The 56,189-nt window shown below is 60.8% G+C and carries 56 protein-coding genes, 1 pseudogene and 1 riboswitch (2 of these 58 cut by a window edge); of the genes and pseudogenes, 14 read left to right on the plus strand and 43 right to left on the minus strand.

Annotated features, from left to right (window positions below):
- The 19 genes from pdxJ to H4V96_RS13965 form a co-directional block, all read right to left on the minus strand.
- Positions 1-632: the 5' portion of a pyridoxine 5'-phosphate synthase gene (gene pdxJ, locus H4V96_RS13875; RefSeq protein ID WP_010399480.1), read on the minus strand. Its footprint begins 130 nt before the window's first position; the window shows 632 of its 762 coding nt (coding positions 1-632); the start codon lies at positions 630-632; its stop codon lies off the left edge, out of view.
- Between the two features lie 48 nt (positions 633-680).
- Complete coding sequence (gene recO / locus H4V96_RS13880; RefSeq protein WP_196855544.1) at positions 681-1,553, minus strand: DNA repair protein RecO; 873 nt, start codon at positions 1,551-1,553, stop codon at positions 681-683.
- Between the two features lie 28 nt (positions 1,554-1,581).
- Positions 1,582-2,484, minus strand: coding sequence for a GTPase Era (gene era / locus H4V96_RS13885; protein ID WP_010399483.1), 903 nt, complete (start codon positions 2,482-2,484; stop codon positions 1,582-1,584).
- A 1-nt stretch (position 2,485) separates the two neighbouring features.
- Complete coding sequence (gene rnc, locus H4V96_RS13890) at positions 2,486-3,301, minus strand: ribonuclease III (protein WP_010399484.1); 816 nt, start codon at positions 3,299-3,301, stop codon at positions 2,486-2,488.
- A gap of 95 nt (positions 3,302-3,396) precedes the next feature.
- Positions 3,397-4,314 carry a signal peptidase I gene (gene lepB, locus H4V96_RS13895; RefSeq protein WP_196855543.1) on the minus strand — a complete coding sequence of 306 codons (918 nt, stop codon included), beginning with the start codon at positions 4,312-4,314 and terminating at the stop codon, positions 3,397-3,399.
- Positions 4,315-4,317: 3 nt separating this feature from the next.
- On the minus strand, positions 4,318-6,108 hold the full coding sequence (lepA, locus tag H4V96_RS13900) for a translation elongation factor 4 (RefSeq protein ID WP_196855542.1): 1,791 nt from the start codon (positions 6,106-6,108) through the stop codon (positions 4,318-4,320).
- Positions 6,109-6,413: 305 nt separating this feature from the next.
- On the minus strand, positions 6,414-6,659 hold the full coding sequence (locus H4V96_RS13905; RefSeq protein WP_043462420.1) for a glutaredoxin family protein: 246 nt from the start codon (positions 6,657-6,659) through the stop codon (positions 6,414-6,416).
- 56 nt (positions 6,660-6,715) lie between these two features.
- The gene (locus H4V96_RS13910; protein WP_196855541.1) at positions 6,716-8,212 is read right to left on the minus strand and encodes a DegQ family serine endoprotease; all 1,497 of its coding nucleotides are present in this window, start codon (positions 8,210-8,212) and stop codon (positions 6,716-6,718) included.
- A 237-nt stretch (positions 8,213-8,449) separates the two neighbouring features.
- Positions 8,450-8,785: a sigma-E factor negative regulatory protein gene (locus H4V96_RS13915; protein WP_196855540.1), complete on the minus strand. Its 336-nt coding sequence runs from the start codon at positions 8,783-8,785 to the stop codon at positions 8,450-8,452.
- 72 nt (positions 8,786-8,857) lie between these two features.
- On the minus strand, positions 8,858-9,481 hold the full coding sequence (gene rpoE, locus H4V96_RS13920; RefSeq protein ID WP_196855539.1) for an RNA polymerase sigma factor RpoE: 624 nt from the start codon (positions 9,479-9,481) through the stop codon (positions 8,858-8,860).
- A 64-nt stretch (positions 9,482-9,545) separates the two neighbouring features.
- Complete coding sequence (locus H4V96_RS13925) at positions 9,546-10,127, minus strand: hypothetical protein (RefSeq protein ID WP_196855538.1); 582 nt, start codon at positions 10,125-10,127, stop codon at positions 9,546-9,548.
- A gap of 128 nt (positions 10,128-10,255) precedes the next feature.
- Positions 10,256-11,506 (minus strand): beta-ketoacyl-ACP synthase II, encoded by a 1,251-nt coding sequence (gene fabF, locus H4V96_RS13930; protein ID WP_010399499.1) that lies wholly within the window; start codon positions 11,504-11,506, stop codon positions 10,256-10,258.
- A 29-nt stretch (positions 11,507-11,535) separates the two neighbouring features.
- Positions 11,536-11,775 (minus strand): acyl carrier protein, encoded by a 240-nt coding sequence (gene acpP / locus H4V96_RS13935; RefSeq protein ID WP_008449912.1) that lies wholly within the window; start codon positions 11,773-11,775, stop codon positions 11,536-11,538.
- A gap of 178 nt (positions 11,776-11,953) precedes the next feature.
- Positions 11,954-12,697 (minus strand): 3-oxoacyl-ACP reductase FabG, encoded by a 744-nt coding sequence (fabG, locus tag H4V96_RS13940; protein WP_010399510.1) that lies wholly within the window; start codon positions 12,695-12,697, stop codon positions 11,954-11,956.
- A gap of 49 nt (positions 12,698-12,746) precedes the next feature.
- A complete protein-coding gene (gene fabD / locus H4V96_RS13945; protein ID WP_010399512.1) occupies positions 12,747-13,688 on the minus strand; it encodes an ACP S-malonyltransferase in 942 nt (313 codons plus the stop codon).
- A 108-nt stretch (positions 13,689-13,796) separates the two neighbouring features.
- Positions 13,797-14,795 (minus strand): beta-ketoacyl-ACP synthase III, encoded by a 999-nt coding sequence (locus H4V96_RS13950; protein ID WP_010399514.1) that lies wholly within the window; start codon positions 14,793-14,795, stop codon positions 13,797-13,799.
- Between the two features lie 15 nt (positions 14,796-14,810).
- Positions 14,811-15,878: a phosphate acyltransferase PlsX gene (plsX, locus tag H4V96_RS13955; RefSeq protein WP_196855537.1), complete on the minus strand. Its 1,068-nt coding sequence runs from the start codon at positions 15,876-15,878 to the stop codon at positions 14,811-14,813.
- Positions 15,879-16,088: 210 nt separating this feature from the next.
- Positions 16,089-16,271 carry a 50S ribosomal protein L32 gene (rpmF, locus tag H4V96_RS13960; RefSeq protein ID WP_010399517.1) on the minus strand — a complete coding sequence of 61 codons (183 nt, stop codon included), beginning with the start codon at positions 16,269-16,271 and terminating at the stop codon, positions 16,089-16,091.
- A gap of 253 nt (positions 16,272-16,524) precedes the next feature.
- Complete coding sequence (locus H4V96_RS13965) at positions 16,525-17,022, minus strand: YceD family protein (protein ID WP_010399519.1); 498 nt, start codon at positions 17,020-17,022, stop codon at positions 16,525-16,527.
- Between the two features lie 268 nt (positions 17,023-17,290).
- On the opposite strand from H4V96_RS13965, the gene H4V96_RS13970 reads away from it, so the two are divergent.
- Both H4V96_RS13970 and H4V96_RS13975 read left to right on the plus strand, forming a co-directional pair.
- On the plus strand, positions 17,291-17,899 hold the full coding sequence (locus H4V96_RS13970; protein ID WP_196855536.1) for a Maf-like protein: 609 nt from the start codon (positions 17,291-17,293) through the stop codon (positions 17,897-17,899).
- 108 nt (positions 17,900-18,007) lie between these two features.
- Positions 18,008-18,757, plus strand: coding sequence for an SAM-dependent methyltransferase (locus H4V96_RS13975; protein ID WP_196855535.1), 750 nt, complete (start codon positions 18,008-18,010; stop codon positions 18,755-18,757).
- 181 nt (positions 18,758-18,938) lie between these two features.
- Here H4V96_RS13975 and rlmJ read toward each other — a convergent pair whose 3' ends face one another.
- A complete protein-coding gene (gene rlmJ / locus H4V96_RS13980; RefSeq protein ID WP_010399525.1) occupies positions 18,939-19,856 on the minus strand; it encodes a 23S rRNA (adenine(2030)-N(6))-methyltransferase RlmJ in 918 nt (305 codons plus the stop codon).
- A gap of 280 nt (positions 19,857-20,136) precedes the next feature.
- On the opposite strand from rlmJ, the gene H4V96_RS13985 reads away from it, so the two are divergent.
- Positions 20,137-20,565, plus strand: a complete 429-nt coding sequence (locus tag H4V96_RS13985) for a thioredoxin family protein (RefSeq protein ID WP_010399527.1) — start codon at positions 20,137-20,139, stop codon at positions 20,563-20,565.
- A 129-nt stretch (positions 20,566-20,694) separates the two neighbouring features.
- Here the strand turns inward: H4V96_RS13985 and H4V96_RS13990 are convergent, their stop codons facing one another.
- Genes H4V96_RS13990 through H4V96_RS22505 form a run of 3 tightly spaced genes read right to left on the minus strand, consistent with a single transcriptional unit; the run spans position 20,695 to position 26,078 of the window.
- Positions 20,695-22,977 (minus strand): xanthine dehydrogenase family protein molybdopterin-binding subunit, encoded by a 2,283-nt coding sequence (locus tag H4V96_RS13990; protein ID WP_196855534.1) that lies wholly within the window; start codon positions 22,975-22,977, stop codon positions 20,695-20,697.
- 19 nt (positions 22,978-22,996) lie between these two features.
- Positions 22,997-24,655 carry an EAL domain-containing protein gene (locus tag H4V96_RS22500; RefSeq protein WP_348533193.1) on the minus strand — a complete coding sequence of 553 codons (1,659 nt, stop codon included), beginning with the start codon at positions 24,653-24,655 and terminating at the stop codon, positions 22,997-22,999.
- Positions 24,540-26,078 carry a PAS domain S-box protein gene (locus H4V96_RS22505; protein ID WP_348533194.1) on the minus strand — a complete coding sequence of 513 codons (1,539 nt, stop codon included), beginning with the start codon at positions 26,076-26,078 and terminating at the stop codon, positions 24,540-24,542. The genes H4V96_RS22500 and H4V96_RS22505 overlap by 116 nt, the downstream gene beginning before the upstream one ends.
- Positions 26,079-26,339: 261 nt before the next feature.
- Here H4V96_RS22505 and H4V96_RS14000 point away from each other — a divergent pair, with 261 nt between their 5' ends.
- Positions 26,340-26,846 carry a DUF1993 domain-containing protein gene (locus tag H4V96_RS14000; protein WP_196855532.1) on the plus strand — a complete coding sequence of 169 codons (507 nt, stop codon included), beginning with the start codon at positions 26,340-26,342 and terminating at the stop codon, positions 26,844-26,846.
- A 134-nt stretch (positions 26,847-26,980) separates the two neighbouring features.
- On the opposite strand, the gene H4V96_RS14005 is transcribed toward H4V96_RS14000, so the two are convergent.
- Complete coding sequence (locus H4V96_RS14005; RefSeq protein WP_128089281.1) at positions 26,981-27,178, minus strand: DUF1289 domain-containing protein; 198 nt, start codon at positions 27,176-27,178, stop codon at positions 26,981-26,983.
- Positions 27,175-27,747, minus strand: a complete 573-nt coding sequence (locus H4V96_RS14010) for a DUF1415 domain-containing protein (protein WP_070346794.1) — start codon at positions 27,745-27,747, stop codon at positions 27,175-27,177. The genes H4V96_RS14005 and H4V96_RS14010 overlap by 4 nt, the downstream gene beginning before the upstream one ends.
- 353 nt (positions 27,748-28,100) lie before the next feature.
- On the opposite strand from H4V96_RS14010, the gene H4V96_RS14015 reads away from it, so the two are divergent.
- The 3 genes and pseudogenes from H4V96_RS14015 (at position 28,101) to H4V96_RS14025 (ending at position 32,303) form a co-directional block, all read left to right on the plus strand.
- Positions 28,101-29,516, plus strand: a complete 1,416-nt coding sequence (locus H4V96_RS14015) for a transglycosylase SLT domain-containing protein (RefSeq protein WP_196855531.1) — start codon at positions 28,101-28,103, stop codon at positions 29,514-29,516.
- A gap of 328 nt (positions 29,517-29,844) precedes the next feature.
- A pseudogene (locus tag H4V96_RS14020) lies at positions 29,845-30,363 on the plus strand (SDR family oxidoreductase); the annotation flags it as partial.
- A 533-nt stretch (positions 30,364-30,896) separates the two neighbouring features.
- On the plus strand, positions 30,897-32,303 hold the full coding sequence (locus H4V96_RS14025) for a DEAD/DEAH box helicase (protein ID WP_010399540.1): 1,407 nt from the start codon (positions 30,897-30,899) through the stop codon (positions 32,301-32,303).
- Between the two features lie 87 nt (positions 32,304-32,390).
- Here H4V96_RS14025 and H4V96_RS14030 read toward each other — a convergent pair whose 3' ends face one another.
- The 4 genes from H4V96_RS14030 to H4V96_RS14045 form a co-directional block, all read right to left on the minus strand.
- The gene (locus H4V96_RS14030) at positions 32,391-32,849 is read right to left on the minus strand and encodes an acyl-CoA thioesterase (protein WP_043462425.1); all 459 of its coding nucleotides are present in this window, start codon (positions 32,847-32,849) and stop codon (positions 32,391-32,393) included.
- Positions 32,850-33,092: 243 nt separating this feature from the next.
- Positions 33,093-33,461, minus strand: coding sequence for a hypothetical protein (locus H4V96_RS14035; protein ID WP_029496523.1), 369 nt, complete (start codon positions 33,459-33,461; stop codon positions 33,093-33,095).
- Between the two features lie 128 nt (positions 33,462-33,589).
- On the minus strand, positions 33,590-33,727 hold the full coding sequence (locus H4V96_RS14040) for a hypothetical protein (protein WP_193365534.1): 138 nt from the start codon (positions 33,725-33,727) through the stop codon (positions 33,590-33,592).
- Positions 33,728-33,967: 240 nt separating this feature from the next.
- Positions 33,968-34,141: a hypothetical protein gene (locus tag H4V96_RS14045; protein WP_196855530.1), complete on the minus strand. Its 174-nt coding sequence runs from the start codon at positions 34,139-34,141 to the stop codon at positions 33,968-33,970.
- A gap of 309 nt (positions 34,142-34,450) precedes the next feature.
- Here H4V96_RS14045 and pepA point away from each other — a divergent pair, with 309 nt between their 5' ends.
- Complete coding sequence (pepA, locus tag H4V96_RS14050; RefSeq protein WP_196855529.1) at positions 34,451-35,284, plus strand: flocculation-associated PEP-CTERM protein PepA; 834 nt, start codon at positions 34,451-34,453, stop codon at positions 35,282-35,284.
- A 77-nt stretch (positions 35,285-35,361) separates the two neighbouring features.
- Here pepA and H4V96_RS14055 read toward each other — a convergent pair whose 3' ends face one another.
- From H4V96_RS14055 to H4V96_RS14075, 5 genes are all read right to left on the minus strand, one after another.
- On the minus strand, positions 35,362-36,471 hold the full coding sequence (locus tag H4V96_RS14055; protein ID WP_196855528.1) for a nitroreductase family protein: 1,110 nt from the start codon (positions 36,469-36,471) through the stop codon (positions 35,362-35,364).
- Positions 36,472-37,341, minus strand: a complete 870-nt coding sequence (locus H4V96_RS14060; protein WP_280721007.1) for a ThiF family adenylyltransferase — start codon at positions 37,339-37,341, stop codon at positions 36,472-36,474.
- 82 nt (positions 37,342-37,423) lie between these two features.
- Positions 37,424-39,010, minus strand: coding sequence for a methyl-accepting chemotaxis protein (locus H4V96_RS14065; protein ID WP_196855526.1), 1,587 nt, complete (start codon positions 39,008-39,010; stop codon positions 37,424-37,426).
- A 146-nt stretch (positions 39,011-39,156) separates the two neighbouring features.
- Positions 39,157-39,354 (minus strand): hypothetical protein, encoded by a 198-nt coding sequence (locus tag H4V96_RS14070; RefSeq protein WP_010399555.1) that lies wholly within the window; start codon positions 39,352-39,354, stop codon positions 39,157-39,159.
- Positions 39,355-39,449: 95 nt separating this feature from the next.
- Positions 39,450-42,293, minus strand: coding sequence for an insulinase family protein (locus H4V96_RS14075; RefSeq protein ID WP_196855525.1), 2,844 nt, complete (start codon positions 42,291-42,293; stop codon positions 39,450-39,452).
- A 184-nt stretch (positions 42,294-42,477) separates the two neighbouring features.
- Positions 42,478-42,628: riboswitch (FMN riboswitch) on the plus strand.
- A gap of 94 nt (positions 42,629-42,722) precedes the next feature.
- Between H4V96_RS14075 and ribB the strand changes: the two genes are divergently transcribed.
- Positions 42,723-43,370 (plus strand): 3,4-dihydroxy-2-butanone-4-phosphate synthase, encoded by a 648-nt coding sequence (gene ribB / locus H4V96_RS14080; protein WP_196855524.1) that lies wholly within the window; start codon positions 42,723-42,725, stop codon positions 43,368-43,370.
- Positions 43,371-43,374: 4 nt separating this feature from the next.
- Here the strand turns inward: ribB and H4V96_RS14085 are convergent, their stop codons facing one another.
- On the minus strand, positions 43,375-44,337 hold the full coding sequence (locus H4V96_RS14085) for an MFS transporter (protein ID WP_196855523.1): 963 nt from the start codon (positions 44,335-44,337) through the stop codon (positions 43,375-43,377).
- Positions 44,338-44,487: 150 nt separating this feature from the next.
- Here H4V96_RS14085 and H4V96_RS14090 point away from each other — a divergent pair, with 150 nt between their 5' ends.
- The 5 genes from H4V96_RS14090 (at position 44,488) to H4V96_RS14110 (ending at position 48,856) form a co-directional block, all read left to right on the plus strand.
- Entirely contained in the window at positions 44,488-44,811 is a 324-nt protein-coding gene (locus tag H4V96_RS14090; protein ID WP_010399567.1) for a hypothetical protein, read from the plus strand.
- Between the two features lie 51 nt (positions 44,812-44,862).
- A complete protein-coding gene (locus H4V96_RS14095; RefSeq protein WP_029496526.1) occupies positions 44,863-45,678 on the plus strand; it encodes an ABC transporter permease in 816 nt (271 codons plus the stop codon).
- Positions 45,679-45,736: 58 nt separating this feature from the next.
- Positions 45,737-46,768, plus strand: a complete 1,032-nt coding sequence (locus tag H4V96_RS14100; protein WP_280721008.1) for an MlaD family protein — start codon at positions 45,737-45,739, stop codon at positions 46,766-46,768.
- Positions 46,765-47,445 carry a hypothetical protein gene (locus tag H4V96_RS14105; protein ID WP_196855522.1) on the plus strand — a complete coding sequence of 227 codons (681 nt, stop codon included), beginning with the start codon at positions 46,765-46,767 and terminating at the stop codon, positions 47,443-47,445. Before H4V96_RS14100 ends, H4V96_RS14105 begins: the two co-directional genes overlap by 4 nt.
- Positions 47,446-47,527: 82 nt before the next feature.
- Positions 47,528-48,856 carry an ATP-binding protein gene (locus H4V96_RS14110; RefSeq protein WP_196855521.1) on the plus strand — a complete coding sequence of 443 codons (1,329 nt, stop codon included), beginning with the start codon at positions 47,528-47,530 and terminating at the stop codon, positions 48,854-48,856.
- Here the strand turns inward: H4V96_RS14110 and H4V96_RS14115 are convergent.
- The 8 genes from H4V96_RS14115 to H4V96_RS14150 form a co-directional block, all read right to left on the minus strand.
- Complete coding sequence (locus H4V96_RS14115) at positions 48,853-50,184, minus strand: HD domain-containing phosphohydrolase (protein WP_280721009.1); 1,332 nt, start codon at positions 50,182-50,184, stop codon at positions 48,853-48,855. The genes H4V96_RS14110 and H4V96_RS14115 overlap by 4 nt on opposite strands.
- A 20-nt stretch (positions 50,185-50,204) precedes the next feature.
- The gene (locus H4V96_RS14120) at positions 50,205-51,668 is read right to left on the minus strand and encodes an ATP-binding protein (RefSeq protein ID WP_010399579.1); all 1,464 of its coding nucleotides are present in this window, start codon (positions 51,666-51,668) and stop codon (positions 50,205-50,207) included.
- 14 nt (positions 51,669-51,682) lie between these two features.
- Positions 51,683-52,522, minus strand: coding sequence for an HDOD domain-containing protein (locus H4V96_RS14125; RefSeq protein WP_010399580.1), 840 nt, complete (start codon positions 52,520-52,522; stop codon positions 51,683-51,685).
- The gene (locus tag H4V96_RS14130) at positions 52,519-52,875 is read right to left on the minus strand and encodes a hypothetical protein (RefSeq protein WP_128089283.1); all 357 of its coding nucleotides are present in this window, start codon (positions 52,873-52,875) and stop codon (positions 52,519-52,521) included. Before H4V96_RS14130 ends, H4V96_RS14125 begins: the two co-directional genes overlap by 4 nt.
- 8 nt (positions 52,876-52,883) lie before the next feature.
- Positions 52,884-53,696, minus strand: coding sequence for a response regulator (locus H4V96_RS14135; RefSeq protein WP_280721010.1), 813 nt, complete (start codon positions 53,694-53,696; stop codon positions 52,884-52,886).
- 172 nt (positions 53,697-53,868) lie between these two features.
- The gene (locus H4V96_RS14140; protein WP_196855518.1) at positions 53,869-54,348 is read right to left on the minus strand and encodes a hypothetical protein; all 480 of its coding nucleotides are present in this window, start codon (positions 54,346-54,348) and stop codon (positions 53,869-53,871) included.
- Between the two features lie 90 nt (positions 54,349-54,438).
- The gene (locus H4V96_RS14145) at positions 54,439-55,692 is read right to left on the minus strand and encodes a DEAD/DEAH box helicase (RefSeq protein ID WP_196855517.1); all 1,254 of its coding nucleotides are present in this window, start codon (positions 55,690-55,692) and stop codon (positions 54,439-54,441) included.
- A 177-nt stretch (positions 55,693-55,869) separates the two neighbouring features.
- A protein-coding gene (locus H4V96_RS14150) for a DUF4105 domain-containing protein (RefSeq protein ID WP_196855516.1) crosses the window boundary here: on the minus strand, positions 55,870-56,189 show its final stretch. It continues 742 nt past the right edge of the window; only the last 320 of its 1,062 coding nucleotides appear in the window; its start codon lies off the right edge, out of view — the gene reads right to left on this strand; it ends in the stop codon at positions 55,870-55,872.

The following is a 56,189-nucleotide window of genomic DNA, read 5'->3' on the forward strand; positions in this document are numbered from 1 at the left end:
GCTGCAATCGCCTGCACATTGGTGTAATGCAAGCCGTGGCCCGCGTTGACCTTCAGGCCGCGGCCCACGCCGAACAGCACGCCGGCTTTGATGCGTTCCAGCTCGGCCAATTGCTCGGCGCCTGCCGTGTCGGCATAGCGCCCCGTGTGCAGCTCGATCACCGGCGCACCGAGCTCGGCAGCGGCAGCGATCTGCTGCTCGTCGGCGTCGATGAACAGACTCACGCGGATGCCCTCGCCTTGCAATTGTTTGACCGCAGCTTGCACTTCCTTGAAGTAGCGCACCACGTCCAGCCCCCCTTCGGTGGTCACTTCCGTGCGTTTTTCCGGCACCAGGCAAACGTCGGCCGGCTTGATGACGCAGGCGAAATCGAGCATTTCCTGCGTCACGGCCGCCTCCAGGTTCATGCGCGTGAGCAACTGCGGCGCGATGGCGATCACATCGGCATCCTTGATATGGCGACGATCTTCGCGCAAATGCAGGGTAATGCCATCGGCGCCCGCCTGTTCGGCCAGCAAGGCCGCGCGCAGCGGGTCGGGATATTGCGTGCCGCGCGCATTGCGCAAGGTGGCCACGTGGTCGATATTGACGCCCAGGTCGATGACAGGGCCGGAAGGCTGCAAAAAGCTCATATATTGGTATCCGTAAAGTGCCTTGGCGCTGCATGGCAAAGAGCAGCACTACAGCTGCATTAAATCGATCAGTATCTGGCGCGTGTTCAAAGTGGCGCCCCCCATTTGATGGGCCAGCAAAAAGCGCATCAGCAGCTTGCTTTGCGCCTGCGTGGCCACGTCTAGATAATCTTCGCGCTGCATGTCGAGCAAGGTCTTGCCCGTGATCTTAGGCCAGGCATCGCTGGCGCGTGCCGGGCGCGGACCCCGTTCCGGGTCGACCACGTAGACTTGCCCCGCCTCGACGATCTGGCGCGTGCCGGTGCAGTGCGTCAGGTCAGCCGCCACGCCCGTTTCCTTGAGCAGGGCGCGCTCGAACTTGCGCAGCACGATAGGCGGCGGCTCATTGTGCGCCAATTGATTCAAGGTGGCAACGTAGTGGTCGAACAGGACCGGATGCGGATCGTCGCGCGCCAGCAATTTCACCAACAGTTCGTTCAAATAGAAACCACACAGCAGCGCGGTCTTTTCTAGCGGCAACATGCCACCGACCCATTCGGCACCCGTCAAAATACGCAGTTCGGATTTGCCCGTCCAGCCCGCTTGCAGCGGTTGAAACGTCTGCAGCACGCCGCGCAACTGCGAATGGGGCCGCTTGGCGCCCTTGGCGACGAGCGCGATGCGACCGTACTCGCGCGTGAACACGTCGACGATGAGGCTGGTTTCTTTGTGCGGGTAGCTGTGCAGCACGAAGGCTGGCTGGCCCGTGATGCGGCCGTCGCGCGCGGGCGCACGGCTGCGCCGGGGGGCAGCCGAGGTGGGCGCTGCGGAAGGTGCGGAAGGTGCGGCCGGCGGCGCGATGGCCACCGGCGGGGGCGCAGATGTGGAGACAGCAGGTGAGGCTGGCGCGATATCAAGCTGCGCTGGCGTGGTGGTGCTCATGCGTGTAGCGTCGCCCCCGGGTTGCCGATTACTCGTAGCCGTAAGCGCGCAAGCCCGCCTCGTTGTCGGCCCAGCCCGACTTGACCTTGACCCAGATTTCCAGGTACACGGGGCCGCCGAAGAGTTTTTCCATATCCAGGCGGGCCTGCGTGGACACTTCCTTCAGGCGCGCGCCCTTGTTGCCGATGATCATGGACTTGTGCGTATCACGCTCGACCAGAATGGCGGCGAAGACGCGCCGCAGATCGCCTTCCTGCTCGAATTTCTCGATCAGCACCGTGCTCGTGTACGGCAATTCGTCGCCGACAAAGCGGAAGAGTTTTTCGCGCACGATTTCCGAGGCGAGGAATTTTTCGCTGCGGTCCGTGATGTCGTCCGGGCCAAAGATCGGCTGATTTTCCGGTAGGAAACGCTTGATCTCGTTTTGCAAGCCTTCCAACTGGAAATGCAGCTTGGCCGAAACGGGGACGATGGCGGCGAAGTCGCGCATGGCGGCAATTTTTTGCGCAAACGGCAACAATACGGCCTTATCCTTGACCCGGTCGGATTTATTGATGACGAGGATGCATGGTACTTCCTTCGGCAGCAAGTCCATCACTTGCTGGTCGGCCGGGCCAAAGGTACCCGCCTCGATCACGTACAGAATGACGTCCGAGGAAATCAGGGTATTGGTGACGGTCTTGTTGAGCGTCTTGTTCAGCGCGTTCGAGTGACGCGTCTGGAAACCAGGCGTATCGACATAGATGAACTGCGCATCGGGCACCGTCTGAATGCCCGTGATGCGGTGGCGCGTGGTTTGCGCCTTGCGCGAAGTGATACTGACCTTGGCGCCGATCAGCACGTTCATCAGGGTCGATTTGCCCACGTTCGGGCGGCCCACGATGGCGATATAGCCACAGCGGAAGTGGTCGGGCATTTTGGTGGCTGTCATGCTAGTGTCGATTCTGTTTAGTGTGAGCGGCGATCGCCGGGGCCACAGGGGCTACCGCGGCGTCGCTCTGGATGGTGGCAATGCCGGCCAGCTTGAGCTGGGCGGCGCGCGGTTTGGGCTTGCGGCTGGCGGCAGGCGACTTCAGCAGCGCCTGCTCAGCCACGTCCAGCGCCAGTTTGGCGGCAGCTTGCTCACCGGCGCGGCGGCTTCCGCCACGGCCGTAGACCTGGATATTCAATTTCGGCACCAGGCATTCGATCTCGAATTCCTGGCTGTGGGCGGCGCCGTGGGTGGCCACCACATTGTACTGTGGCAGCGAAATTTTCTTGCTTTGCAAAAACTCCTGCAGCAAGGTCTTGGCATCCTTGCCCAGGGTTTGCGGATCGACCGAGTCGAGGATGGGAATGTAGAAGGCGCGGATCACCATGCTGGCAGCGTCAAAACCCGTGTCGAGGAAAATGGCGCCCAACAAGGCTTCCAGGGTATCGGCCAGGATAGACGGACGGCGGAAACCGCCAGACTTCAGCTCGCCTTCGCCCAGGCGCAAAAATTGCGACAATTCCAGCGTTTGCGCGATCTCATATAGCGACTGCTGCTTCACCAGATTGGCGCGCAGGCGCGAAAGGTCGCCCTCGTCGATGGACTTGAAGCGTTCGTACAGGATGGAAGCGACCACGCAATTGAGGATGGAGTCGCCCAGAAATTCCAGCCGCTCATTATGCAAACTGCTGTGGCTACGGTGCGTCAAGGCTTGCTGCAACAGGCCAGCATCCTGGAACGTATAGCCTAAACGGTTTTGCAATAGCTGAAGATTCATTGTTGTTTCTGTATCATCTGAGTAATTCGGCTGGCCACCGCGCGCGACATCGGCGCGGTAGCCATGGGCAGTCTGCCTCGGCAGACCCGGCCGGCTTAGTGTATGCCGCCCACGCGTTTCGGATTGCTGAAGCTCATCCACACCAGGAAAGCTTTGCCGACGATGTTCTCGTTCGGCACGAAGCCCCAGTAGCGGCTGTCGGCGCTATTGTCGCGGTTATCACCCATCATGAAGTAATTGCCTTGCGGCACCACACAGGTAAAACCGTCTTCGTTGTAGCGGCAGGCATCCTGCTGCGGGAAATCCTTCACTTCGCGCAAGTTCAACGCGGGAGCAGGCTCGTCGTTAAGGATGCGGTGGCTCACGCCCGTCAGGTTTTCTTCCAACTGCTTGTGGTAGACCGTGCTTTCGTCGTCCAGATAGTCGTCCAGCGCGGTGTACGCCACATCCTTGCCGTTGACCGTCAAGCGCTTGTTTTCATAGGTGATTTTATCACCAGGCACGCCGATCACGCGCTTGATGTAGTCTTGCGACATATCTTTCGGGTACTTGAACACCATCACGTCGCCGCGCTGCGGATCGTTCACTTCAATGATGCGCTTGTTGACGATCGGCAAACGAATACCATAGGTGAACTTATTCACCAGAATCAAATCGCCCACCAGCAAGGTCGGCACCATCGAGCTCGACGGGATCTTGAACGGCTCGTACAGGAATGCACGCAGACAAAACACCAGGGCGATGACGGGGAAGAAACTGCCCGAATACTCGACCCAGGTCGGCTGGCGCAACAGCGCTGCCTCGATGGTGGCGCGGCTGCCGCCGGCGTCGGACTTGATACCCTCGGCGGCCAGCTTGGACTGACGCGCATCGAAGTCAGCCAGGGCGCGGTCGGCCGCCTGGCGGCGCTGCTTGGCCAGGTAAAACACATCGAGGCACCAGACCAGGCCCGTCAACACCATCAGCACGAACAAAATTAAAGCGAAATTTCCTAAAATCACTTGCAGGTTCATTGATCAACCATCCACTTGTAAAATTGCCAGGAATGCTTCTTGCGGGATCTCCACGGAACCCACTTGCTTCATGCGCTTCTTACCCGCTTTTTGTTTTTCCAGCAATTTTTTCTTGCGACTGATATCGCCGCCATAGCACTTCGCCAGCACGTTCTTGCGCAAGGCTTTGACGTTCTCGCGCGAAATGATGTTGGCACCGATGGTTGCCTGAATAGCCACGTCGAACATCTGGCGCGGGATCAGTTCACGCATCTTGGCGGCGACCTGGCGGCCACGGTACTGGCTGTTCGAACGGTGCACGATGATGGCCAACGCATCGACTTTTTCGCTGTTGATCAGCATGTCGACCTTGACCACGTCGGCCGCGCGGTATTCCTTGAACTCGTAATCCATCGAGGCATAGCCGCGCGACGTCGATTTCAGGCGATCGAAGAAGTCCAGCACGATCTCGGCCATCGGCATTTCATACACGAGCTTGACCTGGCGGCCGTGGTAACTCATGTCCATCTGGATGCCGCGCTTGCCGATACACAGGGTGATGACGGAGCCGACGTATTCCTGCGGCATGTACAGATTGACCGTGACGATAGGCTCGCGCACTTCCTCGATGCGCGACGGATCGGGCATCTTCGACGGGTTGTCGACGTTGATCAGGCTGCCGTCGCGCTGGATCACTTCATACACCACGGTAGGCGCCGTGGTAATGAGGTCCATGTCGAATTCGCGCTCTAGGCGTTCCTGCACGATTTCCATGTGCAGCAAGCCCAGGAAGCCGCAGCGGAAGCCGAAGCCCAGCGCCTGCGACACTTCCGGCTCGTACATCAGGGCCGCGTCGTTCAATTTCAGCTTTTCCAGCGAGTCGCGCAGCGCGTCGTACTGGTTCGCTTCCACAGGGAACAGGCCGGCAAACACTTGCGGCTGCACTTCCTTGAAGCCGGGCAATGGCGCGGCGGCAGGACGGCTGACCAGGGTCACGGTATCACCCACCTTGGCCGCCTTCAATTCCTTGATGCCGGCGATGATGAAGCCCACCTGGCCTGCCGACAATTGCGGCAAGGATTGCGAACGCGGCGAGAACACGCCGATGTCTTCCACCAGTTGCACCGAATCGGTGGCCATCAGGCGGATCTTGTCTTTCGGTTTCAGGGTGCCGTTGACCACGCGTACCAGCATGACCACGCCGACATAGGCGTCATACCAGGAGTCGACGATCAGCGCCTGCAGCGGCGCATCAGGATCACCCTTCGGTGGCGGCACCTTGACGATCAGTTGCTCGAGCACGTCCAGTACGCCAAAGCCGGTCTTGGCCGAGCAATGCACGGCGTCGCCCGCGTCGATGCCGATCACGTCTTCGATCTCGGCAATAGCGTTCGGCGGGTCTGCGTTGGGCAAGTCGATCTTATTCAGGACAGGCACCACTTCCACGCCCAGGTCCAGCGCCGTGTAGCAGTTGGCGACTGTTTGCGCTTCCACGCCTTGCGACGCATCCACCACCAGCAGCGCGCCTTCGCAGGCGGACAGCGAGCGCGACACTTCATAGCTGAAGTCGACGTGACCAGGCGTATCGATCAGATTCAGGTTATAGATCTGGCCATCGCGCGCCTTGTAGTGCAGGGCCGCCGTCTGCGCCTTGATGGTAATGCCGCGCTCGCGCTCCAGATCCATCGAATCGAGCACCTGCGCCTCCATCTCGCGGTCGGACAAGCCGCCGCACAATTGAATGATGCGGTCAGCCAGGGTCGATTTACCGTGGTCAATATGGGCGATGATGGAGAAATTGCGTATGTTGTTCATTAACTAATATATGTGCGAGTGACGACACTGCTTTAACAGGAATCATGGGGATCATGCTCGGGCCAAAACCGGGCGCCCCACTCATGATGAAAAAAGCGCTCCGAGCAGGACATCTGCATGCCCAGGCGAGCGCTTTTGAAGCGACAGAAGCTGCTGCCTCGGACAGTAGCTTTTTCGACCTCCCCATTTTACCGGATTTCAGAGCGGAAAGCCCGTCTTTCAGAGACCGGCACCGGGCGAGGCGACATTTTCAGCTGTTTTAAGCAGCAGAATGGTGCAATGCAGTGTCAATATTGACATTTCAACTATGCCAGGCAGCGACGTACGGCGGCCACATCCAGGAAATAATGGCATAGCTCGGGTTGGGTCAGGTCGCCAAACAGCACGGGCACAAGCTCATCGAAACGCGCCAGCAGCGAGGCATCGGGCGAAGTGTCAATATCGATCACATCTACCGTAAATGCTTGCTCAGGCGGCTGCAGCAGGAGCAAGGCGTCGAGCATGTCCTGGCATAAATGGCAGTAACTGCGGGAATAAAGGGTGAAATGCATGCGGAAAAAGGGGAAAGGCATCCCGGCAGGACCGGGATGCAGATTAGACCAGAAACCTACTTGAGCGCAGGACGCAGCGAGACGAACTGTGCCGTATCGCCACGGCGCACCAGCACCGCTGACGACTTCTTCGAATCGAGCTTGGCCACCAGGGCAAGGAACTGCTTGGCATCTTTCACGGCAACGTTATTCAATTGCAAGATCACATCGCCAGGCTGCAGGCCAGCCCGGGCCGCCACGCCATCGGCATCATCGACCAGCACGCCCGCATCGATCTTCAATTCCTGCTTTTTCGCAGCCGGCACATCGCTGACTTTCAACCCCAGTGCATTGACGGCTTGCGCCTCGGGCTCCCTGGCGCCCTTCTTGGCCGTTTTACCGCCTTCCAGTTCGACGACGGTAACAGCAATCTCTTGCTGCGCGCCATTGCGCCAGACGCTCACCGTCGACTTGCCATTGACGGCAGCGCCGCCTACCAGGCGCGGCAGGTCGGACGAACGCTCGATCAGGGCGCCGTTGAATTTCAGGATGATGTCACCGGGCTTGATGCCCGCCTTGTCTGCCGGACCACCGGGCTCCACCATCGACACTTGCGCACCCTTGGCATTGGGCAAGCCCAGCGATTCTGCCACGTCCTTGCTCAGCTCGCCGATCTGCACGCCGATGCGCCCGCGCACCACTTTCCCCGTCTTTTTCAGTTGCTCGCCCACGCGCATGGCTTCATCGATAGGTACGGCAAACGAAATGCCATTGTAGGCGCCGGACAAGGTGGCGATCTGCGAATTGATGCCGATCACTTCGCCCCGCATATTAATCAAGGGCCCGCCCGAGTTGCCGGGATTGACAGCCACGTCGCTCTGAATCAGGGGCAGGTAGTCGCCCGTGTCACGGGACTTGGCGGAAATGATACCTGCCGTCACCGTATTTTCCAGGTTGAATGGCGATCCGATGGCGATGACCCACTCGCCCGCGCGTATCTTGTTCGAGTCGCCGATGCTCAGGCGCGGCAAATTGGCGCCCTCGATTTTCAGCAGGGCCACGTCGGTGCGCGCATCGGCACCGATCACCTTGGCCTTGAATTCGCGCTTGTCCGTCAGGGTCACGTACACCTCGTCGGCACCGTCGACGACATGGGCATTGCTCAGGACGTAACCATCGTTTGAAATAATGAAGCCGGAACCGACACCGCGCTGGACTTCCTGCTCCTGCGGCACGCCGCGACGGCCGCCGCGCGGCCCCTGCTGGCGCGGCACGGGCATGGCGCCGCCAAAGAAACGGCGCAAAAATTCCTGCATTTCCTGCTCATCCTGACCGCCCGCGCCGGGCGTATTCATTTTCAGGCGCTCAGTGGTGCGGATATTGACTACGGCCGGGCCGACGGCGTCGACCAAGTCCGAGAAATCGGGCAACTTCACGGCCGACACGGCGGCATGCGCTGGTGGCGCCAGGCCCAGCATGCTGGGAGCAAGAAAGACGCCAGCCGTACCGAACAATAAAGCGGAAAGCGTCTTCACTGAAAACGACTTGCTGGCGGCACACATGTTTTTTTTCATGGAAAGGATCTTTTCGAGTATATAAACGGATCAAAACGCGAATCAGGCGATTGCCTGCGTGCATGATTGGCCGTCATGACGGCATCCCAGGGGCAAACACACCTGGCAGCGCGCATAGCAAACAATGCAACAATATATCGCAAAGCAATATATTGCCTGCGCACAGTGTCAATCGTAGCGAAGTCCAGTGTCAAGAGGGCCAACAGGATATTAAGCCTGGCATAAGATGGAAGTACGCTAGCGCTGCACCAGCGATGCCGCTTCCAAGGACTCGGCCGCGGCGGCCGAAACGCTGGCAGTGGACAGGGGCGGCAATGACTGCGCAGGGACAGCCTGTCCGCCAGGCACCACCTCGGCGGCCAGCCGGCTGGCCAGGCGCGCGTCGAATTGGGCGCTCAGGGCATGGCCGCCCTGCTCCGAGCGCAGCACGTCGCTGATCAAGCGATAGGCCTGCCATGCCTGGCGGCCCTGATCCATGTCGAGGGCGGCAAAAGCCAGTTCGCGTTCGCTCGCCGCCAGCTCGCCATCGACCAGGGCCGAAATCGTCTCGTGCAATCGTGTATGCGTATCCATGATGGGTCCTGCCATTTCAAGAGAATGGTTGCGCAAACCGGAGGCAACCATATATCGTTCATGTGTCCAAGATTACCAGCGCTTGTCAAGCGGCATGTCCAACAACGGTTTCAATTTCTCCGCTATCACTTCACGCGCGCGAAAAATGCGGCTGCGCACGGTGCCGATGGGGCACGCCATGATCGCCGATATCTCTTCATAGCTGAGGCCCTCGATCTCGCGCAGCACGATGGCGGTGCGCAAATCGATGGGCAGCAACGCCATGGCCGCATTGACGGTGGCGGCAATTTGCTTGCTGGCCAGCACCGATTCAGGCGTATTATTATCGCGCAATTTACTGCCGTCATCGAAAGACTCCGCCTGCTCGATGTCGGTATCGCTGGACGCGATGGCGCGCCGACCCTGCGTGGCAAGATAATTCTTGGCCGTATTGATACCGATGCGATACAACCAGGTGTAAAAAGCGGCATCGCCGCGAAAATGGCACAGCGCACGATATGCCTTGATAAAGGCTTCCTGCACCACGTCTTCGGCCTCCGACGGGTCATGCACGAGGCGCGACACCAGGCGCATCAAGCGGCGCTGGTATTTCGATACCAGCACATCGAATGCCCGTTTGTCGCCAGCCTGCACCCGCTCGACCAGTAACTGATCATACTCGCGCTCTGTGCTCACGCCGAATGCCCCTGTAGTCATGCAGCGTGGCGTCTGTATGGGTATAGAGTTGGCCCGCTGCAAGAAGTTCAGTGTTCGCCCACGTTTATTCTTCGCCACTGCGTACCGCGATCGCCCGGCACGCCACGGCCAGCGGGCGAAAGGCGGCGCAACTGCCGCCACGCTGCACCCACACCTGCGTGCGCCGCCCCGCCGCATCGGCCAGGCACAGCACCAGCAACGAAGGCCACAGGGTCGAGCCCGGCAACAGGCGCAGCACAGGTGGCACAGGTGGCACCGACGGTCCCGCGCCGGCCGCTTCCGCCGCGCCGCCGGCAGCACTCGCCGGCATCCCGTCATGCTCCAGATATACCGTCAGCCGCAGCTGGCCGACCGGCGAAATATCAAGTACCTGCGGCTTTCTGCGCTGGCACAGCAAAGCGAGCAAAAATATGCCGCCAGCCACACTCGACAGCGCACCGGCCCAGCCCAGCGCATAAGCCCCCACCAGTTGGCCGGGACCGGGGCCGGGGCCGGGGCCGGGGCCGGGAACAGAACTGGACAGGGCCGCGGCGGGCCACACGCCGCTCAGGGGCCAAGCGGCCAGCACCGCGCACAACCCCAGCGCCGCTTGCAGCAGGCGCAAACAGACAGGCGTGCGAATGACAGCCGCAACGGCGATTGACATATAGATAATTAAATGGAAAACATCAGGCGCGCCGGCTTCGTGCCGGGCAAATTCAGGCGCCAACGGGCGTTGGAGCCGAATCAGCGCTCACTACGGTTTGACCGTAGCGAGCGCTTGAAAGTTCCTACTTATTTCGCTTTACCGAAAATCAGCGTGCCATTCGTTCCGCCGAAGCCGAACGAATTCTTCACTGCATAATCGATCTTCATATCACGTGCCGTATTGGCACAGAAATCGAGATCACAAGTCGGATCCTGGTTGAAGATGTTGATGGTCGGTGGCGACACCTGATGGTGCAATGCCAAGACCGTAAACACCGCTTCCAGACCGCCCGCGCCGCCCAGCAAATGACCCGTCATCGACTTCGTCGAGTTGACGACCATCTGCTTGGCATGCTCGCCGAAGGTGCGTTTGATACCCATCACCTCCGCCACATCGCCTTGCGGGGTCGACGTGCCGTGCGCGTTCAGATACTGAATCTGATCCGGGTTCAAGCCTGCGTTGTTGAGGGCCGCGATCACCGATTTACTGCCGCCGCTACCATCTTCCAGCGGCGAGGTCATGTGATAAGCATCTGCGCTCATCCCGAAACCATGCACTTCAGCGTAGATCTTGGCACCACGGGCCACCGCGTGCTCGTACTCTTCCAGCACCATGACACCAGCGCCCTCGCCCAGCACGAAGCCGTCGCGGTCGACATCCCATGGACGCGATGCCGTTGCCGGATCGTCGTTGCGGGTCGACAAGGCACGCGCCGAAGCGAAACCGCCGAGGCCCAGCGGCGACACAGTCGATTCAGCACCGCCAGCAATCATGACGTCGGCATCGCCGTACTCGATCATGCGCGCTGCAGCACCTATGCTGTGCAAACCGGTGGTACACGCTGTCACGATCGCCAGGTTCGGACCCTTCAAACCATATTTGATCGAAAGGTTGCCAGAAATCATGTTAATGATCGAGGCAGGCACGAAAAATGGCGAGATACGGCGCGGACCGCGCTTTTCGTACTCGGATTTGGTTTCCTCGATCAGCGGCAAGCCACCGATACCGGAACCGATGATCACACCGATGCGCTCGGCATTTTCCTCGGTCACTTCCAGGCCGGAGTCCTGCATCGCCTGCATACCGGCAGCCATGCCGTAATGGATAAAGGTATCCATATGGCGGGCTTCCTTACCGGAGATGTAATCTTCGATATTGAAACCTTTGACTTCACCGGCAAAATGCGTAGTGAATGGCAATGCATCAAACTTGGTAATCGTGGCAATGCCGGATTTACCTTCAATGATTGCGCCCCACGCCTCGGCAATAGTATTGCCGACAGGTGAAACGCAGCCCAGGCCGGTGACAACAACACGACGGTTTTTAGAACGGCTCAAGCGATTCTCCTGAAGTCGGTCAGACAGGCTTAGGCCTTGACGTGTGCGGTGGCGTAGTCGATCGCCTGTTGCACGGTGGTGATTTTTTCAGCTTGTTCGTCAGGGATTTCCATTTCGAATTCGTCTTCCAGGGCCATGACCAGTTCCACGGTGTCCAGGGAATCGGCGCCGAGATCGTCGACGAAGGAGGATTCGATTTTGATGTCTGCTTCTGCAACGCCCAGTTGCTCAGCGACGATTTTCTTAACGCGTTGTTCGATATCCGACATGTTATGGCTCCAAAGTGTGTGTTACGGAAAGTGCGCGCATTTTATCAGGTTTGCGCGTCCGAATACTAATTTCGGTGTCTGCTGCTAATTCAACCGAAGCTGCTGCTAAAAGATGTGATTATAGACAAAAATGAACGTTCAATCATGCCACAAACGCCCACCCCGTCTAGCTTTCACATCAATTCATGTACATTCCGCCGTTCACGTGCAGGGTCGTGCCCGTGATATACGCCGCTTGCGGCGAGGCCAAAAAGGCCACCGCCGCTGCCACGTCTTGCGGCTTGCCCAGGCGTGACAGAGGAATTTGCGTCAACAGGGCCGCGTGCTGCTCTTCGCTCAGGGCCTTGGTCATGTCGGTATCGATGAAGCCGGGGGCGATGCAGTTCACGGTAATGTTGCGGCTGCCGATTTCGCGCGCCAGGGCGCGGCTCATGCCTTCCACGCCGGCCTTGGCGGCCGCGTAATTCATTTGCCCCGGATTGCCCGACGAGGCCACCACCGAAGTGATATTAATGATGCGCCCGGCTTTGGCTTTCATCATGCCACGCAGCACTGCGCGCGACAGGCGGCCGACGGCCGACAGGTTGGTGGAAATCACGCTATCCCACTCTTCATCCTTCATGCGCATGGCCAGCTGGTCTTGCGTGATGCCCGCATTGTTGACGAGGATAGACAGGCTGCCATAGGTTTTCTGCACTTCATCGACGACGGCCGCGCAGCGCGCCGCATCGGTCACGTTCAGAACCAGGCCCTTGCCCGCCACGCCTTCGGCGGCCAGGTAATCGGTGATGGCTTGCGCGCCACTTTCCGAGGTGGCGGTGCCAACCACGGTAGCACCGTGCTTGCCCAGTTCGGTGGCGATAGCGCGACCGATGCCGCGCGAAGCGCCCGTGACCAGCACGACTTGATTTGCTAAATTCATGAGTATCCTTAAAAGCATGCGCGGCAGACAGGCTGCCGCAATCTGATGTTTATTTGAGCTGCGTCAAAATGCGTTCCAACGAGGCCTGGTCGACAATGGCATCGCCCACCAGCACCGGATCGATGCGCTTGGCCAAGCCCATCAGGACCTTGCCCGGACCGCATTCGATCACTTGCGTGATGCCATCCAGAGCGACCCTTTGCATGGTTTCCACCCAGCGCACCGGGCTTGCCGCCTGGCGCACCAGCGCATCCTTGATGCCGGCGACATCGTTGACGATGGCCACGTCGACGTTGTTGATGAGCGCGATCTGTGGCGCCGAGAACGCCAAGCCGGTCATATACTCGCGCAAACGGTCCGATGCCGGCTTCAGCAGCGACGAGTGGAACGGTGCCGAAACGGGCAGCTTCATGGCGCGCTTGGCACCCTTGGCCTTGGCCAGTTCGCAAGCGCGCTCGACCGCAGCCGTGTGGCCGGCGATGACCACTTGCGCTGGCGCATTAAAATTGACGGGCTCGACCACCAGGGCCGGGTTTTCCGCCGCAGCTTGCGCACAGGCGGCGCGCACGTCATCATCCGACAGGCCCAGCACCACGGCCATCGTGCCCTGCCCCACGGGCACGGCTTCCTGCATGGCTTGCGCGCGGAAACGCACGAGCGGCACCGCATCCTTGAACGAGATGACGCCGGCGGCGACCAGTGCCGAATATTCACCGAGACTATGCCCGGCCACGACCGTCGGCACGGGGCCACCCGCTGCCAGCCAGGCGCGGTAAAAAGCCACGGCTGCCGTCAGCATCACCGGTTGTGTGTTGGTGGTCAGGTCCAACTCTTCCTTCGGACCTTCGGCGATCAGCTTGCCCAGGTCGAATTGCAGCGCGTCCGACGCTTCGGCGACGGTTTGCGCCACCACGGGGTTGCCAGCGAAACCGTCGAGCATCGCAATCGCTTGCGAGCCTTGACCGGGGAAAACAAATGCAAATTGTGTCATGTCGACTCCGTTTTTTTACTATTCATTCAGAGAACCAAATACAACTGCTGGGGTCAGTCCCTTCGGGAGCGCATTTCCCCAACGGGTCTGACCCCGGTGCTGACCAGTTTACATTCTTGCGAGTACCGCGCCCCAGGTAAAGCCGCCGCCCACGCCTTCCATCATGACGTTATCGCCCTTCTTGACGCGACCGTCGCGCACGGCGATGTCGAGCGCCAGCGGAATCGAGGCCGCCGACGTGTTGCCATGCTGGTCGACGGTGACGACCATCTTGTCCAGCGGCAAGCCGAGCTTCTTGGCCGTGCTGTTCATGATGCGGATATTCGCCTGGTGCGGGATCAGCCAGTCGATCTGGTCCGATGTCATGTTGGCGTGGGCCAAAGCTTCGTGCGCGACCTTTTCCAGCACCGACACGGCCAGCTTGAACACGGCCGGGCCATCCATGTACAGGAAGGCGCTACCAGCGAGCGCGCCGCCAGCCAGGCTACCGGGCACGCTGAGGATGTTCGAGTGGCGACCGTCCGCATGCAGCTTGGTGGCCAGGATGCCCGGCTCGGTGGAGGCGGTCATGACGATGGCGCCGGCGCCGTCGCCGAACAGTACGCAGGTGCCGCGGTCATCGAAATTAAGAATGCGCGAAAACACTTCGGCGCCGATCACCAGCACGTTCTTGTGCATGCCAGATTGAATAAAACTGTCGGCCGTGGCGACTGCATACACGAAGCCGCTGCAGACGGCCTGCACATCGACGGCGGCGCAGTTGTTCGTGATGCCCAGCTTGTTTTGCACGATGCAAGCCGTGCTGGGGAAGCTGCCAAAGAAATCGGGGGTCGAACTGGCGACGATGATCAGATCCAGGTCGTTGCCGTTCAAGCCAGCCATTTCCAGCGCCTTCTTGGCCGCTTCGACGCCCAGGTCCGAGGAATTTTGCATTGGTGCCGCGTAATGGCGGGCCGAGATACCGCTGCGCGAGACGATCCATTCATCCGACGTCTCGATACCCTTGGCGGCGAGCTGTTCGGTCAAATCCTGGTTCGTCACGCGCCTCTCCGGCAAGTAGCTGCCGGTGCCGATAATTTTGCTGTAAGTTTTACTAAAAACAGTCATGCAAGTACCCGTCCACTAAATGGTAGAGCTTGTTGAAGTAGGTTCGTCCGGTACTGGCGTGCGCGGCATCAGCTCGGCGATCATACTGGCCAAGTGCGCTTGCACGTCATTTTTTGCCGCATCAAAGGCACGCCGCAAGGCCCATTCAAACGAATAGGCATCGGCGCTGCCATGACTCTTGAAGACCAGGCCACGCAAGCCCAGCAGGCTGGCGCCGTTGTAACGCGAAGGATTCAGGCGGTTACCGATGGCTTGCAAGGCGCCGCGCGCGATCAGCGCGCCCAGCATGGTGATCGGATTGCGCTTGAATTCTGACGTGAGCACGTCCTTCATGAAGCGCGCCAGGCCTTCGATAGCTTTCAGGGTGACATTGCCGACAAAACCGTCGCAGACGACGATATCGGTCGTGCCCTTGAAGATATCATTGCCTTCCACGTTGCCGTAGAAGTTCAGTGCGCCACGCTCGTGGTCGGCCAGCAGCAACTTCGAGGTCAGTTTCACCACTTCATTGCCCTTGATATCTTCCGTGCCCACGTTCAGCAAGCCGATCGTCGGACGTGCGATGCCTTCCATGGCGGACACCAGCACGGAACCCATGATGGCGAACTGATGCAAGTGATGCGGTTCGCAATCGACATTGGCACCCAGATCGAGCATGTAGGTCGGGCCGTTCTTTTGATTCGGCAAGATGCTGCAGATGGCCGGGCGGTCGACGCCGGACATGGTTTTCAATACATAGCGCGACACGGCCATCAGGGCTGCCGTATTACCGGCGGAAACGGAGGCTTGCGCCGCGCCGCTCTTGACCTGTTCGATGGCCACGCGCATGGAGGAATCCTTCTTGCGGCGCAGGGCCACTTCTAGGGGATCGTCCATGGTAACTTGTTCGGAGGCATGCAAGACCGACAGGCGCGGGTGCGTGTCAGCTTTATGTTTCTTCAGTTCGGCACGGATCACATCTTCCAATCCAACCAGGATCAGTTCTGCTTCAGGCTCATGTTTTACGAAGGAAATTGCTGCAGGGATAGTGACTGAGGGACCATGATCTCCGCCCATGCAGTCGATAGAAATTTTGATTGTCATTTGTGTTGATTCAATACCGCTGCGGGCGTGCGGCAAGATGTGAATCGGACTGGAGCATATTCAGGGCGTAGCACGTCATGCACGGACCTGGACAGCGTGATTCAAAATGACGGGTGTGCAAGATGAATTGCAGCCGATAAAAAAGAAGAAGCGGCGCCACGCCGAATAACCACGCAACACCGCTTTCATCTTACCCAACAAAAACGTCGATTACTCGTCGTTTTTGGTCTTCAACACTTTACGACCACGATAGAAGCCGTTAGGGCTGATATGGTGACGCAGGTGTGTTTCGCCGGTAACTGGCTCGACGCTCAATTGCGGCGCGACCAGGAAGTCGTGCGAACGGTGCATGCCGCGCTTGGAAGGGGTTTTCTTGTTCTGTTGAACTGCCATGATGACTCCTAATACATAAGTTCTAAAATTTTAGCACAATCGATTGGCAAATACCTGCGAATCGAGTATCCCAGCGGCAAAGACTACCCGAAAATAGTCCGGACCGACATCGTTTATTACAATTACATTTCACTACACTTGCCATACTCGATTACAACACGCGTTTGACACGTTCTTTACTAGAAAAGCAGCAAAAACTGTCGCGCCACCTGCTCGCTACGGCTTTTGAGGCTCTCTACAAATCATTCCTACTTTATTCTGGCTTCAAGTCTTTCAGGGCCGCAAACGGCGACTTCTTTTCATTCTTGAGAGCATCGAGCTGCGACGTATCTGGGCAGACCTCATGTTTGGGCACCTGCGGCAGGGCCAGCAAGGCTTCATCTTCGAGCAGTGCCGCTGCATCCATGTTGCGGCTACCGACGATCACGTCGATCGTTTCATCGTTGATGATTTCTTCGATCTCGTCCGCGTGTTCGTCATCCTTGCCCAGCATCAGCGTGGTTGTTGAATCAATTGCGTAAGCATACGGAGTCAGGCAGCGCTGGCAAACCAGCTGAACGGTGCCGTTGACCGACAAGGTCAGTTGTGGGTAGCCCAGCTTGCTGGTGCCGCCAACGATCTTCCAGGCGATCTCGCCGGAAGCATCTGCACAATCCTTGGTCAACCGGGTCATTTCAGCGACAGCAGTTACACCCTCGCGGCTCCCGCTGATACGACAAAAATCAAAGGCGTCGATCACAAAAGCATTCATTGGTAGAAAATTTCCCCGGAAAACCTGCGATAATAACAGGGTTTTCAGCACCGAGTCAAAGCCTACGCACGTTTTTTGACGACTTGATTGCCGTATTTGTGACAAAATCAGTGATGAACTCGGCGACAAGCCCTGTTGCAAACTCATCAACATGATTAACACCGTCATGCCGCATGGGGCTTCAGTGATGAGTCCTAAGCCCTGGAATTTGCGTGACATTCCACTGACATCGACCAAGGCGGCCATGCCGGCCGCCATCTAACACCGAATGATACCAACTTCCCCCCCATTGCGCTTGATTCTTGCATCGAGTTCAGCCTACCGCAAGGAACTGCTGCAACGCCTGCGCCTGCCTTTCGAGGTCGCCGTGCCCGATCTCGACGAAAGTGCCCTGCCCGGCGAAAGCCCCAGCGCCACGGCCCTGCGCCTGGCCCAAGCCAAGGCACAGGCCGTGCTCGAGCGCTACCCTGGCAGCGTCGTCATCGGCTCCGACCAGGTCGCCACCCTGGATGACGCGCAGATCGGCAAGCCGGGCAATCACGCCTGCGCCTTGCAGCAGCTACAAACCATGCGCGGGCGCCAGACCGTATTCCATACGGCCCTGTGCCTGCTCGACGGGCGCCACTCGCCCGCCGTAGCGCAAGTGGAAGATATTCAAACCATCGTTACCGTGCGCGACTTGTCCGACGCCGAACTGGACGCCTACCTGCGCATCGAGCAACCGTATGATTGCGCCGGCAGCGCCAAGAACGAGGGCTTGGGCATCGCCCTGCTCGAACGCATCGACAGCGTCGACCCCACCGCCCTCACCGGCTTGCCGCTGATCGCCCTGACGGGCATGCTGCGCAAGGCGGGCGTGACGTTTTTTAAAATTTAAATACCCCTAACGACAACATCTGGGGTCAGACCCGACGGGGGAGTGCGTTCCAGTGGAGTGCACTCCGATCCCGAAGGGACTGACCCCGGCCAATACAAAGCTAACAATATGACCGGCACCCTGTACCTGATCCCCAACCACCTTGGCCTGTCCGAAGGCGCAATCGATCCACTGAGCCGCCTCATTCCAGAGCAAGTGCAGCACATCACTTCGCAGCTCGATTATTTCGTCGCAGAAAACGCCAAGACGGCGCGCGCCTTCCTGAAATTGATCGGCAACCAGCATCCGCTGGCCAAGCCCTTGCAGGACATAACGATTTCCGAACTCAACGTCAATACGCCTGCACAAGCACTGGCCAGCTTGCTGGCCCCCTTGCTGGCGGGACGCGATGCGGGTCTCGTGTCAGAAGCGGGCGTGCCAGCCGTGGCCGACCCCGGCGCCGACCTGGTGCGCCTGGCGCATCAGCACGGCATTAAAGTACGCCCGCTGGTAGGCCCGTCATCGATCCTGCTGGCCGTGATGGCCAGCGGCTTGAACGGCCAGAGTTTCGCCTTCAACGGCTACCTGCCCACCGATGCATCGCTGCGGGCCAAGCGCATCAAGGAACTGGAAGTGCGTTCGCGCACGGAAAAGCAGACCCAACTTTTCATCGAAACGCCCTACCGCAACGCCGCCATGCTCGAAGCGCTGGTGGCGCAATGCGCGCCGTCCACGCTGATCTGCGTCGCCACCGACCTGAGCCTGGACACGGAAAACGTGCAAACGTGGAATGGCGGGCAGTGGAAGAAACAATTGACCGCCGGCAAGGCACCCGACTTCCACAAGAAACCGACCGTGTTCTTGTTGTTGGGACAGTAAACGACAAACGCCACGAACATATTTGCCGTGGCGTTTACTTTGTTCAACTACGATAGTTACGCCACCTGACAAAACCGTAGCGAGCGGAAGGGAGAGGTGGCTAAGAAGCGCAACCGTACTCTAGTACGGTGAGCATCGCAGGCCGCCTATACCGACGCGCAGTAGGTTTGGTCAGGCGTCCTCAGACTCGACGTGTGCCGGTATTTTTCTGACCGCCCTTGCCCGTTTCCAATACAAACTTCGCGCCATCGTCGCGGCCCAGCACCTTGACCAGGTAAGGCATGACTTCGCGCAACATCGGCTCGAGCGTGTACGGCGGGTTCAAAATGAACATGCCGCTGCTGTGCAAGCCGAAACCATCCGGCGACGGCGTGTTGACCGTCAAGGTCACGTGCAGCCAGTCCGAGCTAGGCAATTGCTTGAGCTTATCGGCAAACTGGCGCGACTCCATGCGCTGCAGCACTGGATACCAGACGGCGTAGATGCCCGACGGGAAGCGCACCAGGGCGTCGGCCAAGGTGTCCTTGACCTTGCGGTAATCCATCTTGTCTTCGTATGGCGGGTCGATCAACACCAGCGCGCGGCGCGACGGCGGCGGCAACAGCGCTTTCAGGCTCTGGAAGCCGTCGGCCTTGGTAATCAGCACGCGCTTGCCGCGCACGCTAGGACGCTCGCCCTGGGCCAGCGCATGCGCCTCGACCTTGCGGAAGTTGTCAGCCAGAATTTTCGCGTCAGCTGGATGCAGCTCAAACAGGCGCAAACGGTCTTGCTCGCGGCTGACCTTGTCAGCGCAGTATGGTGAACCCGGGTAATAGCGCATCTTACCGCTCGGATTCATTTCCTTGATCAGCTTCATGTACTCGGCCAGCGAGGCCGGCAAGTCCTTGCGATCCCACAGGGGCGCGATGCCCGTTTCATACTCGGCATTTTTCGAGGCATAGCCACCGTCGAGCGCATACACGCCCGCGCCGGAGTGGGTATCGATATAACTATAGGCGGTATCTTTTTGATTCAGATATTGCAACAACTGAATCTGCACATAATGCTTCAACACATCGGCGTGATTACCCGCGTGAAAGGCGTGGCGGTAACTCAACATAAGCTGGCTAATTCCATAATAAAAATAAACAAAGGCGGGGCTGCGCTGACACCGGGCGGGGCATGAAAACAGACTGGAGGAGTCAGGCTGCGGGGCCAGGAAACAGCATGGACCAGCGTAATCAGCGCGCATTTACCAGCATTATCCACCAGAAAGGCCTGTTACATCAAAAAACACAGCGAAACAAGCGCATGCATTCTCAAGACCAAGGGAGTCGGGCGCGGTAGAATACGCGCCTCGGGCACCCCGCGCCCATCAGCCTACTAATATAGATACTGCCATGCACAGCCTGACCCTCACGACCGATAACCGCGCCGACGTCGCGGCAGCCCTGGCCGGCCCGCGCTGGACGGTGGCCTGCCTGTGCGCGCTATGGTGCGGCACCTGCGGCACTTACCGCGCCACGTTCGAGGAACTGGCAGCGCGCCACCCCGATAGCGTGTTCGTCTGGATCGACATCGAAGACCAGGCCGACGTGGTGGGCGACCTCGACATCGACAACTTTCCCACCCTGCTCATACAGCACGAGGACCAAGTCGCCTTCTTCGGCACCGTGCTGCCCGACGGCGGCCTGGCACACCGCATGGTGCAGGCGCAGCAAGCCCTCAGCGGCGATGAACTGGCAGCACTCGCCAGTAGCACACAAGAGCGGCGCGACTGGCAGCGCGACTGCAACCTGCGTACCCTGCTGGCCGCCAGCCTGGCCTAGAACACTCGAAAAAACCTGCTGCGCGCCGCCATTGGCGGCCTGCGGTGCTCACTGCGCAGCCACACAGCGAGGCCTCTGGTCACAACTGGCTGCCGCCCGCGACGCTGTTGTGCGTGTTCTGCATCAACTTTAGCCGAGCCGTAGCGGCAAGCTGCGCAGCCGTTTCCCCGTCAAACTGAAGATGGCGTTGGCCACGGCCGGCGCAATCGGTGGCGTGCCGGGCTCGCCCACGCCTTCCGGATGCTCGGCGCTGGCGATGATGATGGTTTCCACCTCGGGCGCCTGCCCCATGCGCAGCACCGGATAGTCGTGAAAATTGCTCTGTTCCACCTTGCCATCCTTGAAGGTGATCTCGCCACCGAGCGCCGCAGACAAGCCAAACAGCACGGCCGACTCCATCTGCTGGGCAATGATGTTCGGATTGACGGCGATACCGCAATCAATCGCGCACACCACGCGTTGCACGCGGATTTCGCCGTTTTCCACGCTGACCTGCGCCACTTGCGCGACGATGCTGCCGAACGACTGGTGCAAGGCCACGCCATGCGCATGGCCAGGCGGGGCACTGCCCGCCCTGGCCACCGCCGCATCGAGCACGGCCAAGTGGCGCGGATGCTGCAATAGCATGGCGCGGCGAAAGGCGATGCCATCGTGTCCCGCCGCGTGGGCCAGTTCATCGATAAAACTTTCCTTGAAGAAGGCATTGTGCGAATGCCCCACGGAGCGCCAGTAGCCGATAGGAACAGCGCTGTCGGCGATGACGTGGGCGATGCGCTGGTTGGCTATTTCATACGGCAGGTCGAATTCGCCCTCGACCGTGGTCTTGTCCGGCCCTGCGGCGGGCAAGCCGAAATTGCGCTGCAAGAACTGGTGCGTGATCGAGCCGCTGACGGATTGATTGTCCCAGGAAGCGATGCGGCCATGCTCGTCCAGGCGTGCCGCAAAGCGCGCCAGCGCGGCGGGACGGTACATATCATGCTGCGTGTCCTGCTCGCGCGTCCACACCAGCTGCACCGGCGCGCCATCGCACTGCAACGCGATGGCCACGGCTTGCGCCACCATGTCCACTTCCAGGCGGCGGCCGAAACCGCCACCGAGCAGCAGCACCTCGATGGCCACGTCTTTCGCATCGACGCCGGCCACTTTCGCCGCCACGTCGACGGCGATGCCAGGCGCCTGCGTCGAGACCCATAGCATCACCTTGCCATCCTTGACCTGCGCGGTACAGTTGACCGGTTCCATGGCAGCATGCGCCAGGAAAGGCGCACGGTACTCGGCTTTGACGCTGCGCATGCCTTGCACGGCTTTACCTTCCGCCTCGCCGCTGACGTGGTACGCATGGCCCACGTCGTTATCTAACAGGCGGGTAAACTCGGCATACACGCCGGCGCTGGACAGGCCCGCTTGCGCAGCGGCCTTCCACTGCGTCGGCAAGGCGGCCGCCGCCTGCCTGGCGCGCCACCAGGTGTCTGCCACCACGGCGGCGCACGAGGTGACCGATGTGCTGCGCTGCATCAGGTGCGGCGTCAGGTCGAGCACCTTGCTAACGCCGGGCATGGCCAGGATGGGCGCCGCATCGAAGGCAGCGAGGGTGTCACCGAGACGCGGTGGCAGATGCAGGGCCGCGTACAACATGCCCGGCGGCCGCGCATCGATGCCGAAACGCGCGCTGCCATTCACTTTGGAAGGCGTATCGCGGCGCGGCGCCGGCTGGCCGATCAACTTGAAATCCTTGGGCGACTTCAGCACGGGCGTGCCTGGATCGATGGCAGCGGCCAGCTGCGCCAGGCTGGCGTAGCTGGCGCGCCGGCCGTCCGGGTGGATCACGGCGCCATCGTGCGTGCGGCATTGCGCGGCCGGCACCTGCCACTGCGCGGCGGCAGCTTTCAGCAGCATGGCGCGCGCCGATGCGCCCGCTTCGCGCATGGGCCCCCAGCCATCCTTCACGCTCGACGAGCCACCGGTGACGATCACGCCCAGTTCGCGCGCCGCCTTCGCCACCGTCCATTGGGCCAGCGCCTTCAGGCGACCCTGGTCGTCCGGGTGGAACGGCAGGCTGTCCTTGAGCATGGCGACATTACCGAAGATTTTATCCATAGGCGCCTGGATCAGCTTTACGCTAGACAAGGGCACGTCGAGCTCCTCGGCCACCAGCATCGGCAAGGCCGTATGCACGCCCTGCCCCATCTCGCTGCGCGGCATGGCCAGGGTCACGCTACCATCGCCAGCAATGGCCAGCCAGCCGTTCAGCGCCACGGCGCCCTCCTGGAGCGCCAGCGGCACGCTGCCCTGCAGGCGCTGGCGCGGCGGCAGCACGCCCCAGCCCAGCACCAAAGCGCCCACGCCGGCCACGCCGAGACCGAGGCCGCCGAGCAAAAAACGGCGGCGCGACGTGGTGTGTGCTGCGCTCATGGAAACTCCCCTTATCTCGTTAATCATCGATCCAGCGCGCCAGCATATCCTGTGGCAGCACCGGGCGGCTAAACAAATAACCTTGCGCCAGCTTGCAGCCATGACGCAGCAGGAAGGCGGCCTGTTCTTGCGTTTCCACGCCCTCGGCGATCACCGACAAGTGCATGCTCTTGCCCAACTCGATGATGGCAATCGCGATCGCTTCATCGTTCACGTCCGTCGAGATATCCTTGATGAAGGAGCGGTCGATCTTCAAGGTTTGCACGGGCAACTGTTTCAGATACGCGAGCGAGGAATAGCCGGTACCGAAGTCATCGATGGCCAGACCCACGCCGATGGCATGCAAATCATTGATGAAGCCGAGCGCGTCGCCCGTGTTCATGATCACCGATTCCGTCACTTCCAGCTGCAGGCGCTGCGGCTCGAGTCCCGTTTCCTGCAAAATATCGGCCACCATGCCGGCGATGCTGCCTCGCTCGAACTGTTTCACCGACAAGTTGACGGCCATCTTCGGCACGCGCAAGCCCTGCGCCTGCCAGCGCATCATCTGGCGGCACGCTTCGTCGAGCACCCATTTGCCCAGCTGGTTGATGAAACCGCTATCCTCGGCCAGCGGGATGAAGCGCGCCGGCGGCACCAGGCCCAGTTCCGGGTGGTTCCAGCGCACCAGCGCCTCGACGCCAACCAGGCGACCCGTGTCGATTTCCACCTGCGGCTGGTAATTGAGGAACATCTCGTTTTTTTCCAGCGAGCGGCGCAAAAAAGTTTCCAGGCGCAGACGCTCGACGCCCTCGCCCGTCATCGACGGCGCATAAAAGCGGTAGCCATTGCGCCCGCGCGCCTTGGCCTGATACATGGCCACGTCGGCATTGCGGATCAGCATATTCAAGTCCAGCGCATCATCCGGATACAGGCTGATGCCCACGCTGCAGGTGATAAACAATTCATGGTCGGCCACGGTGAAGGGCTGATCGAACATGGTCATCAGCTTTTCCGCCACCTGCGTAACGCCGCACTCGCCATCAACGCGCTCGAGCAGCACGATGAACTCGTCGCCGCCCAGGCGCGCCAGCGTATCGCTTTCACGCAGGCAGACAGCCAGCTGGCCAGCCACTTTTTGCAGCAACTCATCGCCCACATGGTGGCCCAGGGTATCGTTGACGTTCTTAAAACGGTCCAGGTCAATAAACAGCACGGCCAGTTGCTCCTGGTCGCGCGCGGCGCGCAGCAGGGCGCGCTGCAAGCGGTCGTGAAACAGCAGGCGGTTCGGCAATGCCGTCAGCGGATCGTGGTGCGCCATGTAGTCGAGCTTTTCCTGCGACTGCTTGATCAGGGTAATATCGCTGAACACGCCCACATAATACGTGGTGTCGGCGCGCGCGTCGCGCACCGCGCTGATGGTCAGCCACTCGAGATAGATTTCACCGCTCTTGCGCTGGCGCCAGATTTCGCCGCGCCAGAAACCGCTGGCCTTCAGTTCGCTCCACAGGGCCTCGTAAAACGCCGCATCATGGCGCGCCGAGCGGTTCAGCGACGAATGCCGGCCCAGCGCCTCGGCTTCGCTATAGCCCGTGATCTGCGTAAAGGCGGGATTGACGGTGACGATGATGCCATGCGCGTCGACTACCCGACAGGCGCAGCTTTTCTTCCGCTTCCTTGCGCGCCGTGATATCGGCATACACCCAGATGCTGCCTTCGTTGGGGTGCAGCGGATCGAGCGCACTGCCACTGACCAGCGCCCATAACAGGCTGCCGTCGCGGCGCCGGTACTGGCGCTCCTCGCTGAAATCGACGCCATTTGCCAGCACCGGATACTGGCGCTCGCCCGCCTCTTCGAAGTCAAACGACGTCATGAATACGATGGCGGTCGACTTGCCCGTCATTTCGGCATGGCCGTAACCAAACAGCTCCTCGCAGCGGCGGTTGACGGAAACGATGCGGCGATGGCGCACGAACATCACGCCAAACATCACATTGTCGAGAATGGCGCTTTGCTGCGTCAGCAGCGCCTCGATACGCATTTCGTGGTGCTTGCGCTGGCTGATGTCGGCAATAATGCCATCGACCCAGACGACACCCTGCGCGCAGGCCTGCGGCTGGCCATTCTCGGCTACCCAGCGTTCGATACCGAAAGCGTCGATGATGCGATATTCCAGCGCATACGGGCGCACCTCCTGCACCGCCTGGCGCACGGCGCGGCGGTGCGCAAGCCGCTCTTCCGGGCTGATCAGGGCGGCCCAGGCATGCGTGGTGCCGCTCATGAACTGGCGCGCCGAATAGCCGCAGATGGCCTCGATGGCATCGCTGACGAAGTCGATCGCGCCGTCAGGCCGGTAGCGGAAAACGGCGCCCGGCACCTGCGTGACGATGGTGCGGAAACGCTCTTCACGCTGACCCACATCCTCGAATAGCTGGCCGATGGCGGCGCGCATTTGTTCGAGCTGGGCCGTCAGGCGTCCCAGCTCGTCGTTGCTGTGCGAGACCAGCGGCGTATCGAAATCGCCGTGCGACAGCCGGTCGGAAAAGCGCATCAGGCGGCGCAGGGGCCGCAACAGGCGACGGTTCAGGAACAATACGATCAGCGCCATCGACACGGCCAGCTGCGCGCCCAGCACAAAAAGATAGGACATCTGCTTTTCGCGCAGCTCCTGCTGGCTGCGTGCATCATCCATCTCGACGACGACGTGGCCGATGCGTTCGCCGCGCACGATAATGTCGCGCTCGGCGCGGTACAGATTACCCACGGGCCGCTGCGGTGCCTGCAGGCGGATGAATTGCGCGTCGCCCAGTCCCAGCACCGTCACCAGCAGCACGGCTTGGTCGCGCATCACCGACTCGACCAGCGAATGGGCCGATTCGGCATTCATGTTCCACAGCGACTCCTGCATGCCCAGCGCCAGGATGTCGGCATTGCGCTGCAAGGCCTCATTCAGAGTGGTGCGCGCCGACTGGCGTTCATGCACGCCGACCAGCAGATAGCTGCCAAAAATGGCGGGCACGACCAGGCCGCCTAACACCACTAGCAGCAGGGCGCCATAGATCGACGAGCCGAAAAGCTGACGCAGGCTGGCGCGCAGGCGCTGGTAGGGCGAATTAAACATGCGGCAATAGGGCAACAGACATCAGGCAGGCAATCATGGAACGTTACAAGGGCATTCGGGTGATACGGCAGGAAGAAACTTTTCCAGCGCCAATTATGCATGGGAAAAGCGGGAAAAGTCACCAATAAACACGCACCAACGCCGACCTCAGGCCATATACATGGGACTGAAAAACCACACCTGGGCTGGCGCGTCCGGCCAGCGCCAGCAGAAAAACGCGCCGCTTGCTATCATCGCCCCACTTTACCTAGAGGAACCACCATGACCTTCTCCATCTACTCCGCGTCGATCCCCGTCTTCAAACAGATCCTGGGCAGCCTGGCCGCCATCCTGGACAAGGCGGAAACGCACGCGCAAGACAAGAAAATCGACCCGAACGCCCTGCTGCAATTCCGCTTGTTCCCGGACATGCTGCCGTTCGTGCGCCAGGTGCAGATCGCCACCGACTTCGCCAAGGGCTGCGGCGCGCGCCTGGCCGGCGTGGCCGTGCCAGCGTATGAAGACAGCGAACAAAGCTTTGCCGAGCTGAAGGCGCGCATCGTGAAAACCATCGCCTTCCTGGAAAGCCTGCCGCAAGCGGACATCGACGGCAGCGAAACACGCGCCATCACCACCGGTAGCGGCGAAAAAACCAAGCACTTCACGGGCCAGACCTATCTGTTCCACTACGCACTGCCGCATTTCTTCTTCCACGCGACGACGGCGTACGACATCGTGCGCCATAACGGTATCGAAGTCGGCAAAAAAGACTTTATCGGCAGTTATTAATAGTTGACGCTGAAAGATCTGGGGTCAGACCCTCGCGCACGCTAGCGCTGAGCTCTGCGTTAGCGTCCTTGGGGGTCTGCCCCCTGCAGTTAGGGGGGCTGACCCCGGCATTTCAGCAGTTGCTGCTGGCTAAGCTAAGTATTGCGGCGCGGATACCCTTGCGAAAGAATCCGCACCCACACCACTTCCTTCTCTGCATCCGTCATCGACACCCAGTGGGCCACTTCCACCACACTGCGCCCGCAGCCGCGGCAAATTTCGTCGAACGTCGTCGAGCAGACAGCCACGCAGGGCGTATCGGCACGGGGCGGTAATTGCTTGTCCGCCATCATGATGCCTGCGGCAAGCCGAGCTTGGCCCAGCCTTCGACACCCAGATTTTCCAAGGTGGCGATATTCTTGTCAAAGATTTCCGACGCTTCCGGGAAGGCCTCGACGGCGCGCGCTATGCTGTCTTCGCGCAGCAAGTGCAAGGTCGGGTAGGGCGAGCGGTTGGTGTAGTTGCTGATGTCATCCTCGAACGTCTCGGCAAACTGGTAGTTCGGGTGGAAACTGGCCACTTGCAGTTCGCCGGCCAGGTGCATGTCTTCGACGGCCGCGTCGGCCACATCGAGAAACTCGTTGTAGTCGAGGAAATCGTTCAAGGTGTACGGGTGGATCAGCAAGGTCGTGTCGATCTGCTCGGGGGGCGTGTCGGCCAGGATTTGCAGCTCGTCCATCAGCATGGACAGCAAATCTTCCGGATTGCTCGATTCGCACACCACATAGCGGATCTGCTGCTTGACGTGCACGGCCTTGGCGAACGGGCACAGGTTCAGGCCGATGACGGCCTTTTCCAGCCAGACAACGGTATTGGCGATGATGACGGCGTTGTCGTCGTCGTGGCGCGGCGGGGTGTTCATATGCATGGCTCTCTATCAAATCAATATGGCGGCCGGCAGCCCAATGGCCGGCATTAGCCAAATTGTACGCACTGTCCGCATTCTTTGCGCAGTCTCATACGGAATGCCTGCCAAACTTGCGCGATCGTCCTCGCCATGTATGCTATAACAACGGCCGAATCGCGCATCGGACGAATAAAATTTGCAATGATGACGGTACTTGCGAATGGAAACCCAGGCGTTTACCACTTATTGACGCTTATTTCCTGTCATCATGCTGACATAATTCTTGACTGTGGCATGGGGATATCCGTACACTCGCAACTTGATCATGGGTCTGTCCGATGTTTCTCCGACGACAATAATGGAACACTATGCACGAAAACTCCTTTACATCTACCGTCCTGGCGGCGTTGGCCCTGGCGCTTGCGCCCGCCCTCAGCCAGGCGTACGACGCCGGTGTTGAGAGCGATAACGCACCAGTCGCCACCACCACCGCACCGGCGCTGATCCCGATGACCGCCCAGGTCACGGCAAAACTCCCCACCCTCGACAACCGCCTGCAAAAGACCGACCGTCTGCTGAAAAATCTCAGCGACAATTCCGATCCGCTGCGCGAAGCCGACGTCTGGGGCCGCATCCGCAGCGGCTATGCGATTCCCGACATCAATAACCAACTGGTGGCCAACCACGTCAACTGGTACGCCACCCGCCCCGACCACATCGCCCGCACCACGGCGCGCGCCTCGCGCTACATCTTCCACGTGGTGCAGGAACTGGAAAAGCGCGGCATGCCGACGGAACTGGCCTTGCTGCCGTTCATCGAGTCCGCCTTCAACCCGCAGGCATTCTCCAGCGCCAATGCAGCCGGCATGTGGCAATTCGTGCCTGCCACGGGGCGCGACTTCAACCTCAAGCAAAACATGTTCAAGGACGAGCGCCGCGGCGTGCTGGCCTCGACCGATGCGGCCCTGACATATCTGCAGCGCCTGTATGACATGTTTGGCGACTGGCAACTGGCGCTGGCTGCCTACAACTGGGGCGAAGGCTCGGTGCAGCGCGCCATCAAGAAAAACCAGTCGCTGGGCAAACCCACCGATTTCGACAGCCTGGCCGACCTGATGCCGGCAGAGACGCGCAATTACGTGCCCAAGTTACAAGCGGTGAAAAACATCATCGCCAATCCAGCCCAGTTCGGCCTGACCCTGCCCGTAGTCGACAACCAGCCGTACTTCACGGCCATCGACAAGACCAGCGACATCGATATGACTGTTGCCGCACAACTGGCCGAACTGTCGATGGATGAATTCAAAGCCTTGAATCCGCAGTTTAACCGCCCCGTCATCATCGGCGGTGAAAAAACCAAGATTCTGTTGCCGCAGGAAAATGCCGCCAAGTTCACCACCAACCTGGCACAGTGGGGCCATGCCTTGTCGAGCTGGACCACGCACAAGATCACCAACGCGCGCGAACGCATCGAAACGCTGGCGTCGAAATTTGGCACCACGCCCGACGTGCTGCGCCAGGCCAACAATATCCCCCAGCGCACCAGCCTGCGCGCCGGCTCCACCATCCTCGTGCCGAAAACCTCGACCACGGTGAACAAGGACATCAGCCAGGAAATCGCCGACAGCGCCACCATGCTGCTCGAAGCGGACCGCCCGGAACGGGCCGCCAAGGCACTGCGACGCGCGACCAAGGGCGGCAAGGTGCAGGCGGCGCCAATTTCCCTGGTAAAACCGCGCATCCAGCGCGGCGGCGGCAACAGTCGCGCCAAGGCCCGCCACTGAGTGCACCTGACATGAGCGACACTTCCGGCCGGCGTTGCTAGGCCTTGCAAGCCACCCGGCATCGGATTTCCACCGGCCGCCACAGCTTTGCTGTCACGGCCGGTGACACATCCGCCCTGGTCCGTTTACTCTCCCAAACAGGAGTCGTCATGGCTTTCTTGCACGGCAAAAAATCCTCATCACCGGCTAATGCCGTTCAGTCAAGGGTTTTGGCGTGATTGATGAGCGCCAGTAAATTCGCTAACCCCAGTCCTTGTTCTTGGGCTAAAAATAGCATCACTGACACTAACTGAACGGCATTACTCATCACGGGCCTGCTGATTGGCAACAGCTCGATGGCCTGGCGCACGCCATCGGTTTTGCACCGCGCGAGGCGATCGACGGCGACTTCCTCGACGGCTTATCGCGCGACAGCTTCCACATTGCGCACGATATTTCCGCCTACAGCTTCCCGGCCATGACCAAGGCCGCACTGCCGCTGCTGCATCCGGGTGCATCGGCGCTGACCATGACGTGCTTGGGCGCCGTACGCGCCGCGCCCTGTTACAACACCATGGGGCTGACCAAGGCGTCGCGGGAAGCGTCGGTGCGCCACCTGGCCGAATCGCTGGGCCAGCGCGGCATCCGCGCCAATGGCATCTCCGCCGGCCCCATCAAGACGCTGGCCGCCTCCGGCATCAAGGATTTCAGCAAACTCCTGGGCTTTGTGGCCAAACACGCGCCGCAGCGTCGCAACGTCAACATCGAGGAAGTGGGCAACACGGCCGCCTTTTTGCTGTCCGACCCGGCCTCGGGCATCACCGGCGAGATCACCTGCGTCGATGGCGGCTTTTCACAAGTGATGGCCGTCCATCCAGAGACAGAGCAATGCGCCGGTGATCGATACTTCACGCGCGCCGCTTGTCGTCTCTTGATAGCCAGAAACCCATCGGGCCAGGAAAACGCAGCCGCCGCCGCTGCCTGCCGACATCGTGGCAAGAGGCGATTGAGCGGCTAAAAACTGCGTCATTTTACTGATTTTGCATAGGAAACATGTGCAAAACGTGGTAGGACTTTCGTTTTTCCCCATTTATGCCGTGCAAAACGGCGGCAAATACGGTATAGTGTCGTTGTGCGCTGCAATATGTTCCCTTGAAGCGATAGCAATACCGCAGTAAATGCACTACAAACGCAGTACAAACTTAGCAGCTTCGCAAGCCTTAGCGCATCCACAGGATGCCGCTTATAAAGCCCTCCCGCCTTGTGTGTCGCACCTGACACCGTCCCGGCGCAAAGCTTTTGTGCCGAAATTTCTTTCTAGTTGAGTCATTTCGTTTTGGTTGGCGTTGCTATTTTGCGTTCTGCTTTTTGCAAGAACGCTGATTTTTACGAAAGAAAAGAATGACATTTGAATCCTTAGGCCTGCATCCGTCCATCATCGCCGCACTGACCGAATCGGGCTACACCGCGCCAACCGCGGTACAGTCGCAAGCGATTCCCGCCGCGATCGAAGGCCGTGACTTGCTGGTCTCGTCGCAGACCGGTTCGGGCAAGACCGCAGCGTTCATGCTGCCGTCGTTGCACAAACTGGCCAGCGCCGAACAAAGCGCCGCCGGCAAGACGCCAAACCAGGAAATGCAAGCATCGCGCGCCCGCGGCGAGCGTCCACGCTTCAAGGCTGCCCAGCCAAAAATGCTGGTGCTGACGCCAACGCGCGAACTGGCCCTGCAAGTGACCACCAACACCGACAAATACAGCAGCGGCATCCGCCGCATCAAGGCTGTGTCGATCCTGGGCGGCATGCCTTACCCTAAACAAATGCAATTGCTGGCCAAGAATCCTGAGATTCTGGTCGCCACCCCCGGCCGTCTGATCGACCACATGGACTCGGGCAAGATCGACTTCTCGCAACTGGAAATCCTGGTGCTGGACGAAGCCGACCGCATGCTGGACATGGGTTTCATCGACGACATCGAAAAAATCGTGGAAGCGACGCCAGAAGGCCGTCAAACCATGCTGTTCTCGGCGACTCTGGACGGCGTCGTTGGCAACATGGCGCGCCGCATCACGAAAAACCCACTGGTTATCCAAGTGGCAAGTTCGAGCAACAAGCATGAAAACATCACCCAGCGCGTCCACTTCGTCGACGATCTGTCGCACAAGAATCGCCTGCTGGACCATCTGCTGCGCGACGAAACGCTGGATCAAGCTGTTGTGTTTACCGCCACCAAACGTGACGCTGACACCATCGCCGACCGCCTGAACATCGCCGGTTTCTCGGCTGCCGCCTTGCACGGCGACATGCATCAGGGCGCGCGTAACCGCACCCTGGACGGCATGCGCCGCGGCCAGGTCAAAGTGCTGGTCGCCACCGACGTTGCCGCCCGCGGTATCGACGTACCGACGATCACCCACGTATTCAACTACGATCTGCCGAAGTTCCCGGAAGACTACGTCCACCGCATCGGCCGTACCGGCCGCGCTGGCCGCAATGGCCTGGCCATCTCGCTGGTGAACCACGCTGAAGGCATGAACGTCAAGCGTATCGAACGCTTCACCAAGCAATTGATCCCAGTCAATGTCATCGAAGGTTTCGAGCCTAAGAAAACGGCATCGGCACCACGTTCGAGCGCCCGTCCAGGCGGCTGGAAACCAGGCGACAACCGTGGTGGCGCAAAGCCAGGCCAGCGCACGTTCAGCAAGCCGGGCGCACCACGCAAGGATGGCGCGCCTAGCACCGGCGGCGGCTACAAGGGTTCCAACCCGCGCAGCACCGACGGCGCACGCCGCAGCTACGGCGACCGTTAATCACGGCGCCCCGCCGCCGATAGGCGGCAAGCAATAAAAAACGGCCACCAGATCACTCTGGAGGCCGTTTTTTTTTGCGCGGCGCATTTATTTCTTCGACACCTTCTGGCGCGACAGCTTGCGCAGCTTGGCCTGTTCGAAGCGCACCTGCTGCTCCGGCGTCTCCAGCACCAGCGGCGGCACGGCCACCGGCTTGCGGTCGGCGTCCACCGCCACCATGGTGAAATAGCAGCTATTGGCATGGCGCACCAGACGCTGCTGGATGTTTTCCGTCACCACGCGGATGCCCACTTCCATCGAGGTCGTGCCTGTGTAATTGATGGCGGCGAGGAACGTCACCAGCTCACCGACGTGAATCGGCTGCAAGAACATCACTTGGTCCACGGACAGGGTCACCACATAGCTGCCCGAATAGCGGCTGGCGCAGGCGTAGGCGACACTGTCGAGGTATTTCAGGATGGTGCCGCCGTGCACGTTACCGGAAAAGTTGGCCATATCGGGCGTCATCAAGACCGTCATCGTCAGTTCGTGGGCCGACCAGTTCATCGCGCTGTCCAAAAGTGTTCTCCAAAGGGGATATAAAAGTGTGGGGATGTAAAAACCGGCCTCAGGGGCCGGCTGCTCGGTGCAAAGTCTAGCCCGGCAGGCAAGCTCCTCTGCTGACAGTGCCTCAGGTGTGCGGACAAGGGGCGCACAAGACGCGTGGCAAGCCACGCGGCGACGGACAAGGCAGTCCCCCGCGTCTGAGCGGCGCCGGCAGACGATGTCTTCATCTACCGGGAGAGGCGCTTACAGGCCCAGGGTGTCGATGTCGACCAGCGAGTCGCGGCCCTTGTCAGAAATGTCGTGGCCCTCGCCTTCCGCGCGCGCCACGATGTGGGCTTTCTTACCCAGGAAATAGGCCACCTCCGAGTCCAGCTTGGTCAGCGGATCGGCGGCGACGGCGCGCAAACCCATGATGCAGCGGCGCAGGAACAGCAGTTGTTGTGCTTTATCGGTGATGGACAGACGGCCATCGCGTGCATAGCTGAGCAGCTTCAGGCCGGACAGGCGCTTGGCATTGCGGGCAACGCAAGCACTGGGGCGCTCGGTCTTGATGCCGCGTGCAACTTGCTCCAGCGCGTCATATTCATCGGTTGTTAATTTCTCGTTCTTCATTACTTTTCCATAAAAGGCCAGGTGTTCGGCCCTCATGGTACGCGCCCAGCAGCGCATCGGCAACAGGCAACGTAATTCAGTCGCCGCCAACACCACCGACGGCATGCTGAAATGCGCGCAGATTGCGCCTATTTGTAGCTACGCAGCAGCAGCCACGCCAGGCCGCAACCGGCCACGGCGCCTGCCAGGGCCAGCGCTACGAGGTTTTTGCCAGCCATCACAGGGCGTCGGCCCAGATAAATTTTGTTATGCAAGGAATTGCCCACGGTGGTCTCCTGTACAAGAATTTTTATGATGTCTTATTATAAGAACAGAATCGTGACGACCACATGACACACAGCAGTTAGCGCTTGATTTGTATCCACCAGGCAACACTTATTGGCGTTTCTGTTGTTTAAATGGCGCGGCGATACTGCCGCCTGCGCAAACCATTTCCGAACAAAAATAGACAGCGCGCGGCTGTGGCCCGGCAGCGTAGCGAGGCGCACGTGCTCGAATGCTTGCTCTTAAGCCATCTTGACGGGTGGTGGCGGTGGCGTCGGTTCCTCGACCGGCACGGGATCAGCGTACGGCGGCTTTTCCAGCGGCGGCATCAGCGGATCGCCTTCGGGCGGCGGACCGGTATCCGGTTCAGGCGTGCTGTGGGCGCGCAACGGGGCATGACGCGATTGTAGTTGCATGGTGACCTCCTTTGCCACACTGTAAGCGATGATGAAAAACACTGGCGCCCGCGAGGCGCGCGCTCCGTGCTGCCGGCGCCGCACCTGGCATGACTAGCTCAGCTGGGATAGGCATGCAATTGTGAGGGCCAAATCGAATGTCGATTTTTTTTACATACGCGCGAAAAACGACCTATCTATTTTTATAAACTATTGAATTTAAATACAAATATTACATGGTACGAATTCTGCCTCAAGGGCGTATGAGGTTATCTGCGGCAGCCGCCACAGTGACCTGCTCCGATTCACCCTCACGCTGAAGGAAATACCATGAAACCGCTGTCCTCAGTCCTGCGTCTCGCTCTATCTGCTGCTGCCATCGCTGCTGCGCTGATCAGTTCTCCCACACTCGCTGGTCCTTTATTTACCGCCGATGAAGGCTCCGTTCCCGGTACCGCTCCCAATCTGGTGGTGGCCGACCGCATCAGCTTTGAATATCACTCGCGCGTCGAACAAACCATCGTTGGCGGTTTGGGTGGTGGCAACGATCCCTTCACCCAAACTGGCTTCCTGACCAAGGCCGCTTTCGGCAGCCCCAATGGCGGTAGCGTTCCATCGCAACTGAACGCCCTCAATGGCTATGGCATCTATGGCCTGTTTACCATCACCGGTCAGTCGAATGGTTTGGGGTCCGGTATCCTCGCCAACTTTCAAACCCTGAGCATGACGCTGTACATCGACCCCAACCAGAACACGTCATTGTCGGTCAGCAACGTAGCCGGTTCGCCGGTAACTGTGGGTGGCGTCTCCGCAGATGACTATGCGATCGTCACCTACACGCTTGATGTGGGCGAAGCACACGTTTTCAACGGTCTGGCGCAAGGCGACTTCAAGGCCTTGATGAACGCCACGCTGACGCCGCAAGGACAGTTATTCTTTGTTAATCCCAACCCGTTTTTCCCTTTCGAGTCTCTCAGCGGAAATACGAACAGCTTCGTCGGTGGCAGCTTGACGAATAGTTTCATCGCGATGTCCGACGGCGGCGGCCTGGAATTATTTCAAGCAGCTGTACCTGAACCAGGCACCATCGCCCTGCTCGGCATCGGCCTGTTTGGCCTGGGCATGACTGCGCGCCGCCAGCAAGGCGGGCAGCGCCAGGCTTGACATGCGCTGATCGAATTGACAAGCCGTTCATGTCTGAGCGGCTTTTTCCACTACGGCAGCCGGCAAACTCCTGCCGCTCACGCAGGCATCCTCGCATCGACCGGCGCCACCAGCAAATCTTGCAGCGGCCGGCGCAGCGAGCGCGCCTGAGCCTCAGGGCCGGCGCCGATGCGGCCAAAGAACACGGCCCGCTCGAGCACCGCCGCACCGAGTACGCCCTGGCATTGCAGCGCCAACTCCTGCGCCAGCTCCTGCATGCCTTCGGTGCGCGAAAAGGCTTGCCGTTCACGCACATAACGGGCAAAAATCAACGGCGTCAGTTCCGGCTGCAACTGCACTCCCAGCTGCGTGGCCGTCAGCCAGAAACGCTGCATGGCACGGCCCGCCGCCACGTAATCGTCGATGTGGCGCGCCGGCGCATCGGCCAGCAGCACGAAATGTGCGGCGCAATACAGCCCCGGCAGCAAGTCCATCTGCAGCCGCGGGGCAATGGTGCCTCCCAGCCAGGTGTTGAAAAAATCCACGCGGCGCCAGCTATGCATGACCCAGCGCATCAGGCGCCCTGTGATCGGATCGATACCCAGCGCCTGCTCCGGGATGCGCTCGCTACTGAAACGCGCGCCCCATTCGATCACGTCACGGTGCACCTTGTGCGCTTCGGGCATGGTCAGACGCAGCTTCGCATTATCGAACAGCAGGCGCGCGCAGGAAAGGCGCGCGCGCCAGCCTTCGAACCATTGCACGCCGTAGCCGGGCGGCAAACTGGCGGCCAGCGCCGCCTTTTCGCTGGCGCGCAGGCGGCGCGTGCTGAGCCGTCGTCGCTGCACGCTGCGCTGTGGCAGGAACGCCGCCAAGGGGTCGGGCAGCATGCCTGGACTGTCGGCAAAGCGCACGTCAAACTTGGGCAAGGTTTCGGGCAAGCCGCCGCGCCGGTGCGCCTCCATGCACAAGCCATGGCTGCTGGCCGCCAAGGCCAGGCTTTCGAGCAAGGCGCCCACCGATAGCTGGCTGGGATGGCCGTCAAGGTCATACACGCAATGGCTGCGCGTATCGAAGCCATGCACGACGACATGGCGCGGCGCGACGACTTCAAAGCGCCACGGTTGCGTATTATCGCCGCTGGGCGCCCAGCGCGCCTGGTCGAGGATGTTTTCCAGCACGGGATCGAGCAGCAGTGCTTGCGTCATTTATGCCCCCTGCGCGGCGCGACGCCGCTTGATGATGGCCATGCTCAGGCGTTGCAGCGGATGACGGTTGCCCCCGGGACGCCATGTGTGCACGAGCTTGTTGCGGTAGGCGTCGAAATGCATGCCATGCGGCGCCGCCATTACCTTGCCGCGCTTCAAGAGTATTTTTAGTGCCTCGGTGGCGGCAGCGCCCGCACACAGCTGGCACCCCATGATGGTCGATGGCCCGCGCCGCTGCTTGAGGTTGATGGCCGACGGGTCGACCAGGTAGCGGCCGTGCAAGCCCGCTGGCGCCAGCCCGACAAGAAAACGCAGGGCTTTTTCTTCTTCAGGCAAGTCGCCCCAGCCGAAATACGCGTCGAACGTCATGCCGCCCGGCATGAAGTTGAGCACGGCCGTCCCCATGCCCAGCGGCGCGGCCGTGATGGCAGGGATGCCGAGGCGCGCACAGCAGGCGAAGGTGGCTTGGCGCGCGCCAAAGGCGAAGAAATCCAGGCCGTCCACATACAGGTCGACACCGGCAAAAAACGCTGCCAGATTGCTGTCATGTATCCCGTCTGGAAACTGTTCAATCTCCAATTCAGGATTGATGTCCGTCGCCATCTGCGCCAGCACGGCGACCTTCGGCTGGCCCAGGGTGGACATCATGGCGCCGGCTTGGCGATTGAAGTTGGCGATATCGAAAGTGTCGAAATCGGCGATGTGAAAAGCACCGATACCCAGCCGCACCAGGGTCAGCAAATGCACGCCCCCTACGCCACCCATGCCGGCAATGGCCACGCGCTTGCCACGCAAGCTATCCTGCTCGGCCGGCGTGACCCAGCCCAGGTTGCGGGCAAATGCTGCAGGATAAGAAAAACCGTCTGTCATGCCAACCTCTTCTGTACGTTCCTAAAGAACCAAGAATAGTTTGACAGACGGTCGGGCGATAAGTTCCCGCCAGGATGAGGGCTTAGCGCGCCAGACGGCGTGGCGCAGCCACTGCCGTGTGCGAGGGCAGCGCCACATGCCGCGCCGCTGCGTCCACCTTGAACACGCTGACGATCTGTGCCAGCCCGGCCGCCTGCTCGTTCATGGCTTGCGCTGCCGCCGAAGCCTGCTCGACCAGCGCCGAGTTTTGCTGCGTCATGTTATCCATCTCGGCGATGGCCTGGTTGATCTGCTCGATACCGGTGCTTTGCTCGGCGCTGGCCGAGGAAATCTCGGCCACGATATCGGTCACATGCTGCACGCTGCTAACGACTTTTTCCATCGTCTCGCCCGCCAGCGCCACCAGTTTTTCACCGGCGCCCACTTGCTCGGCGGAACTATCGATCAATTGCTTGATTTCCTTGGCAGCAGCCGCCGAACGCTGCGCCAGGTTGCGTACTTCGCTGGCCACTACGGCGAAGCCACGGCCCTGCTCGCCTGCACGCGCCGCCTCCACTGCGGCGTTCAAGGCGAGGATATTGGTCTGGAAGGCGATGCCGTCGATGACAGCAATGATGTCGCCGATCTTTTTCGACGAGGCATTGATGGCACCCATGGTGTCGACCACCTGGCTCACCACACCACCCGCCTGGGTCGCCACTTGCGAGGCAGAAATGGCCAACTGGTTGGCCTGGCGCGCATTGTCCGCATTCTGGCGCACGGTGGAAGTCATCTCTTCCATGGTCGACGCAGTTTCTTCCAATGATCCCGCCTGCTGTTCCGTGCGCGCAGACAGGTCGTGGTTACCCGAGGCAATCTCGCCCGACGCCGTGGAAATGGCATCGGCATCGTTGCGCACCTGGCTCACCAGGTGCGCCAGGTTATCGCGCATGGCCTTGATCGCCATCAACAAGCTGTCCGTGTCGCCCGGGCGCGTATCGATGTGCGTAGTCAGGTCGCCCTGAGCGATTTGCGCGACGATGCTCACTGCATAGTCGGGTTCGCCGCCCAACTGGGCCAGGATGCGGCGCAACATCAGGGCCGCCAAGGCGCCCACCACCAGCATCAGCGCGCCGCCAATCGCCAGCAGCACGCCGGCCTGGTCCCAAAACTTGTCGTTGATATCATCGATATAGGTGGCGGTGCCGATCACCCAGTTCCAGGGCGCAAATTTCACCACCGCGTACATCTTCGCCACGCGCTCCTTCACGCCGGGACGCGTACCATCGGCTTGCACCAGGCCGATGCGGCTATTGGCCAGCGCTGCCCGGTAGCGGTCACCCGACTGCTGCATATTTTTTTGCGGCGTGCCGATGCGCGCAGGATTCGGATGTACGTACAGCAAGTCGGTACTGAAGTCGCGCACAAAATAATACATCTCGTCCTTGACGAAACTGCCGAGGGCCAGCTTGGCCTGCTGCTGGGCCTGCTCACGCGTGAGCTTACCCGACTGTTCCAGCGCATACGCCTTTTCCACCGACGCATTGGCCAGCTCCACCAGCACCGTCAATTGCTCGACCCTTTCGGCCATCATGGTCTGGCGCAAGGAATACAGAGAGAATGAAGCGATGAGGACGATGCCCAGCAAGGTGCTGAAACACAATAAAAGAATGCGCGAACGGAGAGTCATGGTAGCCCGTGTAAAAAAAATGCAGCGTGGAATTATAAACAATTTCCATAAGGAAATCTTTTCAAAAATGCAAAGCGGGCGGCACTACCAGGCTGATGCCCGGCAGGCACCGCCCGCTTTGATACTACTCGAATGTCGTTAGCAGATCACGCCAGCGCTTCCTTGGCTGCCTCTTCCGGCGTCAAGCCATCGTAAAATTGATCGGTGAACCATTCGACCTGCTCTTCGATATGGTCTTGCGCCTGCGCCACAGTCGCGCCACCAGCCACGAGGAAGCCTTCGACCTCGATACACCAGTTGATCAACTCCAGGGTTTCCGGGTCGAGCTCTTCTTTCTTAGCCATCGTATTTCCTTGCTTGTAAAATTGCGATATCAGATCAATAATGCATAGTTTAACAGCTTCGGCGTCCTGCGCCCCCTGCTGCCAAACAATAAAAATTACTTGACAGCAACTTCTTTGCGTTCCGGGTAGAGCACCACTTGCACATAATTGTGCAAGTCCAGATAGCGCTGCGCCGCCTGCTTGACCGCTTGCGGCGTGATGGCGCCCACGCGGTGCGCATAGCGCAGCGTATGCTCAAGATCGCGGCCCTGCGTCACAGAACCCATCAGTTGCTTCATCCAGTAACCATTTTCCCGCAAGGATTTCTGCTGGCGCGTGATCCAGTTCAGCTTAACCTTTTCCAGGTCGGCCACGGACGGCCCCTCGGCCTTCATTTTGTTGATTTCGGCAAAGGCCGCAGCAATTACTTTGTCCACGTTCTCCGGCCCCGTCGGCAAGTTCAGCGCCACCGAATAATGGCCATACGGATGCTGGCCCATGAAAGTTTCAAAGCCGCCGCCATAGATCATGCTCATTTTTTCGCGTAGCACTTCGATGACTTTCAGGTTCAACACCTCGCCCAGCGCTTGCAGGGTCAATTTTTGCTCGTCCGAATATGCCACGGCGCCATTGAAGGTGATGGAAATCGTGCTCTTCGGCTCGCTGCCCATGTAAATATCCTTCTTGACGATCCCGGCCACCGGGCGCATGCCCACGTCGCGGTAGGCGTGCGGCAGCTCGGCCACCGGCAAGGTACCCAGGTAGCTGGCGATCAGCGGCTTGATCTTGTCGAGCTCAAAGCTACCGGCGAAGATGAAGGTCATGTCGCGCGCGCTGGAAAAGCGCTGACGGAAGATCTCCAGCGAGCGCTCCAGGCTCACCTTGTCAAAGTCGGCCACGCGCGGCACGCCATCGACGCGCGGGTTGTCGCCGAACATGGCGTGCTGGATGGCATCGTAAAACACGGCTTCCGGCTGTGCCATACTGTTTTTCGCAAAGTCCTGCTGCTTGCCGATGAAGGACTGGTACAGACCGGCATCCTGGCGCACGTCATGGAAATACAGCGTCACCAGTTGCAGCATGGCTTCCACGTCGGCGCTGCTGGACGAACCGCCAAAGCTTTCGCTCAGTTCGCCCAGCGAAGCGCCCACATTGACGGTCTTGCCGGCCAGAACCTTTTGCAAATCGAGCGGCGCCAAGTCCTTCAAGCCCATGCTGCCGACCACGGCGCTGGCATAGCGGGCGTTGTAGATATCGGCATCGCCAAACAGGGACTGGCCGCCGAAGCGGGTCGAGCCCATCAGCACCTGGTCATTCTGGAAGTCCGTCGGTTTCAGCAATACGCGTACGCCGTTGCCCAGGGTTAGCTGCGTCACGCCGGTGGCGCTATTCAATTTTTCGGCGACGATGCTGCCGCCGGCCGGCGGGCCATCCATCAGCTTGCTGGCAAACACTTTTTCCTTGCGCGGCTCGACTTTTTGCTGCTCGGCGCGCGCCACTGCGTCGAGCAATTGCTGCTGCGTCGGCACAGTCGAGGCCGTATCGCCGGCTTTCGGCTCGGCACCCATGAAAACGACGAGTTTCTTTTGCTGCTCAGGGATGCCCCTGGCCGCCGCCGCATTGATTTCCTCTAAGCTGAGCTGCGGCATGAGTTCCTGCGCGTACAAAAATTCATTGGCGATGCCGGGGATGGCTTCCTGCTCCAGGAAATTGAGCGCATATTCGGCGACGAAACCGGCGGAATCGGACTTGTCGCGCTCGCTGTATGCGCGCTCGTAATTGCGCAAGCTGTTCTTGCGCGCGCGGTCCAGCTCATCCTGGCTGAAACCGAAGCGGCGCGCCCGCTCATCTTCCTGCACCAGCGCTTCAATGGCCGGCTGCACGCCGCCCTTGCCCAACAAGGCGTACGCGCTGAACGACTCGTAGCCGCGCACCAACTTGCCCATGCTGCTGCCGCCGTCGATGAAGGGCGGGTTGGCTTGCTGCGTCAACTCTTGCATACGCGCGCTGAGCATCTGGCCATACAGGTTTTCGATCATCTGGCGACGGTAATCGGCAATGGTGACGAGCTCTTGCGCAGGGCGGATCTGGTAGCGGATGAAGACTGTGTCGACCGATGCTTCCTTGTCCGTGATCACCAACGCTTCCGTCTGCGCGCGCGGCGGCACTTCCGCATACAAACGAGGACGCGGGTGCACGGGGTTTTTCAGCTTGCCGAAATGCTGCTTGATGAGCTTTTCAGCCTGTTTCGGCTCGACGTCACCGACCACCATCACGGCCATCAGGTCGGGCCGGTACCAATCCTTGTAGAAACGCTTGATGGCTTCCGGCTTGAACGTTTTCAAGACAGATTCCTTGCCGATCGGAATACGTTGCGCATAGCGCGAACCGTTGAGCAGCTTCGGATACAGGACCTTGTTCATGCGGTCGCTGGCACCCTTGCCCAGACGCGCCTCTTCCAGCACGATGCCGCGCTCGCTGTTGATGTCGGCCGGATTCAAGTTCAAGCCATGCGCCCAGTCTTCCAGCACGAGAAAGCCTTTTTCCAGGTTGCCCTTTTTTGTCGTGGGAATCGGCAAGATATACACGGTTTCGTCAAAGCTCGTGTAGGCGTTCAAGTCGGCGCCAAACTTCACGCCGATCGATTGCAAATAGGAAATCAACTGATTACGCTTGAAATGCGTGGACCCGTTGAAGGCCATGTGTTCCGTAAAATGCGCAAGGCCTTGCTGATCATCATCTTCCAGGATGGAACCGGCTTTCACCACCAGGCGCAATTCCACTTTCTGGGCCGGACGGGCATTTTTCTTGATGTAATAGGTCAAGCCGTTCGGCAATTTTCCTACGGTAACTTCTGGCGCCAGCGGCAGCGGATCGCTCAAACGGATTTCTGCCTGGGCCATGCAGGCGCACGCCAGCAAGACAGCGCCCGAGATCAGGCGTAATTTACTCAGCTTCATGTATTCTCAAGGGTAATATTGGGTCACCATACCTTACACTAAAATCATCTTTCCGCCCTTAAAAACAGCTTAGGAGAAACTGTTTTTCTTATGCAACTTTGCCCGACAAGAAACTTGACAGTGCCTCGCCACACTTTTCATCTGTGCTAAAGTATTGCCGCCGGTCATGTGGACCGGCACAACAATACGTCTTCGGGGCGGGGTGCAATTCCCCACCGGCGGTAAGACCGGCAACGGTCAAGCCCGCGAGCGCCTGTCAAACATCGTTTGGCAGGGTCAGCAGATCTGGTGTAACTCCAGAGCCGACGGTATAGTCCGGATGAAAGAAGATGTGCAGTAGTGTGCTGTCCCATCGCCACGGCGATGCGGTCAGTTGCGTCCATTCGCTTGCCCTGCAGCGTTTTTCGCCTATGCGAGGAGCGTTTCGCCATGTTAGTCAACAGCTACACCCTGCTTTCCAATGACTTGGAAGGTCGCATCCAATCCGCGCTGGCCGCCATGCGCGCCGGCATTGCCGTCATTCTGCTCGACGATTTCGACCGCGAAAATGAAGCCGATCTGATCTTGTCGGCGGAAAAAATCACGCACGAAACCATGGCTTTGCTGATCCGCGAGTGCAGCGGCATCGTCTGCCTGTGCCTGCCGACGGACGTCGTCAGCGCGCTGGAATTGCCGCCCATGTCGTCCGACAATGGCAGCCGCTACGGCACGCCATTTACGGTATCGATCGAGGCGCGCGACGGCGTCACAACGGGCGTATCGGCCGCCGACCGGGTGACCACCATCCGCGCCGCCATCGCCAAGGACGCCAAGCCGGCCGACCTCGTGCGCCCTGGCCACGTCTTCCCCCTGCGCGCTGCGCCCGGTGGCGTGCTAGAGCGCCGTGGCCATACGGAAGGCTCCGTCGACCTGTCGCGCATGGCGGGCCTGAACCCTGCCGCCGTGCTGTGCGAACTGATGAACCCGGACGGCAGCATGATGCGCGGCGACGATATCGAGCGCTTTGCCGAACTGCATGGCATGCCTATTCTGACCATCGAAGAACTGGTGGCGTGGCGCAGCACGCGCGAACAGTAAGCGCTCAGGCGGCGGCCACGGCCTTGGGCAAATGTACATGTTTGTACACGAGGCCCGCCGCCAGGCCATACGCGACGGCAATCGTCGCGTAGGCCAGCGGCAAACGCAGCGACCAGTCCTGCAGCATGTGCAGGATGCTGCCGATCAACGCCACGCCCACCAAGGCGCCGATTTGCCGGTTCGCATTCAGGGCCGCCGCCGCACTGTTCGCATGCTGCTTGCCGGCCACCCGCATCACGGTGGCCGTCATGGTGGGAATGGCAATGCCGATGGCCACGTTCATGACAGCCGTGCCCAGCGCCAGCAGCGCGTACGGCGTACCCGGACGCAAGCCCATCAGCAGCAAGGCCATGACGGCGCCCACCAGCAAACCAGCCAGCATGGGCAAGCGCGTGCCATGACGTGCCGCAATACTTCCCGCCATGAAGTTCCCCACCGTATAGGCCGCCATCATGGGCAACAGGCGCAAGCCCGACTGCAAGGCATCGGCGCCGCCAGACTGCTGCAGGAACAGGCTCAATAAAAACAGCTGGCCAAAAACGCAGAAATCAATCAAGAAGCCCACGCCATTGGCCGCGCCAAAGCTGCTGCTATAAAACAATTCACGCGGCAACAGCGGATGGCTGCCGCGACGCTCGCGCCGCAACAATTGCCAGGCCGACAGGACCATCAATGCCCCCGCCGCCAGCACGCCAGGCGACAGCAAGCCCAGCACTGGGCCTTCGATCAAGGTAAAACTCAGACCCGCCAGCGCCGCCACACCGAGCACATGGCTGAACAGCGACAAGGCGCGCTGCTGGCGCGCCGGCGCGGCCAGCAGCACTTGCGCCATGACGATGGCCAGCACGCCCAGCGGCACATTCACCCAGAAGACGCTGCGCCAGCCGAACTGATGTACGAGGATGCCGCCGATCAGGGGGCCGGATGCGCCCGCCACGCCCACCAGCGCCGACCAGGCGCCCAGCATGCGCGTGCGTGGCAGCCCGGCAGCCTAGCCGCACACAATCATTCTCAAAAGAAACTTTATTTCTTATGAGTCTGATAAAATTCGCAACCCCGTCGCGCCCAGCCGCTGCCACGCCGCCGCGGGATCCCTCAATCCTCATGGAGAATTTTTATGCTTATCTGGCAAGGCTTCGGCATACTCGCCCCCCTTATCTGTTTTATCGTCGTACTGGCCGCACAAGCGCTGTTTGGCGCCACCCTGGGCGAGGAATACACGAAGAGCCACACATGGACCCTGGCCCTGGCTTTCCTGCTGGCAGCGGCCGCCAGCTGGTATGCGGGCGTGCGCCTGAACAGCGCGCCCGGACGCGAATTGATCGACCCGAGCACGCAGGAAAAAGTGATCTTGCGCAAGCGCCACACCCTGTTCTGGATTCCGATGCAATACATCGCCGTGCTGATGGTCGTGATGGCCGGCTTCGCCCTGTTCGAATAGGCGCGCACGCTAGCCGTGCTTGACGGGGCGGGCTGATGTTAAGATGCCATGATGACCGTTTCCGTCTCCCTCATCATCAGCCTGCGCCGCCTGCACCGAGCCAGCATGGCTTGGCTGGTCAGCTGGTGGCACATGCTGCATTTCGCCACCCTCATGTTTTCGCTGGCCCTGTCGCCATCGAGCTATCAGCGCGCCAACCGCCCCATCCTGGCGCACCGCCTGGTATCGGATACGGCGCCCAATCTCGTGTGGTTCAGCGTCGCCTGCGCGCTGCTCAGTCTGGTGCTGATCCGCATCGTCGTCGTCAGCGCGCAAAGCTACGGCCTGTCGCACTATGCGCTGGAAATGGTGGTGCGCGTGCTGGTGCTGGAACTGATACCGCTGACGGCTGCCCTGTTCGTGGCCCTGCGCCTGAGCCTGCCCGACGGTATCGCGTTTGCGCAAATGCGCGCAAGCGGCATGCTCGACACCATGCAGCGCCAGGGCGTCGATCTGCTGCGCCGCGAGTACTTTCCGCGCGTCATGTCGGGCATCTTCGCCGTCTGGATGCTGGCCATCGTCAGCTGCGTCAGCTCGCTGATACTCGCCTATGTCAGCATCTACGGTTTCACGCCGTGGGCGCTGCCAGGCTACACGCGGGTGGTCGGGCAAATCTTCAATCCCGCCGTGGCCCTGATCCTGATGCTCAAGGTGATCTTTTTCAGCTTTGCCGTGGCGCTAATCCCGCTGGCCTCCTCGTACTATCAGACACCGGCATACGGCCGGCGCAACCGCGTCTGGGCCGCGCACGGCCTGTCCGAGATGCTGCGCTTGTTTTCCGTCATCCTGCTGATCGAAGTCGCTACGCTGATGGGCAATTACTACTGATGCCCCGGCGCGCCACCGCCAGCGATCCCCCAAACCATCCCTACGAGAGCCAGAATCGATGCGCCAGAGCCAGCCCCCCAATCCCGACCAGGTCGACGTCACGGCGCCCGCCGGTCTCACGCACGATGCGGTACTGCCCGCGCCACCGCCCGTGCGCCACGCCGAGCTGAAGGCGGCCATCCTGCTCGTCTTCCTGTTCGTGCTGCTGCTCGGCTGCGTCGTCTACCTGATGTATGCGCGCGGCGCCTTTGAGTCGACGCAAACGCTGGTACTGACGGCCGGCGATTCGGACGGCGTGAACGTCGGCGCCGACCTGACCTTTTCCGGCTTTCCCATCGGCCGCGTGCAACGCATCGAACTGGCACCGGACGGCCGCGCGCGCGTCATCATCGACGTGCCACGCAAGGATGCGCACTGGCTGCGCAGCAGCTCCATCTTCACCCTGGAACGGGGTCTCGTGGGCGGCGCCAAGCTGCGCGCCTACAGCGGCATCCTGACAGACCCGCCGCTACCCGACGACGCCACGCGCGACCTGCTGGTGGGCGACATGGCGGCGGAAATCCCCCGCCTGCTGGCCGCCGCCAAAGACCTGTTAAACAATCTGGGCAGCCTGACAGGCAGCGATTCGCCGCTCGACGGCACTCTGCGCAATGTGCAGGCCGTCACCGGCAAATTGAGCGGCCCGGGCGGCGCCATGGGCTTGCTCACGGGCGACGACAAGCAAGCGCGCCTGCTGTTCGAGCGCACCAATGCCCTGCTGCTCACGACAGAGCAGCTGGCGCGCCGTACCGATGGTCTGGTGGCCAATGCCGATACGCGCGTCTTCGGCGAAAAAGGTGTCATGACGGATGCGCAGGCGAGCATCGTGCAGCTGAACGCCCTCTTGGCCGATACGCGCGCCAGCTTGAAAAAAGTCGACGCCGTGCTGCTCGAGGCGCAAGCCGTGGGCGCCAATGTCAGGGCGGCGACGGCCGACCTGGGCCCGCTGCGCGCGGACGTGGAAAGCAATCTGCGCAAGGTCGAGCAGCTGGTCAATGAAATCAACCGAAAATGGCCATTCAAGCGCAATCCGGAGATCAAACTACCATGATCAAACGCTCTCTCACCGCGTCGGCCCTGGTCACGCTGCTGTCCACCGTGCTCGCTGCCTGCTCCAGCGGCCCGCCCGTGCCGGACTGGAAAATGAATGCGCAAAGCGCCATCGAACGGTTTCAAACGGCCTATTTGAATGGCAACACCCTGGTCGAGCAGACCGAATTTCGGCGCGCCCGCAGCCAGGTTGCAGGCACCGGCAAGCTCGAACTGGTGGCGCGCATCGAGCTGCTGCGCTGCGCCGCGCGCGTGGCCAGCCTGGCCTTCGGCGACTGTGCCGGCTTTGACGCCCTGCGCGCCGACGCCAGTGCCGCCGACCGCGCGCACGCAGCCTACCTGGCAGGCCAGGCGCAGCCGGCCGACGTGGCCCTGCTGCCTGAAGCACAGCGGGCGGCCGCCGGCGCCAGCTCCGACACGGCAGCCGCCAGCGCCGTGGCGGCCATCAAGGACCCGCTGTCGCAGTTGGTGGCCGCTGGCGTGCTGCTGCGCGCCGGCCGCGCCACGCCGGACCTGCTCGATACTGCCGTGGGCACGGCCTCGGACCAGGGCTGGCGCCGCCCGCTGCTGGCATGGCTGGGCATACAGCGCTTGCGCGCCGAACAGGCGGGCGACATGCCAGCGGCGCAGCGCCTGGCTCGGCGCATGGCGCTCGTCGAGCAGCCGCTGGCTCCTTGAACATGCCGATGAGCGGCCAAACAAAGGAAGAATCAGGCATAATCGAGGCAGGACGAGATGAATGCCGTGCAGCCAACGAGGTATGACGATGCAATTCGAGGACTTCGACCTTTCCACCCCCGAGGCCAGCCGGCATGCCAGAGGCGCGCCCGGCGAAGAGGCACCTGCCGCCACAGCCGTGCGCCTGCAATACCTGCTCGACAATACTCCCTCCATCATCTATTGCACCGTGCCCAGCGGTGATTTCAAGATGACCTTTGTCAGCAACAATGCCTTCAATGTGCTGGGCTACCGGCCCACCGACATGGTGGCCGATCCCAATTTCTGGTTCGACCACATCCACCCCGACGATGCGCCCGGCATCTTTTCCAGCCTGGCGCAAATCTTCGTCGAAGGCGCGCGGGCCTATGAATACCGCTTCCGCGTGAGCGACGGCAGCTATCTGTGGATGCATGACAGTCTGCGTCTGGTACGCGACGAGCATGGCGTACCGTTCGAGGTGATCGGCTCGCTGACCAACATCACGGAACGCAAAGGCATGGAAGCGATGCTGCAGGCGCGCGGCGAAGAGCAGCAACTACTGATCAGCAAGCTGCAAGAAGCGCACGACCAGCTGCTGCAATCGGAAAAAATGGCCTCCATCGGCCAGTTGGCAGCCGGTATCGCGCATGAAATCAACAACCCGATCGGCTTCGTCAACTCCAACATGAGTTCGCTGCAAGCGTATGTCGGCACCCTCTTCGGCGTGATCGCTCAGTACGAAGCGGCGATGCGCGAAACGCCCGCCACGCCCGCCCTCGCCAACTGCGTGGAACAAGTGCGCACGCAAGCCGACCTGGCCTTCCTGCAAGACGACATGGTGGACCTGGTGCGCGAATCGATGGATGGTTTGAAGCGCGTGCGCGACATCGTGCAGGCGCTGAAAGATTTTTCCCACGTGGGCGAGACGGACTGGCAGGTCGCCAACCTGCACGCGGGCCTGGACAGTACCCTCAATATCGTCGCCAACGAATTGAAATACAAGGCGCGCATCGAGAAACAGTATGGCGAACTACCGCCGATACGCTGCCTGGCCTCGCAGCTGAACCAGGTATTCATGAATTTACTCGTCAACGCGGGCCAGGCCATCAGCAGCGACGGCGTGATCAGCATCCGCACCGGCCTTGCGGGCGACTGGGTGTGGGTGGAAATCGGCGACACGGGTTCCGGCATCGCGCCCGAGCACCTCAATCGCATCTTCGAACCGTTCTTTACCACCAAGGCCGTCGGCAGTGGCACGGGCCTCGGGCTGTCGCTCTCGTACGGCATCGTCAACAAGCATGGCGGGCGCATCGAGGTGGCGTCGGAAGTGGGCCGCGGCACGCGCTTCACGGTACACCTGCCGCTGCAACCGCCACTGGCCAGTGCCTAGTTTTCCTTCAGGGGTGCGTACACGCGGATGCTGAGCCGGCCGCCATTCTTGCCTTCGAAATCGAGCAACTGGCTGATCACGCGGGGCGTCAGCACATGTTCGGCAGCGAGCAGCATCAGGCCATCACGGCTGATCAAGTCGCGCGACAACATCATGCCCGGCTCCAGCTGGCCCGACAGCACCGTCAGGTCGCGCGCCGGCGCTTCTGTCTCTTCCATGATGCTGCGAAAGGCAGCCACTACGGCAGGGTCGTAGCGCTTGCCGACGCTGTCATAGATCAAGGTACGCGCTTCGTCGGCGCGAAGCTTGCGCTGCACCATGGCGCCGATCTGCAAGCCGTCATAGTCCGATGCCAGCGCCAGGATGCGCGCGCCCAGCGGAATGGCAAGACCCACCATGCCATCGGGAAAGCCGCCACCGTCGTAGCGTTCCAGTTGCGAGCGCAAGATCACCGACACGGCACGCAGCTCCTCTAGCGCCATCAGCAATTGTTCGGCGCGCAACGGGTGCTTGCGAAAGGCGGCCAGTTGCTCGCCCGTCCAGGCGCTGGCCGGCAGTTCCAGCACATCGTCGCTCAAGCTGAGCTTACCGATATCCTTGAGCAATGCCGCGATGAACACGTCGCGTGCTTCCTGCCCTTCCAGGCCCAGCGCCTGCGCCAGCTTGCGCGACAATTCCGCCACCCGCCGCGCATGGCCGACCAGCTTGCCGCCACGCATCTCGATCAGGTTGGAAAACACCTTGATCGTCGTCACGAACGTCGATTTCAAACGTTCATTGGCCGCCTGCACCTCGTCGTGCGACTGCTTCAGCTGTTGCGTGCGCGTGGCCACCTTCGCTTCCAGGCTGGCATTGAGCGCTTGCAGCTGCACGTTCTGGCTCGCCGTCAGCGCTTCGAGCTGCACTTTTTCCTGCTCCAGCGCGCGCCGTTCCAGCGCGTGGCGCACCACCAGCACGATATCGTTCTCGTCCCAGGGCTTGGTCACATAGCGGTAAATTTCGCCTTGGTTGATGGCGTCGAGGATGGACTGGATATCGGCATAGCCCGTCAACAGCAAGCGCATGGTGTCGGGCCAGCGCTGGCGCACCTGGGCCAGGAATTGGGCGCCATCCATCTGCGGCATGCGCATGTCGGAAATGACCAGGTCCACCGTCTCGTTCTCGAGCAAGACCAGGCCCGCCGCGCCGCCGTCGGCCGTCAGCACGCGGTAGCCGTGCGGGCGGAACAAACGCCGCAGCGACGACAGGATGTTCGGTTCATCGTCGACGCACAGGATGGTCGGCGGCGCGATCACGGTGCTGGTGCCGATGCTGGTGCTGGTGTTCATGCTGTCCCGTTCATTGATGGTCATGGTGTGGCAGCCTGCGCCTGGCGCACGGGCAAGGTGATACGGAAGGTGGTGCCGCGGCCGATGACGCTGTGCACGTCGATGCGGCCATGGTGCTTTTGCACCGTGCTGTAGGCTAACGACAGCCCCAGTCCGGTGCCTTTGCCGATGGCCTTGGTGGTAAAGAAGGGGTCGAAGATGCGCGACAGGTGTTCGGGCGCGATGCCGCCGCCCGTATCCTCGACTTCGATCCACACTTCCGCAGCATTGTCGCTGCCCGTGCGCAGCGTGATGCGCCCGTGCTCCTCGCCCATGGCGTGGGCGGCATTGACGACCAGGTTCATGATCACCTGATTCAGTTCGGAAGGCTGGCATTCAATATCGGGAATATCGCCATACTCGCGCACCACGTCCGCCTTGTACTTGACCTCGTTATTGACGATATTGAGCGTGGTATCCATGCCCCGGCGCAGGTCGACCCAGACCCACTCCTGGAGCGCATCCGTGCGTGAAAAATCCTTCAAGTCTTGCACAATGCGACGCACGCGCGAAATGCCTTCCCTCGACTCGACCATCAGCAGCGGAATGTCGGTGCGCAGGAAGTCCAGGTCGATCTTTTCGCGCAGCGCGCGCAGGCGCGCCGCCACCACGGGATCGGCGACGGCCGGCTCGGCTTCCTTGTAGGCATCGAGCATGCCGAACAAGTCGTCCAGATAACCGTCCAAGGTGCCGACATTCGAAAACACATAGCCGATGGGGTTGTTGATCTCGTGCGCCACGCCAGCGGCCAGCTGGCCGATCGAAGCCAGCTTTTCAGACTGCAGCAGCTTTTGCTGGGCCACCGACAGCTTGCTGTTCAATTCCATCAGGGCCAGGTTGCGCTCGCGCAATTCAAGATCGGCGATCTCGCGCTGGCGGATGTCGTCGGCCAGGCGCTCGTTCATTTCGGCCAGCTGGGCCGTGCGTTTGGATACCAGGTGCTCCAGATTATCGTGCGCCTTGCGCAGCGCCAGCTCGGCCAGGCGCCGTTCGCTGACATCACACAGGGTTTCGATGGCGCCCACCAGCCGCCCTTGCCGGTCGCGCAGGGGCGCTGCCGTGAAATGCAGCCAGTGCCCATTCTGGCCGATATCGGCAAAATAGTCTTCGGCCTCGTAAGCGCCGGGAATCACGGAGGAACGCTGCAGCTTGCCAAGGTAGAGTTCATTTTCGCCGAAAGCGATATTATCGGCCACCAGCAAATCGGCCAGACAGGCGCGCGGCTGCGGATAGAACGCCTTCCAGTGGTCGCGCGTGCCAACCATCTCGGCGGCGCTAAAGCCCAGCAGCTGTTCGCAGGCGCTGTTCCAGTGCGTCACCACATGGTCCGTGTTGATGGCGAAGGTGGCCACCGGATGGCCATCGAAAAACGCCGATAGCGCGATGGCATCGGTCTGACGGCGTTCCGGCATGGCGATCTGCGCCTGCGTTGCATCAGTTTCCATGGCCTCTTTCCTGTTCATGCCAGCATGATCTGCGACATTTCATCGAAGCTGTGTTGCGTCTGCCGCAGCAGCGCCAGCCAGGCTGGCTCGTCCAGGGCAAGCTTGTGCCAGACTGCGGGCGACAGGGGCGGCACCAGCGCGTCGTCGATACCGGCCAGATCGAGCGCCAGGGCGACGGCGTTGGCCATATGCACAGCCAGCGGCAAGCCGCCCGCCTCCAGCCGGTCGGTGGCATGGTGCTCGGCTACCGCCTGCTGTATTGCCTCGGGAAACTTCCAGTAAGCGGCCAAGGCGCTGCCCACTTGTGCGTGATCGATGCCGATGACGGCCATTTCCGCATCGGCCATCTGGCAGTCATGGGCCTGGCGGTAGCTGCGTACGAGCGCGTGCTCGGCCGGGAAGCGCGTCACCAGCACCAGGATGCCCAGGTCGTGCAGCAGGCCAGCCGTGAAAGCGGTCTCGGGATCGACATGCAAGTGCGGCGCCAGCAGGCGCGCGGCAATGGCCGTGGCCAGCGAATGGCGCCAGAAGGCTGGGAAATCGAAGTCGCCGCGCACCGGCGCGAAGCTGTCCGTCAGGACGCAGGCCGTGACCACGGTACGGATGCTGTGAAAGCCCAGCACGGAAACGGCTTGCGCGATACTGGTGACCTTCGATTGCATGCCGTAGAACGAGGAATTGGCGATACGCAAGGTCTTCGCCGCCAAAGCCTGGTCCAGCTCGATCTTGTGCGCCAGCACATGCACGTCCGTATCGTCCTGCTCCATGCTCGACAGCAGTTCCAGCACCACCACCGGCAGCGAGGGCAATTCATGGACCTGGCGGAGGATATGTTCAAAACTGAGCCGTATCATGCCCCACTCCCTTGCCGATAGCGCTGCAGCAGCGACAGCAGTTGCGCCCCAGGAGAGTCGGGCGGCGTGGCGCGGAACAGCACGGCCAGCCGTTCCAGGCGGCGCACCCGTTCCTGCTCGGCATGGGCCTGGGCGACGGGATCGACGTCGTCGTCGGCGACGACGTGACAGCGCTCCACATTGCGCCTGCGCAAGGCCGTCAGGCTGGCCGCCGTCAGGACGGCGCCCTGGGCCAGGAGCACGGCGCCGCTGGCGTCGCTCAGCGTCTGCGCCAGCACCATGCCTTCCTGTGCCTGCTGCATGGAAATCTCGCGTCCGCTTTCACTCGCGTGTTCACTGATGCGTTCACTCATGCGTTCGCTCATACAGCCGTCCCATGCCGGCTCAGGGTGACCAGGCTGCCGCGCGAGCGCGAACGCACGCCCATGGGATGGACCGCAACGGCATAGGCCTGGCCATCGATGGCGGCCAGACAGGGTGCGCCCGGCCCGTCGAATAGCTGCGGCAACACCAGCATGGCCTCGTTACCCAGCAAGGCCGCACCACGCTCGAACAGGTTTTCCGCCGCCGCGTTGATGAAAGCGATCATGCCATCCTCGTCGAGTCCGATCACAGGCAGCGGCAGAAATTGCAGCAATTCGCGCGCGATACCCAGGCTGATCTCGTCGCGGCTGATCTGATGCTGCTGCTGACTCAACAGCGCCTGCATGGCGGCGTTGGCAGTCTCTAACGCCTGATTGGCTACACGCAGTTGCGCATTGAGGCGCGCATTGTCATCATCGATGCCCTTCAGGCGGAAGGCTTCTGCGATATGTTCGCGCAGCTGATGATCTTCCCAGGGCTTGGTGAGAAATTTGAAGATGGCACCCTCGTTGACGGCATCCGTCACGGCCTGCAACTCGGTAAAGCCCGACAACATGATGCGTATGGTTTGCGGATACAGCAGCTTGGCCTTGCGCAGGAAGTCAGCGCCCAGCATGCCCGGCATGCGCTGATCCGATACGATCACATCAACCGCATGGCTGGCCAAGATGTCCAGCCCTTCCTGGCCGCTGCCGGCCGTGAGGACATGGTAGGCATCGCGCCGTAGCAGGCGCTTGAGGGAAGCAAGGATATTGGGCTCGTCGTCGACCAGCAGCAAGGTGCGCGCCGGCAGCACCGCAGTTGCTGACATACCATGCTCGTCGTGCACATCCATCGGACCATCCTCTCGTCGCCACGCGATATGGGAGCTTGCCTGGAGGGGAAATCTGCAGCGCGGCATCGTCTTGCGCAGCAGTCCGCTTGCACACAAATTATACGACTAAATATTCCTTCATGGCACTTATCGGGTATTTATCGGACACTTATCCGCGCCGTGCCGGACAAGGTATGTCGCGGTAAAACACAAAGCCACCCAAGCCGATGGCTTGCGTGTCGGCCTTCACGGCGTACACCAGTGTGTTCCTGGCCGCCTCGACCCGCAGCAGATTCTGGTGCAAGGCCGTTTGCGCGTGCGCCAGCCCCAACGATGGCGTCGGCGCCAGTTGCAAACGCAATTCGGACGTCGCCGCATCATAAGTCCAGCGGCCCGGGTTAAAAAAGGCGAAGCCACCGTCGAAACGCAGGCTGCCATCGTTGAACTGGATCAGGCACATGCCGGGAAATTCGCTGGGCGGGTTGTACCAGGTGGCGGCCACGGCTGCATCGGCCGCCTCGGCCAACCTCTTGCCGGGCATCTGCAAGCTGCGCTTGTCAGCGGCATGGTTGCTGTTCCCGCCCGTGCCGGCGCAACCGGCCAGCGCCAGCGCACAAGCCAGTGCGCCCGCGCGTTTGATGCTTATCATGTGCATTCCCGCCCTTTACTTTATTGATAGAAACACGATCTCGGCCCGGCAAGCCTGGCAGTTCCAGCCGTCAGCGCAGATACAGGAAACTTAATTGCCCTCGGCCGCCTTGGCAGCGGCCTCGCGCAATTTATCCTTTTTACTCTTGCGCGCGCCCTTCACGCCGCCGTTGAGCGTATCCGTCAGCGCACTCACGGGCGCGGGCAGTTGCATCGGCTCGAAACCGGCTACCACTTCGCGCACGATGCGCAAGTCGTTGCGGTTTTCGATCAGGCGGAAATGTGCTTCCATATCGGCCGTGACAAAACTGATGGCCGTGCCGCTTTCACCCGCGCGGCCCGTGCGCCCGATGCGGTGCGTGTAATCGACTGCCGAGCGGGGCAAGTCGTAATTGACGACGGCCGGCAACCCGGCGATGTCGATGCCGCGCGCGGCCACGTCGGTGGCCACCAGCACCTGCAAACGACCGGCCTTGAAGTCAGCCAGCAACTGGCTGCGCGTACCCTGGCTAAATTCGCCGTGGAAGGCGCCCACGTGCAGGCCGGCGCGCTGCAGCTTGTCGGCCACGTGTTCGGCTGCGTACTTGGTGGCGACAAACACCAGCACCCTGTCCCACTGCTGCTGCAGTATCAGGTAGCGCAGCAGTTGCGTGCGGCGCGGCACGTCGACCGTGATGGCGCGCTGCACGATGTCGGGCTGGTCCTGCGGTTCGGACGCCACTTCGATGCGCGCGGGTTCCTTGAGCAGGCTGTCGGCCAGCGCCTGCACGCTGTCGGGGAAGGTGGCCGAGAAGAACAGGTTTTGCCGTGTCGATGGCAGCAGCGCCAGAATCGCCTTGATTTCTTCGCTAAAACCCATGTCGAGCAAGCGGTCGGCTTCATCGAGCACGCACAGCGACACGCCGCCCAGTTTCACGGCATTTTGCCGCACCAGGTCCAGCAGGCGGCCCGGCGTGGCGACGACGATATCGGCACCGCCACGCAGTTGCATCATCTGCGGATTGATCGACACGCCGCCGAACAGCACGGAAATCTTTAACTTAATGGGCAGCGGCTTGGCCAGCGCGTGTACCGTCTGCCCCACCTGCGCCGCCAGTTCGCGCGTAGGCACGAGGATCAGCGCGCGCACCTGGCGCGGGCCGGAAGCGGGCACCATCAGCGCCTGCAGCAGCGGCAGCGCGTAGGCGGCCGTCTTGCCGGAACCGGTTTGCGCCGCGCCCAGCACGTCGCTGCCGCGCAGGATGGCGGGAATAGCGGCCGCCTGGATGGCCGTCGGCTCGGTATAGCCGGCCTTGGCAACGGCGCGGACCAGGGCGGGAATCAGACCCAGTGAGGAAAATGGCATAGCGGGCCTTCTTTATTCGTCAAGTGAGACCGGCCGCGAAAGGCGGCCGGTCGGATAGGTTGACAGTATAAAGCAAGGGTAGGACTCAGCGGACAAAATGCTCCGCGCTGGTCACCATGCCGCTGACGGCAGCCAGTAAGGCAAGTCAATGGAACAATGCCGTGGGAATGTTGTCGGCTACTGCCTGGGCATTTGCAGCTTCGGGTAGCCCGCTTCGTCATAGCCGGGCATGGCGCGCCGGATGGCGTGCGAAAAATCTGCATCCTTGTTGGCCGCCCGCGCGCGTGCCGTGATGTGGCCGCCGTCGCGCAGTTGCTGGAAGCTCTGGCCGGGCACCAGACCGTTGACGTCGAACAGGTAGCGGTCCAGATAGCCCGAGGCCAGCAAGCGGTAATCAAACGGCAGGCCCGGCACGACCCGACGCACCATCTCGAAAACGAGGGTGGTGCAGTTGGCCGTCAGCGTGTGATAGAACTGCGGCTTGGCCTTCAGCGCTT

This window comes from Janthinobacterium sp. CG_23.4 (assembly GCF_029892305.1).
In the GTDB taxonomy this organism is placed as follows: Bacteria; Pseudomonadota; Gammaproteobacteria; order Burkholderiales; family Burkholderiaceae_D; genus Janthinobacterium; species Janthinobacterium lividum_D.

Excerpts from the sequence above, each read along its gene's own strand:
- lepB (WP_196855543.1), bottom strand. The coding sequence starts at position 4,314 with ATGAACCTGCAAGTGATTTTAGGAAATTTCGCTTTAATTTTGTTCGTG.
- rpoE (WP_196855539.1), bottom strand. The coding sequence starts at position 9,481 with ATGACTACAGGGGCATTCGGCGTGAGCACAGAGCGCGAGTATGATCAG.
- H4V96_RS13975 (WP_196855535.1), top strand. The coding sequence starts at position 18,008 with ATGACCGGCACCCTGTACCTGATCCCCAACCACCTTGGCCTGTCCGAA.
- H4V96_RS13970 (WP_196855536.1), top strand. The coding sequence starts at position 17,291 with ATGATACCAACTTCCCCCCCATTGCGCTTGATTCTTGCATCGAGTTCA.
- fabG (WP_010399510.1), bottom strand. The coding sequence starts at position 12,697 with ATGAATTTAGCAAATCAAGTCGTGCTGGTCACGGGCGCTTCGCGCGGC.
- H4V96_RS14125 (WP_010399580.1), bottom strand. The coding sequence starts at position 52,522 with ATGATACGGCTCAGTTTTGAACATATCCTCCGCCAGGTCCATGAATTG.
- H4V96_RS13965 (WP_010399519.1), bottom strand. The coding sequence starts at position 17,022 with ATGAATGCTTTTGTGATCGACGCCTTTGATTTTTGTCGTATCAGCGGG.
- H4V96_RS22500 (WP_348533193.1), bottom strand. The coding sequence starts at position 24,655 with ATGCCGATATCACGGCGCGCAAGGAAGCGGAAGAAAAGCTGCGCCTGT.
- rnc (WP_010399484.1), bottom strand. The coding sequence starts at position 3,301 with ATGAATCTTCAGCTATTGCAAAACCGTTTAGGCTATACGTTCCAGGAT.
- H4V96_RS13915 (WP_196855540.1), bottom strand. The coding sequence starts at position 8,785 with ATGGATACGCATACACGATTGCACGAGACGATTTCGGCCCTGGTCGAT.
- H4V96_RS14055 (WP_196855528.1), bottom strand. The coding sequence starts at position 36,471 with ATGACGCAAGCACTGCTGCTCGATCCCGTGCTGGAAAACATCCTCGAC.
- H4V96_RS14135 (WP_280721010.1), bottom strand. The coding sequence starts at position 53,696 with ATGTCAGCAACTGCGGTGCTGCCGGCGCGCACCTTGCTGCTGGTCGAC.
- H4V96_RS14105 (WP_196855522.1), top strand. The coding sequence starts at position 46,765 with ATGATCAAACGCTCTCTCACCGCGTCGGCCCTGGTCACGCTGCTGTCC.
- H4V96_RS13905 (WP_043462420.1), bottom strand. The coding sequence starts at position 6,659 with ATGCATTTCACCCTTTATTCCCGCAGTTACTGCCATTTATGCCAGGAC.
- H4V96_RS14110 (WP_196855521.1), top strand. The coding sequence starts at position 47,528 with ATGACGATGCAATTCGAGGACTTCGACCTTTCCACCCCCGAGGCCAGC.
- H4V96_RS14085 (WP_196855523.1), bottom strand. The coding sequence starts at position 44,337 with ATGCTGGGCGCCTGGTCGGCGCTGGTGGGCGTGGCGGGCGCATCCGGC.
- H4V96_RS14015 (WP_196855531.1), top strand. The coding sequence starts at position 28,101 with ATGCACGAAAACTCCTTTACATCTACCGTCCTGGCGGCGTTGGCCCTG.
- H4V96_RS14045 (WP_196855530.1), bottom strand. The coding sequence starts at position 34,141 with ATGCAACTACAATCGCGTCATGCCCCGTTGCGCGCCCACAGCACGCCT.
- fabD (WP_010399512.1), bottom strand. The coding sequence starts at position 13,688 with ATGACACAATTTGCATTTGTTTTCCCCGGTCAAGGCTCGCAAGCGATT.
- H4V96_RS14000 (WP_196855532.1), top strand. The coding sequence starts at position 26,340 with ATGACCTTCTCCATCTACTCCGCGTCGATCCCCGTCTTCAAACAGATC.
- H4V96_RS14025 (WP_010399540.1), top strand. The coding sequence starts at position 30,897 with ATGACATTTGAATCCTTAGGCCTGCATCCGTCCATCATCGCCGCACTG.
- H4V96_RS13910 (WP_196855541.1), bottom strand. The coding sequence starts at position 8,212 with ATGAAAAAAAACATGTGTGCCGCCAGCAAGTCGTTTTCAGTGAAGACG.
- H4V96_RS14115 (WP_280721009.1), bottom strand. The coding sequence starts at position 50,184 with ATGAACACCAGCACCAGCATCGGCACCAGCACCGTGATCGCGCCGCCG.
- recO (WP_196855544.1), bottom strand. The coding sequence starts at position 1,553 with ATGAGCACCACCACGCCAGCGCAGCTTGATATCGCGCCAGCCTCACCT.
- rpmF (WP_010399517.1), bottom strand. The coding sequence starts at position 16,271 with ATGGCAGTTCAACAGAACAAGAAAACCCCTTCCAAGCGCGGCATGCAC.
- lepA (WP_196855542.1), bottom strand. The coding sequence starts at position 6,108 with ATGAACAACATACGCAATTTCTCCATCATCGCCCATATTGACCACGGT.
- H4V96_RS13990 (WP_196855534.1), bottom strand. The coding sequence starts at position 22,977 with ATGAGCGCAGCACACACCACGTCGCGCCGCCGTTTTTTGCTCGGCGGC.
- plsX (WP_196855537.1), bottom strand. The coding sequence starts at position 15,878 with ATGACAATCAAAATTTCTATCGACTGCATGGGCGGAGATCATGGTCCC.
- rlmJ (WP_010399525.1), bottom strand. The coding sequence starts at position 19,856 with ATGTTGAGTTACCGCCACGCCTTTCACGCGGGTAATCACGCCGATGTG.
- H4V96_RS14075 (WP_196855525.1), bottom strand. The coding sequence starts at position 42,293 with ATGAAGCTGAGTAAATTACGCCTGATCTCGGGCGCTGTCTTGCTGGCG.
- H4V96_RS14140 (WP_196855518.1), bottom strand. The coding sequence starts at position 54,348 with ATGATAAGCATCAAACGCGCGGGCGCACTGGCTTGTGCGCTGGCGCTG.
- H4V96_RS13950 (WP_010399514.1), bottom strand. The coding sequence starts at position 14,795 with ATGACTGTTTTTAGTAAAACTTACAGCAAAATTATCGGCACCGGCAGC.
- H4V96_RS14100 (WP_280721008.1), top strand. The coding sequence starts at position 45,737 with ATGCGCCAGAGCCAGCCCCCCAATCCCGACCAGGTCGACGTCACGGCG.
- H4V96_RS13985 (WP_010399527.1), top strand. The coding sequence starts at position 20,137 with ATGCACAGCCTGACCCTCACGACCGATAACCGCGCCGACGTCGCGGCA.
- H4V96_RS14145 (WP_196855517.1), bottom strand. The coding sequence starts at position 55,692 with ATGCCATTTTCCTCACTGGGTCTGATTCCCGCCCTGGTCCGCGCCGTT.
- H4V96_RS14060 (WP_280721007.1), bottom strand. The coding sequence starts at position 37,341 with ATGACAGACGGTTTTTCTTATCCTGCAGCATTTGCCCGCAACCTGGGC.
- H4V96_RS14090 (WP_010399567.1), top strand. The coding sequence starts at position 44,488 with ATGCTTATCTGGCAAGGCTTCGGCATACTCGCCCCCCTTATCTGTTTT.
- H4V96_RS14005 (WP_128089281.1), bottom strand. The coding sequence starts at position 27,178 with ATGATGGCGGACAAGCAATTACCGCCCCGTGCCGATACGCCCTGCGTG.
- ribB (WP_196855524.1), top strand. The coding sequence starts at position 42,723 with ATGTTAGTCAACAGCTACACCCTGCTTTCCAATGACTTGGAAGGTCGC.
- H4V96_RS13925 (WP_196855538.1), bottom strand. The coding sequence starts at position 10,127 with ATGTCAATCGCCGTTGCGGCTGTCATTCGCACGCCTGTCTGTTTGCGC.
- H4V96_RS14035 (WP_029496523.1), bottom strand. The coding sequence starts at position 33,461 with ATGAAGAACGAGAAATTAACAACCGATGAATATGACGCGCTGGAGCAA.
- H4V96_RS14065 (WP_196855526.1), bottom strand. The coding sequence starts at position 39,010 with ATGACTCTCCGTTCGCGCATTCTTTTATTGTGTTTCAGCACCTTGCTG.
- pepA (WP_196855529.1), top strand. The coding sequence starts at position 34,451 with ATGAAACCGCTGTCCTCAGTCCTGCGTCTCGCTCTATCTGCTGCTGCC.
- H4V96_RS14070 (WP_010399555.1), bottom strand. The coding sequence starts at position 39,354 with ATGGCTAAGAAAGAAGAGCTCGACCCGGAAACCCTGGAGTTGATCAAC.
- H4V96_RS14095 (WP_029496526.1), top strand. The coding sequence starts at position 44,863 with ATGACCGTTTCCGTCTCCCTCATCATCAGCCTGCGCCGCCTGCACCGA.
- H4V96_RS14130 (WP_128089283.1), bottom strand. The coding sequence starts at position 52,875 with ATGAGTGAACGCATCAGTGAACACGCGAGTGAAAGCGGACGCGAGATT.
- H4V96_RS14120 (WP_010399579.1), bottom strand. The coding sequence starts at position 51,668 with ATGGAAACTGATGCAACGCAGGCGCAGATCGCCATGCCGGAACGCCGT.
- H4V96_RS22505 (WP_348533194.1), bottom strand. The coding sequence starts at position 26,078 with ATGTTTAATTCGCCCTACCAGCGCCTGCGCGCCAGCCTGCGTCAGCTT.
- era (WP_010399483.1), bottom strand. The coding sequence starts at position 2,484 with ATGACAGCCACCAAAATGCCCGACCACTTCCGCTGTGGCTATATCGCC.
- H4V96_RS14030 (WP_043462425.1), bottom strand. The coding sequence starts at position 32,849 with ATGAACTGGTCGGCCCACGAACTGACGATGACGGTCTTGATGACGCCC.
- acpP (WP_008449912.1), bottom strand. The coding sequence starts at position 11,775 with ATGTCGGATATCGAACAACGCGTTAAGAAAATCGTCGCTGAGCAACTG.
- H4V96_RS14010 (WP_070346794.1), bottom strand. The coding sequence starts at position 27,747 with ATGAACACCCCGCCGCGCCACGACGACGACAACGCCGTCATCATCGCC.